General features: G+C 54.5%; 60 protein-coding genes and 2 tRNA genes (1 of these 62 running past the window's edge). 34 read left to right on the forward strand and 28 right to left on the reverse strand.

What is annotated here, in order from left to right; all coding sequences use genetic code 11:
* The first annotated feature begins 389 nt into the window (after positions 1–389).
* The 8 genes from IM313_RS00650 (at position 390) to IM313_RS00685 (ending at position 7,576) form a co-directional block, all read left to right on the forward strand.
* Positions 390–908 (forward strand): fimbrial protein, encoded by a 519-nt coding sequence (locus IM313_RS00650; RefSeq protein ID WP_028012852.1) that lies wholly within the window; start codon positions 390–392, stop codon positions 906–908.
* 61 nt (positions 909–969) lie between these two features.
* Complete coding sequence (locus IM313_RS00655) at positions 970–1,647, forward strand: molecular chaperone (protein ID WP_192970952.1); 678 nt, start codon at positions 970–972, stop codon at positions 1,645–1,647.
* A 40-nt stretch (positions 1,648–1,687) separates the two neighbouring features.
* Positions 1,688–4,228 (forward strand): fimbria/pilus outer membrane usher protein, encoded by a 2,541-nt coding sequence (locus IM313_RS00660; RefSeq protein ID WP_226837180.1) that lies wholly within the window; start codon positions 1,688–1,690, stop codon positions 4,226–4,228.
* Positions 4,229–4,236: 8 nt separating this feature from the next.
* A complete protein-coding gene (locus IM313_RS00665) occupies positions 4,237–5,160 on the forward strand; it encodes a spore coat protein U domain-containing protein (protein ID WP_192970953.1) in 924 nt (307 codons plus the stop codon).
* Between the two features lie 10 nt (positions 5,161–5,170).
* Complete coding sequence (locus IM313_RS00670) at positions 5,171–5,680, forward strand: fimbrial protein (protein WP_126326128.1); 510 nt, start codon at positions 5,171–5,173, stop codon at positions 5,678–5,680.
* Between the two features lie 12 nt (positions 5,681–5,692).
* Complete coding sequence (locus IM313_RS00675; protein WP_192970954.1) at positions 5,693–6,202, forward strand: fimbrial protein; 510 nt, start codon at positions 5,693–5,695, stop codon at positions 6,200–6,202.
* Between the two features lie 42 nt (positions 6,203–6,244).
* Complete coding sequence (locus IM313_RS00680) at positions 6,245–6,931, forward strand: EAL domain-containing protein (RefSeq protein ID WP_047368380.1); 687 nt, start codon at positions 6,245–6,247, stop codon at positions 6,929–6,931.
* A 3-nt stretch (positions 6,932–6,934) separates the two neighbouring features.
* Complete coding sequence (locus IM313_RS00685) at positions 6,935–7,576, forward strand: LuxR C-terminal-related transcriptional regulator (protein ID WP_192970955.1); 642 nt, start codon at positions 6,935–6,937, stop codon at positions 7,574–7,576.
* Between the two features lie 67 nt (positions 7,577–7,643).
* Here the strand turns inward: IM313_RS00685 and fdhF are convergent, their stop codons facing one another.
* From fdhF to ycgZ, 4 genes are all read right to left on the reverse strand, one after another.
* On the reverse strand, positions 7,644–9,794 hold the full coding sequence (gene fdhF, locus IM313_RS00690) for a formate dehydrogenase subunit alpha (RefSeq protein ID WP_192970956.1): 2,151 nt from the start codon (positions 9,792–9,794) through the stop codon (positions 7,644–7,646).
* A gap of 184 nt (positions 9,795–9,978) precedes the next feature.
* Entirely contained in the window at positions 9,979–10,257 is a 279-nt protein-coding gene (locus IM313_RS00695; RefSeq protein ID WP_047368383.1) for a biofilm development regulator YmgB/AriR family protein, read from the reverse strand.
* Positions 10,258–10,286: 29 nt separating this feature from the next.
* A complete protein-coding gene (locus IM313_RS00700; protein WP_192970957.1) occupies positions 10,287–10,607 on the reverse strand; it encodes a hypothetical protein in 321 nt (106 codons plus the stop codon).
* 4 nt (positions 10,608–10,611) lie between these two features.
* Entirely contained in the window at positions 10,612–10,851 is a 240-nt protein-coding gene (ycgZ, locus tag IM313_RS00705; protein WP_028012861.1) for a regulatory protein YcgZ, read from the reverse strand.
* Positions 10,852–11,191: 340 nt separating this feature from the next.
* On the opposite strand from ycgZ, the gene IM313_RS00710 reads away from it, so the two are divergent.
* The 9 genes from IM313_RS00710 to IM313_RS00750 all read left to right on the forward strand — a co-directional run bounded on the left by IM313_RS00710 (position 11,192) and on the right by IM313_RS00750 (position 20,270).
* On the forward strand, positions 11,192–12,412 hold the full coding sequence (locus tag IM313_RS00710) for a diguanylate phosphodiesterase (protein WP_028012862.1): 1,221 nt from the start codon (positions 11,192–11,194) through the stop codon (positions 12,410–12,412).
* A gap of 188 nt (positions 12,413–12,600) precedes the next feature.
* Entirely contained in the window at positions 12,601–13,329 is a 729-nt protein-coding gene (locus IM313_RS00715; protein WP_049000802.1) for a MerR family transcriptional regulator, read from the forward strand.
* A 313-nt stretch (positions 13,330–13,642) separates the two neighbouring features.
* A complete protein-coding gene (gene sufA / locus IM313_RS00720) occupies positions 13,643–14,011 on the forward strand; it encodes a Fe-S cluster assembly scaffold SufA (protein WP_041910386.1) in 369 nt (122 codons plus the stop codon).
* A gap of 8 nt (positions 14,012–14,019) precedes the next feature.
* On the forward strand, positions 14,020–15,510 hold the full coding sequence (gene sufB, locus IM313_RS00725) for a Fe-S cluster assembly protein SufB (RefSeq protein WP_028012865.1): 1,491 nt from the start codon (positions 14,020–14,022) through the stop codon (positions 15,508–15,510).
* A 9-nt stretch (positions 15,511–15,519) separates the two neighbouring features.
* Positions 15,520–16,266 carry a Fe-S cluster assembly ATPase SufC gene (gene sufC / locus IM313_RS00730; protein WP_041910384.1) on the forward strand — a complete coding sequence of 249 codons (747 nt, stop codon included), beginning with the start codon at positions 15,520–15,522 and terminating at the stop codon, positions 16,264–16,266.
* Positions 16,241–17,512, forward strand: a complete 1,272-nt coding sequence (gene sufD, locus IM313_RS00735; RefSeq protein WP_192970958.1) for a Fe-S cluster assembly protein SufD — start codon at positions 16,241–16,243, stop codon at positions 17,510–17,512. Before sufC ends, sufD begins: the two co-directional genes overlap by 26 nt.
* A complete protein-coding gene (gene sufS / locus IM313_RS00740) occupies positions 17,509–18,729 on the forward strand; it encodes a cysteine desulfurase SufS (RefSeq protein WP_192970959.1) in 1,221 nt (406 codons plus the stop codon). The genes sufD and sufS overlap by 4 nt, the downstream gene beginning before the upstream one ends.
* A gap of 13 nt (positions 18,730–18,742) precedes the next feature.
* A complete protein-coding gene (gene sufE / locus IM313_RS00745) occupies positions 18,743–19,159 on the forward strand; it encodes a cysteine desulfuration protein SufE (protein ID WP_028012869.1) in 417 nt (138 codons plus the stop codon).
* A 97-nt stretch (positions 19,160–19,256) separates the two neighbouring features.
* Entirely contained in the window at positions 19,257–20,270 is a 1,014-nt protein-coding gene (locus IM313_RS00750; RefSeq protein WP_192970960.1) for a L,D-transpeptidase family protein, read from the forward strand.
* A gap of 60 nt (positions 20,271–20,330) precedes the next feature.
* Here the strand turns inward: IM313_RS00750 and lpp are convergent, their stop codons facing one another.
* The 4 genes from lpp to IM313_RS00770 all read right to left on the reverse strand — a co-directional run bounded on the left by lpp (position 20,331) and on the right by IM313_RS00770 (position 25,194).
* Positions 20,331–20,567: a murein lipoprotein Lpp gene (gene lpp, locus IM313_RS00755; protein WP_001082307.1), complete on the reverse strand. Its 237-nt coding sequence runs from the start codon at positions 20,565–20,567 to the stop codon at positions 20,331–20,333.
* Between the two features lie 309 nt (positions 20,568–20,876).
* A complete protein-coding gene (pykF, locus tag IM313_RS00760; protein WP_049000817.1) occupies positions 20,877–22,289 on the reverse strand; it encodes a pyruvate kinase PykF in 1,413 nt (470 codons plus the stop codon).
* A gap of 377 nt (positions 22,290–22,666) precedes the next feature.
* Positions 22,667–23,812: a PLP-dependent aspartate aminotransferase family protein gene (locus IM313_RS00765; RefSeq protein WP_049000819.1), complete on the reverse strand. Its 1,146-nt coding sequence runs from the start codon at positions 23,810–23,812 to the stop codon at positions 22,667–22,669.
* A gap of 11 nt (positions 23,813–23,823) precedes the next feature.
* Entirely contained in the window at positions 23,824–25,194 is a 1,371-nt protein-coding gene (locus IM313_RS00770; protein ID WP_192970961.1) for a cystathionine beta-synthase, read from the reverse strand.
* A 400-nt stretch (positions 25,195–25,594) separates the two neighbouring features.
* Between IM313_RS00770 and IM313_RS00775 the strand changes: the two genes are divergently transcribed.
* The 4 genes from IM313_RS00775 (at position 25,595) to fumD (ending at position 28,434) form a co-directional block, all read left to right on the forward strand.
* Positions 25,595–26,617 (forward strand): methionine ABC transporter ATP-binding protein, encoded by a 1,023-nt coding sequence (locus tag IM313_RS00775; protein ID WP_192970962.1) that lies wholly within the window; start codon positions 25,595–25,597, stop codon positions 26,615–26,617.
* The gene (locus IM313_RS00780; protein ID WP_028012874.1) at positions 26,610–27,278 is read left to right on the forward strand and encodes a methionine ABC transporter permease; all 669 of its coding nucleotides are present in this window, start codon (positions 26,610–26,612) and stop codon (positions 27,276–27,278) included. The genes IM313_RS00775 and IM313_RS00780 overlap by 8 nt, the downstream gene beginning before the upstream one ends.
* Positions 27,279–27,301: 23 nt before the next feature.
* Positions 27,302–28,114, forward strand: a complete 813-nt coding sequence (locus tag IM313_RS00785; RefSeq protein ID WP_028012875.1) for a MetQ/NlpA family ABC transporter substrate-binding protein — start codon at positions 27,302–27,304, stop codon at positions 28,112–28,114.
* Between the two features lie 110 nt (positions 28,115–28,224).
* Complete coding sequence (gene fumD / locus IM313_RS00790; RefSeq protein WP_028012876.1) at positions 28,225–28,434, forward strand: fumarate hydratase FumD; 210 nt, start codon at positions 28,225–28,227, stop codon at positions 28,432–28,434.
* Here fumD and IM313_RS00795 read toward each other — a convergent pair.
* The 4 genes from IM313_RS00795 to IM313_RS00810 are packed head-to-tail and all read right to left on the reverse strand — an operon-like array spanning position 28,415 to position 31,479.
* Positions 28,415–29,101, reverse strand: coding sequence for an amino acid ABC transporter permease (locus IM313_RS00795; RefSeq protein ID WP_028012877.1), 687 nt, complete (start codon positions 29,099–29,101; stop codon positions 28,415–28,417). The genes fumD and IM313_RS00795 overlap by 20 nt on opposite strands.
* The gene (locus IM313_RS00800) at positions 29,085–29,831 is read right to left on the reverse strand and encodes an amino acid ABC transporter permease (RefSeq protein WP_192970963.1); all 747 of its coding nucleotides are present in this window, start codon (positions 29,829–29,831) and stop codon (positions 29,085–29,087) included. The genes IM313_RS00795 and IM313_RS00800 overlap by 17 nt, the downstream gene beginning before the upstream one ends.
* A complete protein-coding gene (locus tag IM313_RS00805) occupies positions 29,831–30,646 on the reverse strand; it encodes an amino acid ABC transporter ATP-binding protein (RefSeq protein WP_192970964.1) in 816 nt (271 codons plus the stop codon). Before IM313_RS00805 ends, IM313_RS00800 begins: the two co-directional genes overlap by 1 nt.
* Before the next feature lie 2 nt (positions 30,647–30,648).
* Positions 30,649–31,479, reverse strand: coding sequence for an ABC transporter substrate-binding protein (locus tag IM313_RS00810; protein WP_071993779.1), 831 nt, complete (start codon positions 31,477–31,479; stop codon positions 30,649–30,651).
* A gap of 241 nt (positions 31,480–31,720) precedes the next feature.
* Here IM313_RS00810 and IM313_RS00815 point away from each other — a divergent pair, with 241 nt between their 5' ends.
* From IM313_RS00815 to IM313_RS22480, 3 genes are all read left to right on the forward strand, one after another.
* Positions 31,721–31,888: a hypothetical protein gene (locus tag IM313_RS00815; RefSeq protein WP_032644868.1), complete on the forward strand. Its 168-nt coding sequence runs from the start codon at positions 31,721–31,723 to the stop codon at positions 31,886–31,888.
* Positions 31,889–32,032: 144 nt separating this feature from the next.
* Positions 32,033–33,439: a DUF1996 domain-containing protein gene (locus IM313_RS00820; RefSeq protein WP_049000829.1), complete on the forward strand. Its 1,407-nt coding sequence runs from the start codon at positions 32,033–32,035 to the stop codon at positions 33,437–33,439.
* 16 nt (positions 33,440–33,455) lie between these two features.
* The gene (locus IM313_RS22480; RefSeq protein WP_049000831.1) at positions 33,456–33,635 is read left to right on the forward strand and encodes a LuxR C-terminal-related transcriptional regulator; all 180 of its coding nucleotides are present in this window, start codon (positions 33,456–33,458) and stop codon (positions 33,633–33,635) included.
* Between the two features lie 35 nt (positions 33,636–33,670).
* Here IM313_RS22480 and IM313_RS00830 read toward each other — a convergent pair whose 3' ends face one another.
* A complete protein-coding gene (locus IM313_RS00830) occupies positions 33,671–33,811 on the reverse strand; it encodes a hypothetical protein (protein ID WP_003857665.1) in 141 nt (46 codons plus the stop codon).
* Between the two features lie 125 nt (positions 33,812–33,936).
* Between IM313_RS00830 and IM313_RS00835 the strand changes: the two genes are divergently transcribed.
* Both IM313_RS00835 and IM313_RS00840 read left to right on the forward strand, forming a co-directional pair.
* Positions 33,937–34,719, forward strand: coding sequence for an MBL fold metallo-hydrolase (locus IM313_RS00835; RefSeq protein WP_192970965.1), 783 nt, complete (start codon positions 33,937–33,939; stop codon positions 34,717–34,719).
* Between the two features lie 72 nt (positions 34,720–34,791).
* Positions 34,792–35,427, forward strand: coding sequence for a carbonic anhydrase (locus tag IM313_RS00840; protein ID WP_028012884.1), 636 nt, complete (start codon positions 34,792–34,794; stop codon positions 35,425–35,427).
* A gap of 28 nt (positions 35,428–35,455) precedes the next feature.
* On the opposite strand, the gene IM313_RS00845 is transcribed toward IM313_RS00840, so the two are convergent.
* The 4 genes from IM313_RS00845 to mdtK all read right to left on the reverse strand — a co-directional run bounded on the left by IM313_RS00845 (position 35,456) and on the right by mdtK (position 38,854).
* Entirely contained in the window at positions 35,456–37,051 is a 1,596-nt protein-coding gene (locus IM313_RS00845; RefSeq protein ID WP_192970966.1) for an FAD-NAD(P)-binding protein, read from the reverse strand.
* A 118-nt stretch (positions 37,052–37,169) separates the two neighbouring features.
* Positions 37,170–37,246, reverse strand: a tRNA-Val gene (locus IM313_RS00850).
* Positions 37,247–37,250: 4 nt separating this feature from the next.
* Positions 37,251–37,327, reverse strand: a tRNA-Val gene (locus tag IM313_RS00855).
* Positions 37,328–37,480: 153 nt separating this feature from the next.
* The gene (mdtK, locus tag IM313_RS00860) at positions 37,481–38,854 is read right to left on the reverse strand and encodes an MdtK family multidrug efflux MATE transporter (protein WP_048956278.1); all 1,374 of its coding nucleotides are present in this window, start codon (positions 38,852–38,854) and stop codon (positions 37,481–37,483) included.
* Between the two features lie 225 nt (positions 38,855–39,079).
* Between mdtK and IM313_RS00865 the strand changes: the two genes are divergently transcribed.
* Positions 39,080–39,721 (forward strand): riboflavin synthase subunit alpha, encoded by a 642-nt coding sequence (locus tag IM313_RS00865; RefSeq protein WP_192970967.1) that lies wholly within the window; start codon positions 39,080–39,082, stop codon positions 39,719–39,721.
* Positions 39,722–39,752: 31 nt separating this feature from the next.
* Here IM313_RS00865 and cfa read toward each other — a convergent pair whose 3' ends face one another.
* Both cfa and punC read right to left on the reverse strand, forming a co-directional pair.
* A complete protein-coding gene (gene cfa, locus IM313_RS00870) occupies positions 39,753–40,901 on the reverse strand; it encodes a cyclopropane fatty acyl phospholipid synthase (RefSeq protein WP_062935571.1) in 1,149 nt (382 codons plus the stop codon).
* 297 nt (positions 40,902–41,198) lie between these two features.
* On the reverse strand, positions 41,199–42,389 hold the full coding sequence (punC, locus tag IM313_RS00875; protein WP_192970968.1) for a purine nucleoside transporter PunC: 1,191 nt from the start codon (positions 42,387–42,389) through the stop codon (positions 41,199–41,201).
* Between the two features lie 114 nt (positions 42,390–42,503).
* Here punC and punR point away from each other — a divergent pair, with 114 nt between their 5' ends.
* Positions 42,504–43,415, forward strand: coding sequence for a DNA-binding transcriptional activator PunR (punR, locus tag IM313_RS00880; RefSeq protein ID WP_028012890.1), 912 nt, complete (start codon positions 42,504–42,506; stop codon positions 43,413–43,415).
* Between the two features lie 17 nt (positions 43,416–43,432).
* Here the strand turns inward: punR and purR are convergent, their stop codons facing one another.
* Complete coding sequence (gene purR, locus IM313_RS00885; protein WP_008500597.1) at positions 43,433–44,458, reverse strand: HTH-type transcriptional repressor PurR; 1,026 nt, start codon at positions 44,456–44,458, stop codon at positions 43,433–43,435.
* Positions 44,459–44,755: 297 nt separating this feature from the next.
* Here purR and IM313_RS00890 point away from each other — a divergent pair, with 297 nt between their 5' ends.
* Together IM313_RS00890 and IM313_RS00895 are read left to right on the forward strand one after the other, a co-directional pair.
* The gene (locus tag IM313_RS00890; RefSeq protein ID WP_020688313.1) at positions 44,756–44,845 is read left to right on the forward strand and encodes a YnhF family membrane protein; all 90 of its coding nucleotides are present in this window, start codon (positions 44,756–44,758) and stop codon (positions 44,843–44,845) included.
* 163 nt (positions 44,846–45,008) lie between these two features.
* A complete protein-coding gene (locus IM313_RS00895; protein ID WP_192970969.1) occupies positions 45,009–46,175 on the forward strand; it encodes an MFS transporter in 1,167 nt (388 codons plus the stop codon).
* Between the two features lie 37 nt (positions 46,176–46,212).
* Here the strand turns inward: IM313_RS00895 and sodB are convergent, their stop codons facing one another.
* Positions 46,213–46,794: a superoxide dismutase [Fe] gene (gene sodB, locus IM313_RS00900; RefSeq protein WP_049000847.1), complete on the reverse strand. Its 582-nt coding sequence runs from the start codon at positions 46,792–46,794 to the stop codon at positions 46,213–46,215.
* 122 nt (positions 46,795–46,916) lie between these two features.
* Positions 46,917–47,690, reverse strand: a complete 774-nt coding sequence (locus tag IM313_RS00905) for a C40 family peptidase (RefSeq protein ID WP_028012893.1) — start codon at positions 47,688–47,690, stop codon at positions 46,917–46,919.
* Between the two features lie 338 nt (positions 47,691–48,028).
* On the opposite strand from IM313_RS00905, the gene grxD reads away from it, so the two are divergent.
* Positions 48,029–48,376, forward strand: coding sequence for a monothiol glutaredoxin 4 (gene grxD / locus IM313_RS00910; RefSeq protein ID WP_003832760.1), 348 nt, complete (start codon positions 48,029–48,031; stop codon positions 48,374–48,376).
* 44 nt (positions 48,377–48,420) lie between these two features.
* Here the strand turns inward: grxD and rnt are convergent, their stop codons facing one another.
* The 5 genes from rnt to eptA all read right to left on the reverse strand — a co-directional run bounded on the left by rnt (position 48,421) and on the right by eptA (position 53,092).
* On the reverse strand, positions 48,421–49,071 hold the full coding sequence (gene rnt / locus IM313_RS00915; RefSeq protein WP_028012894.1) for a ribonuclease T: 651 nt from the start codon (positions 49,069–49,071) through the stop codon (positions 48,421–48,423).
* Positions 49,072–49,166: 95 nt separating this feature from the next.
* The gene (gene gloA / locus IM313_RS00920) at positions 49,167–49,574 is read right to left on the reverse strand and encodes a lactoylglutathione lyase (RefSeq protein WP_013096923.1); all 408 of its coding nucleotides are present in this window, start codon (positions 49,572–49,574) and stop codon (positions 49,167–49,169) included.
* A 100-nt stretch (positions 49,575–49,674) separates the two neighbouring features.
* Complete coding sequence (locus IM313_RS00925) at positions 49,675–50,772, reverse strand: alkene reductase (protein WP_192970970.1); 1,098 nt, start codon at positions 50,770–50,772, stop codon at positions 49,675–49,677.
* Between the two features lie 53 nt (positions 50,773–50,825).
* Positions 50,826–51,425 carry a TetR/AcrR family transcriptional regulator gene (locus IM313_RS00930; protein WP_059356952.1) on the reverse strand — a complete coding sequence of 200 codons (600 nt, stop codon included), beginning with the start codon at positions 51,423–51,425 and terminating at the stop codon, positions 50,826–50,828.
* A gap of 41 nt (positions 51,426–51,466) precedes the next feature.
* Positions 51,467–53,092, reverse strand: a complete 1,626-nt coding sequence (gene eptA, locus IM313_RS00935) for a phosphoethanolamine transferase EptA (protein WP_049000852.1) — start codon at positions 53,090–53,092, stop codon at positions 51,467–51,469.
* Between the two features lie 149 nt (positions 53,093–53,241).
* Between eptA and IM313_RS00940 the strand changes: the two genes are divergently transcribed.
* The 3 genes from IM313_RS00940 to sodC all read left to right on the forward strand — a co-directional run bounded on the left by IM313_RS00940 (position 53,242) and on the right by sodC (position 55,025).
* Positions 53,242–53,481 carry a DUF1289 domain-containing protein gene (locus IM313_RS00940; RefSeq protein ID WP_045630183.1) on the forward strand — a complete coding sequence of 80 codons (240 nt, stop codon included), beginning with the start codon at positions 53,242–53,244 and terminating at the stop codon, positions 53,479–53,481.
* Between the two features lie 48 nt (positions 53,482–53,529).
* Positions 53,530–54,426 (forward strand): aldo/keto reductase family oxidoreductase, encoded by an 897-nt coding sequence (locus IM313_RS00945; protein ID WP_192970971.1) that lies wholly within the window; start codon positions 53,530–53,532, stop codon positions 54,424–54,426.
* A gap of 80 nt (positions 54,427–54,506) precedes the next feature.
* Positions 54,507–55,025: a superoxide dismutase [Cu-Zn] SodC gene (sodC, locus tag IM313_RS00950; RefSeq protein WP_028012900.1), complete on the forward strand. Its 519-nt coding sequence runs from the start codon at positions 54,507–54,509 to the stop codon at positions 55,023–55,025.
* On the opposite strand, the gene IM313_RS00955 is transcribed toward sodC, so the two are convergent.
* Positions 55,004–56,000, reverse strand: partial view of an FUSC family protein gene (locus tag IM313_RS00955; RefSeq protein ID WP_041910337.1) — the 3' portion only. Its footprint extends 1,037 nt past the window's final position; only the last 997 of its 2,034 coding nucleotides appear in the window; its start codon lies beyond the right edge, outside the window; its stop codon occupies positions 55,004–55,006. The genes sodC and IM313_RS00955 overlap by 22 nt on opposite strands.

Consider the following 56,000-nt stretch of genomic DNA (forward strand, 5'->3'; position numbering starts at 1 on the left):
CTCTTTATGTTTGTCAAAAGATGCGTCAGAGATTATCTATCCGAGGGGAGTATAAATAAATAATAGGTTGATTTCATAATGGACTCGACCATTAACAAATATTTAATAATTTGAAATGGCCCAATTAAACAAATTTTACGTGTTAAAGAATAGTTAAGATTAAAGTCTACTGTTGGGCTAAAAACCAATTGTCGAAAAAATTAAACTTCTGTAAATTTCGCTTCAGCAAGTGAGAGGGTGAAAACAAAGTTATCGAATAAATATCTTTGCGTTCTGCTTACTGCACGTTGGAAATGAGATATCTGGCGCAAAAAATAAATGGCCTAAATCCATCTGGATGTTGCTGCCTAAATTTCGGTAATTTATAAAGTTATTAAGGAAATCAAATCATGAAAAAGAATATTATTGCTGCTGCTTTCGCTGCGACTGCTGCTCTGACCATGTCTAATGCATTCGCTTCTGCTGGTACCGTTAATTTCACCGGTGAAATCATCGATGCAGCGTGCACCGTTGACGCGGGTTCTGTAAACCAGACCGTTGATCTGGGCCGTTACAGCAAATCTGAATTTACCGCTGCTGGCGATAAAACTGCTGCGACTAAATTCTCAATCGTGCTGACCGACTGCCCGGCAACCGTAACAGGCGCAACCATCAAGTTTGACGGCTCTGCGGACCCAGCAAACTCCAACCTGCTGGCTGTAACCGGTGGCGCAACGGGCGTTGCTATTAACCTGATGACGGCTGACAGCCAGGACCTGCCGCTGGCGGGCGTTAACTCCCACGTTTACAGCCTGGCTGAAACTGTACCAAACACGCTGGACTTCTTTGCTCAGTACGAAGCAACGTCTGCAACTGTTGGCGTAGGTCCAGCAAACGGTGTAGCGAACTTCTCCGTTAGCTACCAGTAATCTTCCTGACCGGAAAAATATATGAGGGCCGGTATACGGCCCTTTTTTATCGAGGTGTAAAATGAATTTTCTTAGCAAAACTTTAATTGCCTGGGCAGTGATTTCAGCAAGCGTGTCCGCCGCCAATGCGGGTGTTATTATTGGCGGAACGCGTGTCGTCTATGATGGCAATAAAAAAGAAGCTTCCATTGATGTTAACAACCCGGATAAGACGCCGTATCTTATTCAGTCATGGGTTGAGACATTAAATGGTGGCGCTGAGAAAGCTCCTTTTATTATTACCCCTCCGTTGTATCGACTCGATGGCGGTCAGCAAAACATTGAGCGTGTCGTGGTGACCGGCAACTTGCCGCAGGATAAGGAAAGTCTCTACTGGCTGAATATTAAAGCGATACCGTCAGCGCCCAAAAAAGATAATACGCTGCAAATAGCGATTAAAACGCGCATTAAGCTGATATACCGTCCTGCAGGCTTAAAGTCTCAGCAGCCGCAGGAGTTGAGTCATCAGTTAACCTGGCGTCGAAATGGTAATCAACTTCAGGTTACCAACCCAACCAGCTATGTCATTAACTTTAATGAAATCAGTCTGGGCGGTAAAAAAATTGAAAATGTTTCGTATGTACTTCCTGGGGAATCAATGAATTTCACGCTACCTGCTGGCGCTAACTCAACCTCTGTTAATTATAAAGTCATTAATGATTATGGAGCGGTGAGTGACGTGCAAAGCGCAAGCTTGTGAAAATAATTGGTTTTGGAATGTCGTTTCCAAGGTGACGTGAATGATGATAGTAAGGGAATATAATAATTTTAAACCTGCGCGATTGGCTTTACTGATTGCATTTGCCCTTGCTGGCTCAATGCAGAATGCCATGGCGCGTGATTACTTCAACCCGGACCTGGTTGAGCTCGATAATCCGCAAAATGGAGGTAAAGCCGATCTCGCTGCGTTTGAAGCGGGCTCGCAGGCGCCGGGAACTTATCACGTCGATGTGATGCTGGATAACGAACTTGTTGATACGCGCGATATCGAATTCAAAACCTCTGGTGCTCCCAATGATGAGGGGAAATTAGAACCTTGTCTGACCGTGGAGCAGCTTAAAGAGTGGGGCGTAAAAACCGAGCTTTTTCCGGCGCTTGCGGTGAACAACGAACGTTGTGCAAACCTGCACGCGATACCTTCCGGATCCACTGAATTCCAGTTTGGCGCACAGCGTCTGCTTATCAGCATCCCGCAGGCGGCCATTTCTCGTCAGGCGCGTGGATACGTTCCACCAGAACAGTGGGATGAAGGAATCACGGCTGTGCTGCTCAACTACAGCCTGAGTGGCGCCAACAACCGCTCGCGCAACGGGAGCAGTGATACCAGCAACACGCAGTACGCTAATTTGCGTCCGGGAATCAACATTGGGCCATGGCGTCTGCGCAATTACACGACCTGGTCACGGGATGAAGATGGCAAGGACAAATGGGACAGCGTTTATACCTACGCTCAGCGCGCGATCGTTCTGTTAAAAGCGCAGATGACCCTTGGGGACAGCACTGCGCCTGCCGATGTCTTTGACAGTATGCCGTTCCGCGGTGCGCAGCTGGCCTCAGATGATGACATGCAGCCTGACTCCCTCAAAGGGTACGCACCCGTCGTGCGCGGTATCGCGCGTACCAATGCGCAGGTCATTGTCCGTCAGAATGGGTATGAGATTTACCAGACCTACGTTGCGCCTGGCGCCTTCGAGATCACGGATATGTATCCGACCGGGGGGGCAGGCGATCTGCAGGTAACAATTAAAGAGGCTGACGGTAGCATTCAACAATTCACCGTTCCTTATGCCTCACTGCCCGTACTGCAGCGAGAAGGGCGATTTAAGTACGCCGTCACGGGTGGGCAATATCGTTCCTATAACGGTAGCGTAGACAAGACACCGTTTGCGCAAATTACGGGCATCTATGGCTTACCGTATGGCTTAACGGCGTACGGCGGTGGTCAAACGTCGAGTCACTACCAGTCGATCGCTGCCGGTATGGGTAAGAACATGGGAGATCTCGGCGCAGTTTCTGTCGACGTCATTCAGGCATGGTCCACTCCACAAAATCTGCCGAGCGATAGCGGACAGTCCTGGCGAGCACGCTACAGTAAGAACTTTGTCGACACCGGCACTAACTTTGCTATTGCAGGCTACCGCTATTCGACTAAAGGCTTTTACGGTATGCAGGAAGTGCTTGATTCATATGGCGATAACGGTGTGATGCAAAACAGACGTCGTAACCGTATGGAGCTGACGATGAACCAGTCTCTGGGCGGTTCATTAGGCTCGATCATGGTGAGCGCCGTTCGCGAAGATTACTGGAACTCCGGGCGAGCGATGGAGTCCTGGAGTCTGGGGTATAACAATTTCTGGAACGGCATCAGCTACGGTTTGACGTATACCTCAACGCGTAACGGGACGCCTGGTACCTACGGTAATCCTACGAGCTATGACAAAGACCGGATGGTGGCGTTTAACATCAGCGTGCCGCTGGATAAATTCCTGCCGCAGACGTGGGCAAACTACAGCGTTAATAACAGTAAAAATAGCGGAACGACCCATACGGTTGGCATCAACGGCACCGCTCTGGAAAACAATGCCCTGAACTGGAACGTTCAGCAGGGCTATGGCAGCGATAATGTCGGATACAGCGGCAACGTAAACGGTGATTACAAGGGTACCTATGGTGAGGTGACGGCAGGGTACAGCTACGACCAGAATAATGAGCGTCTGAACTATGGTATTCAGGGTGGCGTCATCGCGCATGCTGACGGTGTGACGTTATCGCAACCGCTGGGTGAAACGAACGTCCTGGTTAAAGTGCCTGGGGCGAAAGGTCTGACGGTGCGAAACCAAACGGGCGCGAAAACGGACTATCGGGGATATACAACGGTAAATAACGTCAACGTCTACCGTAAAAACGATATCGTAATCGACCCAGAAAGTATGTCCGATGATGTAGAACTGGATCTCACGACCCGGACCGTTGTGCCGACTCGCGGAGCTATTGTTCGCGCTGAATATACTGCCAACGTTGGTCAGCGTGCATTGTTTACGTTATTGCGCGGTAACGGACAGCCCATTCCCTTTGGGGCGATTGTCAGCGTGGGTGGTATTAAAAATAGCGGCTTTATTGTCGGCGATAATGGGCAGGTTTATCTCACAGGCTTAGGCGAGAAGGTCGACCTTATCGCGCAATGGGGTGAGGGTAGTGATAAGCAGTGTAAAGCCTCATACGTTTTAAAACCTTCCGATGTTAAAAATAACATTGCGGTTGTCAGTACTGTTTGTCGATAGGAAACAAAATGAATCTGCTTAAAATTTTTTTGCTGTTGATTTTGACGTTAATATCCGTAGAAAGCTTTGCTGGCTGCACAAACAATATCTCTGCGCAAAACTTTAATTTAAATTTTAGTAACATTACTGCGCAGCGCGATGTGGCGCCGGGAACGGTTGTTGCTGCACAATCGGGTATTTACAATGTGAATTACTCATGTACTGATTCTGCGAATACTTACCAGGAAGCGATGAGCGGTAGTTCTCTGGGGAACAGCCTCTATGATATAGGCGTGAGTGGCTATGGTGTGCGTGTTTCAGAAAATGATACAGGCGGCGGTTTCCACCACTACTTTCCAATGTCGTTCACTATTGGCAGCTATAGTGCGTCTTATATGTATAAAGTTGAGTTGGTAAGGACAACCGCTCCCGCTGTATCCGGTGCACTTCGCAGTGGACAAATTGCTAACGTATCTATTTCGAACCAATTTTTCATCGCGACATGGAATATTACTGGAGGGAGCATTACAACACTTTCTTGTAGTACTTCTTCGGGATCGCTGAGTTTCCCAATAGGTAATATCCCCGCGACAAGCTTTGGTTCAACAGTAGGTACTACGCCAGCCAATGCTCAGGTTACCCAGACTCTCGGACTAACGTGCAATCCTGGAGCAAATATCAATATTTCTTTGAGTGGACAGCAAAATCCTGATGTGGTCAATACAAGTGTTTTAGCCTTATCGGGTCAAGGGGGGCCGGGAGTAGCGCAAGGTGTCGGGGTGCAAATATTATATGGAGGTACACCTCTCAATCTTAATAATACTGTTTTCCTTAAGCAATCTGGCGGTGGGTTGGAGTCATTCCCAATCGTGGCACGTTATTATCAGACTAAATCAGCTGTTTTACCCGGAACAGCAAATGCAACAGCAACGTTGAACATTACCTATCAATAAGGGGATAAATGTGAATATTAAATGTTTAGTCCTGAGCTTGTCCGCAATGATACCGATTTTGTCTTATTCAGCAGATGCGGTAAATATTAACGTGACTGGTAATATCGTGGCGTCACCCTGTATTGTCAACGGAGGAGCAAACAGCCTTTATGTTGATTTAGGTAATATTCAGGCAACAGCACTCGCAGCTCCTGGCTCATCATCTACTGCAGTGCCGTTTACATTGACAGTCACAAACTGCCCAACAGGCACAAGTACTGTCAGAGCAGATATTGGTGGTCTTGCATCCCACGACTCACCTAACCTTTATGAGAATTCAGGTACGGCAGGGAATGCCTCTGTTGTTTTGTATGATGGCGTAACTGGTGATTATTTAGGTCCTGGCACTACAGTCTTTAAAACTGTCCAGAGTGACCGTACAGCATCGATGGCGTTTAAAGTTGGCGCATATTCTCTTCATGGTAATACAACGCCTGGTTCAATTAATACGGCGATAGTTATTACAATGAGTTATCAATAAAGACTAGATCATATGAATAATAAACTCTTTTTATTTGCCTTCCTCCTGAGTTCAGCCCCTTTAATTACCTGCGCTGATTCCACTATCATTGTTACTGGCCAGGTCATTGCCAGCCCGTGTGTCGTTGACACGGGCACCGTTTCTAAAGTGGTCAATCTGGGGGAAGATACAAAACAAAATCTCATCAATGCCGGTGACGGTGGCGTCTGGTCTGACTTTGATCTGCTGGTGCAAAATTGTCCCACAGGCACCAGCAGCGTAACGGCCAAATTTACCGGTAATGCAGATACGCAAGATCCCACGGCATGGAAAAACAGCGGAACCAGCAACAATGTTGCATTACGTATCGCCAGCAGGGATCATGCGACAACATATAGCGTAAACAGCACAATGCAGGTCAACGTCGATAACAGTACGCGCAGCTCGACATTTCCCCTGTCAGCGAGAATGTTTACGCCGCAGGGAAATTCCACTGCTGGAACTTTCCAGTCAGTAATGAACGTTGATTTTACCTATCAGTAACGGCTGAAATATCTTTTTTAAAATAATAAGTTTGAGACATCCATGTTGATTAATTCCTTGCTTGAGCATGCTATATGCGGTGTTCGGTTCCAGCCTATCTATTCTTCACAGGAAAAGAAGATAAAGGCTTGGGAGATGCTAAGTACCTTACGTCAGGGAATTGATTGCGAAACGTTTTTTGAAAAGATGTCTTTAAGTGCAAGCTCTCGTTTGCTGCGCTGGCAGTTGCGTATAATTCCTCTGTGTGAAGAGGATGGTGACTATTTTATTAACGTCCCCGCAAGATTATTATGCCAATCAGAATTGGTCAGTGAAATATTGCCCAGCCTGCGTTCTGGTATCGTTATTGAGGTACAAGATCCGTGCAATTTTATTTTGCTAACAAATGAAGAGCGAGAGAGTTTTGATATAATGCATCAGAGAATAAAAAAAACAGGTGCAAAGATATGGTTGGATGATGTTAGAAGTGAGCATTTAGCGCCGCTGGGTGAACGTATTTGCATATTTGATGGTGTTAAAGTAGATAAAAAGAGCTTGTGGGAAAACAGATTGACTCCCCGGGCCTTACAATCAATGATAGCCTACTGCGCTATGATGGTAGATCAGGTGCTTATTGAAGGCATCGAAAATAACGAACTGTTTTCTTTGGCTCAGAATACTGGATGCAATTTAATGCAGGGATTTCTTTGGCCTGAAAAAAAGTTGAGTGTCGATTATGTCTCGGTCTGATAAATGATAAATGTTTTAATTAAAGAAGATGATTTTTTATATCACCATAGCCTCAGGTCATTTGTTGAAGATTTTTTTAACAATGAATATACAAAAAAAGTCAATTTTCTCAATGGCTATGATGTGGAGAATATTGCTCGGGCGGAAATAATCGTTTATGCGTTCAGCAAGGGCGAACATTATACCTGTTTCCCGGAATTAAAATGTGCGCGTAAATGCGTCATAATTGGTATTACCGAAGCGGAAGAGCCATCGTCATCGTTTTTACCGCTCTGCATTCAGCAGACCTTTTTTGTGTCGCGCTCAGCGTCACTCTATCTGTTGAAGAGGGTATTGCGCCAGGCCTGGAGTGCATACAGTGCGCCCGTTATCCCTGTCCTTTCAAAAGCCTGTTTAAGCTGTAAGCATAAAACGTTATCACAGCGTGAGCTCAATATTATGGCCGGTCTTTTCAAGGGGGAATCCGTCAAAAACATAGCCAGGGAGATGATGCTTACGCCAAAGACGATCTATGCCCATAAGTATGCGGTTATGCATAAGTTTAACCTGAGCAGTGAGCATGAATTGCTGGAGCTCCTGAACCGCTTGCTTGAAAAGCGCTGTAACCCCAATTTGTTTCGTGATGCATTAGATCTGTTTCATTAGGGAATTACCCGGCCAAAAAGATGATCATTCTGGTGCCGGGTAAACCTGATGCTATTTACGCTGTTCCTCAGACTTTCGCCGCGCTCATCAGCCGCGACTTCATGGACTGATACGCCGACGCCGCATAGTCCTCCGCCCAGCGCTGATCCTCAATCGCCTCCAGCTGCACCGCGCAGTACTTCGTTTCCGGGGTTTTCGAGACGGGGTCGAGATTATCCTGCGTCAGCTCGTTGCAGGCCCCGATCCACCATTGATAGGTCATATAGACCGCCCCGGCGTTGATCCGCTCGCTAATGCTGGCGCGGGTGATCACTTTACCCCGGCGCGAACGTACCCAGACCAGTTGACCGTCGCTAATACCTAGTCTGTCCGCATCGGCAGGATTCACCTGCACCCGTCCCGGCTCATCGGCGAGGCTTTGCAGCGCGGCACAGTTACCCGTCATCGAGCGGCAGGAGTAGTGCCCAACTTCGCGTACCGTGCAGAGTACCAGCGGATAATCATCATCGGGCGTCTCGGCCGGCGCGCGCCACGGTGCGGCAAAGAGCTGCCCTTTACCGCTCGGGGTATCGAACTGATTATCTTTGTAGAGGTACGGCGTGCCGGGGTGATCGAGCGTCGGGCACGGCCACTGCACGTGGCCCATCTCGCCCATTTTTTCATACGTCACGCCGTAGAAGAGAGGGCACAGCTCGCGCATTTCATCCCAGATCTGCTGGTTATCGTCGTAATGCATCGGATAGCCCATCTCGGTGGCGAGCAGGCTGATGATCTCCCAGTCGCGCTTCACGTTGCCTTTGGCCTCAATAGCCTGGCCAAAACGCTGGAAACCCCGGTCGGCGCAGGTAAAAACGCCGCCGTGTTCGCCCCATGAGGTGGCAGGGAGCAGGACGTCCGCCACTTCCGCCGTTTTGGTCATAAAGATGTCCTGAACCACCACGAAGTCAAGCGCCTCGAAACCGCTGCGGACCAGGCCGAGATCGGCTTCCGTCTGCAGCGGATCTTCCCCCATGATGTAATAGGCTTTGACCTTGCCTTCCAGCGCAAGGTGAGGCACTTCGGTAATGCGCGTTCCGACGCGATCGTCCATGTTATTCACGTCAATCCCCCAGGCATCGGCGAACTTCTGCCGGACAGCCGGATCGGTCACATCCTGATAGCCGGGGAACATATTCGGCAGAACGCCCATATCGCAGGCGCCCTGAACATTGTTTTGCCCGCGCACGGGACCGACACCGACGGCAGGGCGGCCGAGGTTGCCGGTCAGCAGTGCCAGGCTGGACAGCCCTTTGACGACATCGACGGCCTGGCCAAACTGGGTCACGCCCATTCCCCACATTACGGTGGCGGAAGGGGCCGCCGCGAAGGTGCGCATTGCCTGACGAACGTCGCGGGCGGGGATGCCGGTGAGGTGTTCTACGCGCTCAGGGGCATACTCTTTCACCGTCTGCCGATAGGCCTCAAGTCCTTCGGTAAACCGCGCGACGTAGTTCTTGTCGTACAGCTCCTCTTCCAGAAGTACATAGCCAAAGGCGTTTACCAGCGCCATGTTGCTACCGTTCTTCAATTGCAGATGCTGATCGGCAATGCGCGCCGTTTCGATGCGGCGCGGGTCGCAGACGATGATTTTCGCGCCGTTTTCACGGGCTTTTAGCACGCGCCGGGCGACGATAGGGTGGGAGTCTGCGCAGTTATAGCCAAATACCAGCAGGCATTTGGAGTGTTCAATATCGTTGATAGAGTTGCTCATTGCACCGTTGCCGAGGGTCTCCTGAAGTCCGGCGACGGAAGGACCGTGACAAACGCGCGCGCAGCAGTCGACGTTGTTGGTGTGCAGCACCGCGCGGGCAAATTTTTGCATCACGTAGTTGGTTTCATTCCCGGTGCCGCGGGAGGACCCGGTGGTCATAATCGAACGCGGGCCGAACTGGGCTTTTATGCTGCTGAGCTTCCGGGCGGTATAGCGGATAGCCTCTTCCCAGGTCACCGGGGTGAATGCTTCGCCTTTGCGGTAGCGGATCATGGGCTGGGTGAGACGAGGGGTGAGAAGACGGGTATCGTTGAGGAAGTCCCAGCCGTAAAATCCTTTCAGACATAAGGTGCCCTGGTTTGTGGCCCCCTCTGCCGCTTCGGCACGGATGATACGGTTATTTTCAACGACAAGGTTCAATTTACAGCCTGCTCCGCAGTACGGGCAGACGCTGGCGATCTTTTTCATCAATAACAGACCTGTTAAGAAATGAAGCAAAATGACTGGTAAGCCCAGTCCCGTAACAGGGAGTAAGCAGAAACCATGCCATCTTTATAATGCTTCTTTACAGGGGGTTATGAAGAGAGGGGGGTGTCATCGTCAGCCTGTTCGACAATTCTGACGATGACACGATCGCTGAATGACAGGGCGTTTAAACGTCATCCATGGTGTAGCCCACAACGATTTCAAGCGTCTTACGAATTACATCCGCCTGCACAACGTCTCTGGTCGCTTCCAGCGTCTGAATGAGCCACAGGATGATCGCTTTATTGGAAATATGACCTTCAGAGGCCAGAACACAGCGTACTGCAGTAGAAAAAATAGCGGACTCTTCAGCAAAACGATCGCCTGCGTGACGGAAATATTCCGCCAGCGCACTGTCTAAAAAAGCAGAGTGGTATTCGGGTTGAAGCTGAATATTTTGTCTCATTTGTTCTCACCGTAGCTGTTAAAATGCAGTCAATGTATTTTTTTGGGATCGGACGGCTTTCCCTTTCCAAACAACGACACTACATTGCCTCTGTTATCATTGAGAGGTCCCTCTCTGCTTATTCGTCCTTGCGCGGTTCTGCGACGTTTTAATCCGAGGCTTTTTGATCCGATATCGGCAATCGCCTTCGCCAGTGTCTCCCGCCGCCGGGGATTCTTTTCAAGTGTTTTCATCTGCCGCAGACGCTGAACCAGAGCTTCAGTTGTAACGGGGCCACGCTCTCTCAAAAGAGAAAGAACGGCTTCGCCAATCAGCTGATCGGTCAGTTTGTCTGCGTCACTGCGGTTCATCACGTTATCGTTCGAAGAGCAAACCAAGCAGCATATGGTAATGCTGTTCCTCTTCGGGGCCCTCGGCCCTTTCAAGGCGACTTAACAGTTTGGTACAGAGCGATTTGCGATTGAGATTTCGCCCGTCGCTAAGGATCTCAACAACGACCTGACCCAGCGTTTCCTGTTGGGTGGGAAGCGTGGCTTTTTCGAAGTACTGTGCGATCGCTGCTGCGGAATCTGCGACGTAACCTTTCTGCTGCATGTTTCGCTCCTGTAAAATTTTGTAATCAGTAACGTTACATTTAAGGTATACACTTTTTCCAAATCTGTACATTAAAAATGTACAAATTTTTAATAAAATCAGAATATATTTCATAAAAACTCTATTTTTCAATTAGTTGTTTGTTGTTCATGAAACGGTAATGCTACAGAATATATTGTACAAAACGCACGGCCGCTGTTAAGTTGTACAATACTTGTGAGAGTGCCATTAGCGGGCGTAAATGATTGAGATGTAAATTATTTATGAGGCAATTAATGTGCTATAAGAGAAGTCTCTCCACATGTTTTTGTGGTCAAAACCCTTAACCCCCAGGAATCGCATGCTTACAACCATCATTTACCGCAGTCATATCTGCGAGGACGTTCCAGTGAAAGCACTGGAAGCTATGGTCGCTGCTGCAAATAATAAAAACCGGCAAGCCAACGTCACGGGGATCTTGTTGTTTAACGGCACACATTTTTTTCAGTTGCTTGAGGGGCCAGTGGAGCATGTTTCTGCTATTTATGAGGAGATCTGCAACGACCCGCGACACCATAACGTAGTCGAGCTGATGCGCGATCACGGCCCCGTCCGGCGTTTTGGCAAGGTGGGGATGGAGCTTTTTGATTTGCGCCAGTTCGACAGGAATGAGGTGCTGCAACAGGTGCTGAACAAGGGAACAACACGCTATCAGCTGACTTACAATGACCGTCCGCTGCAGTTTTTCCGTACCTTTGTCGAGGCCACGGAAAAAGCGAACTATTTTGAACTGCCGCCTGCGGATTCCTGGGAGTTCGTTCGCGAAGAAACACGCTTGTCAGCGCAACCCGAGGTAATCGCGAAAGGAGCGGATTGCAGCTTTGCTTTCCAGCCGATAGTCGATCCGTTTATGCAGCAGGTTGTCTCCTGGGAGGCGCTTCTCCGCACGCCTGACGGCGGCGCTCCGGGGATCTACTTCGCCAATCTGCCGCGTGACGACGTGTATACCTCTGATTTGCACAGCAAGCAGGTAGCACTCTCAATGGCCAGTGCACTCGGGTTGCAGAACCAGACGTTATCCCTCAACCTGCTGCCTATGACGCTGGTTAACATTCCTAATGCCGTTGATTTCTTGCTCACCGCAATTGAAGCAAACGGTTTTGTCCCTGAGCAAATTGTGGTGGAATTCACCGAGAGCGAAGCCATTTCCCGTTTTGATGAATTCACGGATTCGGTCAGACAGCTAAAAAGTGCAGGCATCAGCGTGACGATCGATCACTTTGGTGCCGGCTTTGCGGGACTACAGCTACTGGCCCAATTCCAGCCCGACAGAATTAAGATTAATCGCGATCTCGTCGCGAACGTGCATAAAAGTGGCCCTCGACAGGCCATCATTCAGGCGATTATCAAATGCTGTTCCTCGCTTGAAATTCAGTTCTGCGCGGTCGGCGTGGAGAAGGCAGAAGAGTGGATGTGGCTGGAATCTGCGGGCATTTCCCAGTTCCAGGGCCATCTGTTTGCAAGCCCCCGGCATGGCGGAATTCCGGCGATTGCATGGCCGGAGAAGAAATTCGATTTTTGATAAAGCTGTACAAAATTCGGCAGACTTAGCTGTACGAGAAGCAAACTTTAGACAACAATGTATTAACAGGTGAAGGGAGAACGACCCCTTTCACCTGAGCAAAATGCGGTCTTAGTTATACAAATGGTTTGTACAATCTGATAAGGTTGGTGTAGTTAGGTATGGAAGTTCTGAGCGTGAGGGAGTTAATGGCCTATTACAGTATCGGCGAAGTGGCCGAACGATGCGGTATCAACCCCGTTACGCTGCGTGCCTGGCAGCGACGTTATGGATTGTTGAAGCCGCAGCGCAGCGAAGGGGGTCATCGTCAGTTTGACGATGAAGATATCCTGCGTATTGAAGAGATCAAACGCCTGATGAAAAGCGGCGTTTCGGTCGGAAAAGTAAAAGCCTTGCTGGAAAATAAAGAAGTCCTGACTCAGGGTAACTGGGTCTCGTTCCAGGAAGAGATGATGACCGTTCTGCGTTATGCCAGCCCGGCAAAGCTGCGCGCCAAAATCGGTGAGTTCCGCCGGGAGCATGCCATGGATGCGCTGATTGATAACATCATTTCCCCCGTCCGCCAGCGAATGAATCAGGATCAAAATACTGTACGCCACATGGCGAGCATGCTTGATGGCGTCCTAATTGAATTCGCGGTTCTAAGCCTGGCGGAGTCGCGCAAGAAAGCGGGTAAAGATGCGTTGCTTATCGGCTGGGAATGCGATGACCGTACCCATCTTTGGCTTGAAGCCGCGCGGCTGGCGCAGCAAGGCTGGCACATTGACGTGCTGGCGGACCCGATTGATTCTCCGCGTCCTGAACTTTTCCCGGGGCAAAAAATCTTCGTCTGGACGGGAAAAACGCTAACACCGCGTCAGCAGGAACAGCTCGACCACTGGCGTGAGCAGGGTTTTAGCGTTTCATTTCACCAATAATAATCAGAGGCCTTGAGGGCCTTTTATTGTTTTAGACACTTCCAGAACAAAAGCTATCTCAAAAATAGGCATTTCCGATACATATTTTACTTTTCCTCTCTTCGCTGTTTTCTCCAACAGATAATCCATTAATTTTCAAAGTATTGAACAATTAAATCCATCCTGCCTGCATCCTGCCACAGGGTCTATGCTTAATAAAAGTAGACAAAAAGGGCGGTTTAGCCGAATGCCCCTGCTGACAGAGGGTTGAAGTGATAATCGTTATCACTAACATGGTGTTATGCCCTGATGGCTAATCAGATGAGGTGGACCTATGGAACTGCATTCAGAAACCTTCAATCCTGCCGATTTTGCCTGGCGAGGATTAACGCTCACGCCTGCGGCGGCGGCGCATATCCACGAGCTGGTGGCAAAAAATCCTGACATTCTCGGCGTGCGCTTAGGCGTTAAGCAGACCGGCTGCGCGGGCTTTGGCTACGTGCTGGATACCGTCACCGCACCGGAAAAAGATGACCTGGTGTTTGAAACCGACGGCGCAAAGCTGTACGTCGCGCTGCAGGCTATGCCGTTTATCGATGGAACCGAAGTGGATTACGTGCGGGAAGGTTTAAACCAGTTATTCAAATTTCATAACCCGAAAGCCCAGAACGAATGCGGCTGCGGCGAAAGCTTTGGGGTATAGGCGGTACTATGTCTCGTAATACTGAAGCAACGAGTGATGTAAACACCTGGAGCGGCGGACACCTCAACTATAAAGAGGGTTTTTTCACGCAGCTGCAGACCGACGAGCTGGCGAAAGGCATTAATGAAGATGTGGTGCGCGCCATTTCGGCCAAACGTAACGAGCCCGAGTGGATGCTCGAATTTCGCCTGAGCGCATTCCGCGCCTGGCTGGAGATGGAAGAGCCGCACTGGCTGAAAGCCCACTACGACAAGCTGAACTATCAGGATTACAGCTACTACTCCGCGCCCTCCTGCGGCAGCTGTGACGATACCTGCGCCTCGCAGCCCGGCGCGGTTCAGCAGACCGGTGCCGAGAACAGCTTCCTGAGCAAAGAAGTTGAAGAGGCGTTTAACCAGCTGGGCGTGCCCGTGCGCGAGGGGAGAGAGGTGGCGGTAGACGCCATTTTCGACTCCGTCTCGGTGGCGACCACCTACCGTGAAAAGCTGGCCGAGCAGGGGATCATTTTCTGCTCCTTTGGTGAAGCCATTCATGACCATCCCGATCTGGTGAAAAAGTACATCGGCACAGTGGTACCGAGCAACGATAACTTCTTCGCCGCGCTGAATGCCGCGGTAGCCTCTGACGGCACCTTTATCTACGTGCCGAAAGGCGTGCGCTGCCCGATGGAGCTCTCCACCTATTTCCGCATCAACGCCGAAAAAACCGGACAGTTTGAACGTACCATTCTGGTAGCGGACGAAGGCAGCTACGTCAGCTATATCGAAGGGTGCTCCGCCCCGGTACGCGACAGCTACCAGCTGCACGCGGCGGTGGTTGAGGTCATCATTCACAAAGACGCCGAGGTGAAATACTCCACGGTGCAGAACTGGTTCCCCGGCGACGGCAATACCGGCGGTATCCTGAACTTCGTCACCAAGCGCGCGCTGTGCGAAGGCGAAAACAGCAAAATGTCCTGGACGCAGTCGGAAACCGGCTCCGCTATTACCTGGAAATACCCGAGCTGTATTCTGCGCGGGGATAACTCCATCGGTGAGTTTTACTCGGTGGCGCTGACCAGCGGGCATCAGCAGGCCGATACCGGCACCAAGATGATCCATATTGGGAAAAACACCAAATCGACGATTATTTCGAAGGGGATCTCCGCCGGGCATAGCCAGAACAGCTATCGCGGGCTGGTGAAAATCATGCCGACGGCCACCAACGCGCGTAACTTCACCCAGTGTGATTCTATGCTGATCGGTGCCGACTGCGGGGCGCATACCTTCCCGTACGTGGAGTGTCGCAACAACACGGCTCAGCTGGAGCACGAGGCGACCACGTCGCGCATTGGGGAAGATCAGCTCTTCTACTGCCTGCAGCGCGGCATCAGCGAAGAAGATGCCATTTCGATGATTGTGAACGGCTTCTGTAAGGACGTGTTCTCTGAACTGCCGCTGGAATTCGCCGTTGAAGCACAAAAACTCCTCGCCATTAGTCTTGAACACAGCGTCGGTTAAGGAAAGCACATGTTAAGTATTAAAGATTTACAGGTTAGCGTGGAAGAGAAAGCGATCCTGCGCGGTCTCAATTTTGACGTCAAGCCGGGTGAAGTTCACGCCATCATGGGGCCAAACGGCTCCGGGAAAAGTACGCTTTCAGCGACGCTGGCGGGACGCGAAGATTACGAAGTGACAGGCGGCTCGGTCGAATTTAACGGCAAAGATCTTCTGGAGATGTCGCCGGAAGACCGCGCGGGTGAGGGCATTTTTATGGCCTTCCAGTACCCGGTGGAAATTCCGGGTGTCAGCAATCAGTTTTTCCTCCAGACGGCGCTGAATGCGGTGCGCAAGTATCGCGGCCAGGAGGCGCTGGATCGCTTCGACTTCCAGGATCTAATGGAAGAGAAGATCAAACTGCTGAAAATGCCGGAAGACCTGCTGACCCGCTCGGTCAACGTCGGCTTTTCCGGCGGCGAGAAAAAGCGTAACGATATCCTGCAGATGGCGGTGCTGGAGCCCGAGTTGTGCATTCTGGATGAGACCGACTCCGGTCTGGATATCGACGCCCTGAAGATTGTCGCCGACGGGGTGAATTCCCTGCGCGACGGCAAGCGCTCGTTCATTATTGTCACCCACTACCAGCGCATTCTGGATTACATCAAGCCGGACTATGTCCACGTGCTTTACCAGGGACGTATTGTGAAATCCGGTGATTTTACGCTGGTTAAACAACTGGAGGAGCAGGGCTATGGCTGGCTTACCGAACAGCAGTAATGCGCTCCAGCAGTGGCACCGGCTGTTTGAGGAGCAGGGTAATACGCGCTCCGAGCAGGCGCAGCAGCACCTGCAGCAGATGCTGCGCCTCGGCCTGCCGACGCGGAAGCATGAGAACTGGAAATACACCCCACTCGACGGCCTGCTGAACGGCGAGTTTGTGACGCGTCTGGCGGAGATTGACCCGGTCCGGCGCGACGCTCTGGCGCTGACGGTGGATGCGGTGCGTCTGGTCTTTGTCGACGGCGTCTGGCGTCCAGAACTGAGTGATGACGCCCGGGATAGCGGGTTCGATATCGTCATTAACGACGACCGCCAGAGCCTGAGCACCCCGGTTCAGCCGGAAGTCTTCCTCCACCTGACCGAGAGCCTGGCCCGCAGCGTGACGCATATTCAGGTCAAGCGTAACCAGCGTCCGGCAAAACCGCTGCTGCTGATGCACATCACACAGGGCGTGGAGGGCGATGAGATCAACACCGCGCACTATCGCCATCACCTTGAGCTGGCGGAGGGGGCGGAGGCCACGGTAATCGAACATTACGTCAGCCTCAACGAGACCCGCCATTTTACCGGGTCGCGGCTGACGATGAACGTTGCCGCTAATGCGCAGCTTCACCACATTAAGCTGGCGTTTGAGAATCCGCAGAGCCATCATTTTGCCCATAACGATCTTCTGCTGGGCCAGGATGCCGCGGCGTACAGCCACAGCTTCCTGCTCGGCGGCGCGGTGCTGCGCCACAACACCAGCACGCAGCTTAACGGTGAAAACACTACGCTGCGCATCAACAGCCTGGCGATGCCGGTGAAGGCAGAAGTGTGCGACACGCGCACCTGGCTTGAGCACAACAAAGGCTACTGCAACAGCCGCCAGCTGCACAAAACCATCGTCAGCGATAAAGGGCGGGCGGTGTTTAACGGCCTGATTAACGTGGCCCAGCACGCCATCAAAACCGACGGGCAGATGACCAACAACAATCTGCTGCTGGGGCGCCTGGCGGAAGTGGACACCAAGCCGCAGCTGGAGATCTACGCCGACGACGTAAAATGCAGTCACGGCGCGACGGTCGGTCGGATCGACGACGAGCAGATGTTCTACCTGCGCTCGCGAGGCATCGACCAGCAGGCGGCGCAGAAAATGATCATCTACGCCTTTGCGGCGGAGCTTACGGAAGCGCTGCACGATGGCGTATTGAAGCAGCAGGTGCTGGCCCGCATTGGTCAGCGTCTGCCCGGAGGCGAAGCATGAGTTTTCCCGTAGAGAAAGTGCGGGCCGATTTCCCGGTTCTGACCCGTGAAGTGAACGGCCTGCCGCTGGCCTATCTCGATAGCGCGGCCAGCGCGCAGAAGCCGAATCAGGTGGTGGATGCGGAAGCCGAGTTCTACCGCCACGGCTACGCCGCCGTGCATCGCGGTATTCATACCCTGAGCGCCGAGGCGACCCAGCGCATGGAAAACGTGCGCACGCAAATTGCAGCCTTCCTCAATGCACGCCTGCCGGAAGAGCTGGTATTTGTGCGCGGCACAACCGAGGGGATTAACCTCGTCGCCAACAGCTGGGGCAACGCCCAGGTGCGCGCGGGGGATAACATCATCATCACCCAGATGGAGCACCACGCCAATATTGTGCCGTGGCAGATGCTCTGCGAGCGTGTCGGCGCGCAGCTGCGGGTCGTTCCGTTGAACGACGATGGCACGCTGCAGCTGGAGCAGCTTGACGCCCTGCTGGACGATAAAACGCGGCTGGTGGCGGTCACCCAGGTCTCTAACGTGCTGGGCACCGAAAACCCGGTGACAGAGATTATCGCAAAAGCCCATCAGGCCGGCGCGAAGGTGCTGATTGACGGTGCGCAGGCGGTGATGCACCACGCGGTGGACGTGCAGGCGCTGGAGTGTGATTTCTACGTATTCTCCGGGCATAAGCTCTATGGCCCGACCGGGATTGGCGTGCTGTATGTGAAAGAGGACATCCTGCAGGCGATGCCGCCGTGGGAAGGGGGCGGATCGATGATCGCCACCGTCAGCCTGACGGAAGGGACGACCTACGCCCGCGCGCCCTGGCGTTTCGAGGCGGGCACCCCCAACACCGGCGGGATTATCGGCCTGGGGGCGGCGGTGTCTTACGTCTCCGCAATCGGCCTCGACGCCATCCAGGAGTACGAACAGCTGCTGATGCACTACGCGCTGCAGGAGCTTGCCAGCGTGCCTGACCTTACCCTGTATGGCCCGGCTGACAGACAGGGCGTGATTGCCTTTAACCTGGGGAAACACCATGCCTATGACGTGGGAAGCTTCCTCGATAATTACGGCGTGGCCGTCCGTACCGGCCACCACTGCGCCATGCCGCTGATGGCTTTTTACCAGGTGCCGGCAATGTGCCGCGCATCGCTGGTGATGTATAACACAATGGAAGAGGTCGACAGGCTGGTGGCGGGGCTTAAGCGCATTCACCAGCTGCTGGGCTAAGAAGAGGCAAAAGATGGCAGAACTGCCGGACAGAGACAAATTGCTGCGCAACTTTGGGCGCTGTGCAAACTGGGAAGAGAAGTACCTTTATATCATCGAGCTGGGGCAGCGTCTGCCGCCGCTCGGAGAAGAGGCGCATAACCCGGAAAACATTATTCAGGGCTGCCAGAGCCAGGTGTGGATTGTGATGGAGCAGTCTGACGACGGCACTATCGCCCTGCACGGCGACAGCGATGCGGCCATTGTAAAAGGGCTGATTGCGGTCGTCTTTATTCTTTACCACCGGATGTCGGCGCAGGATATCGTCGCGTTCGATGTCCGCCCGTGGTTTGAAAAAATGGCCCTGACCCAACACCTCACCCCATCCCGCTCCCAGGGGCTGGAAGCGATGATTCGCGCCATTCGCGCCAAAGCTGCAATCCTTAGCTAGACTTACAGAACAGCATTCATTCTGTTTCGCGAGGTGGTTCCCGCCTCGCTGGTTTTTCAGCTTTCTGGCATCCTGCCAGTGAATAAGGAATCTCAGCATGAAGCGCGCGTCTCTAATAACTCTATTACTCCTCAGTTCGCTCGGTACGTTTAATTCGGCCCGCGCGATGGACTATCCGTTGCCGCCCGCAGGCAGCCGTCTGATCGGGCAAAATCAAACCTACACGATACAGGAAGGGGATAATAAGCTTCAGACTATCGCCCGTCGGTTTAATACGGCGGCGCAGGTGATCCTTGAAACGAACAATACCATTGCGCCAGTAAACCCGGCGCCGGGTACCGTTATCACGATCCCGTCGCAGATGTTGCTGCCGGATACCCCGCGCGAAGGCATTGTGGTTAACCTGGCCGAGCTTCGGCTCTACTACTTCCCGCCGGGAGAAAATATTGTCCAGGTCTTCCCGCTCGGCATCGGACAGCTGGGGCTGGAAACGCCGGTGAGCACCACCCGCGTCAGCCAAAAAATCCCTAATCCAACCTGGACGCCAACGGCGGGCATCAGAGCGCGTTCCCTGGCCCAGGGAATTAAATTGCCTCCCGTCGTCCCGGCGGGGCCAAATAATCCGCTGGGGCGCTATGCGCTGCGTCTGGGAATTGGTAATGGGGAATATCTTATTCACGGCACCAGCGCGCCGGACAGCGTAGGTCTGCGCGTCAGTTCCGGCTGTATGCGAATGAACGCCCCGGATATTAAAGCCCTGTTTGAACAGGTGCGGGTCGGCACGCGGGTACAGATCATCAACGAGCCGGTGAAATTCTCGGTTGAGCCGGACGGTAAACGTTATATTGAGGTCCACCGTCCGCTGGCGCAGGTGGAGGGCGAGAACCCGCAGATTTCGCCCATTACCCACTCGGCAGACTTTGCCTCATTTGTTTCTCAGGCCGGAAGCGATAAGGCGTTAATTGATAAAGCCCTGGCGCGCCGTGCCGGGATCCCGATTGTCGTATCCGCGGGTAGCGGCCCGTCGGCCAGCAATAGCGTGTTGTCGGTGCAGAACAGCCGGGTGTCTGCTGCGGTAGCAGAAGAGGAAGGGGAAAAGGTAACGCAGTAGCAGTTTGACGCAGGCAAAAAAAATGGCGCACAATGTGCGCCATTTTATTAACAGGTACTATTACTTACGGTATTTAGTAGCCTGGTTGTCCAGACGCTGGTTAGCGCGAGCTGCGTCGTCTTTAGCAGCCTGAACGTCGGAACGCATTGCGTTCACGTCGTTGCTCAGCTGGTCAACTTTAGCGTTCAGAGTCTGAACGTCAGAAGACAGCTGATCGATTTTAGCGTTGCTGGAGCAACCAGCCAGCAGAGTAGAACCCAGGATTACCGCGCCCAGTACCAGTTTAGTACGATTCATTATTAATACCCTCTAGATTGAGTTAATCTCCATGTAGCGTTACAAGTATTACACAAACTTTTTTGGGTTGAGAATATTTTTTTGATGGGAATACGCCTATTTTTGATCGTTCGCTCAAAGAAGCATCGAATCAGTGCGTTTTGAGTAAAAAGCTATGTAAAAAAAGGCATTTTTCATCGGATTCATCTTAGATAAATCGCATTTAAATAGAAAAACCCGATTTGCTTTTTGAATGAATTTGGCTAATGCCGGGAATAAAAAAAGCGCCCATTGGGCGCTTTTTATCAAATTTAATTCGTTCGTGAATTATTACAGCACGTGAACGGAGGCAGTATTGGTTGTTCCGCTTGGTACCAGAGCACCAGAAACCATTACAACCACGTCGCCCTTCTGCGCCAGACCGCTTTCCAGAGCCATTGCTTTACCCTGAATGTAGAAATCGTCAGTCGAGGCGATCTCTTTGACCAGGTGCGCAACCACGCCTTTGCTCAGCACCAGCTGACGTGCGGTGGTTTCGTTGGTGGTCAGGGCCAGGATGGTGGCATCCGGGAAGTATTTACGCACTGCGCGCGCAGATTTACCGCCCTGGGTCGCAACAACAATCAGTGGCGCTTCCAGTTTCTCAGCGGTTTCTACCGCACCGCGGCATACTGCTTCAGTGATGCGCAGCTTGCGGCTGTCGTTGTTGAAGTCCAGACGGCTGGTCATCACGCGGTCAGTACGTTCGCAGATGGTCGCCATGATGCCGACCGCTTCCAGAGGGTATTTCCCTTTCGCGGATTCACCGGACAGCATTACTGCATCGGTACCGTCGAGGATGGCGTTCGCCACGTCGCCTGCTTCAGCGCGGGTAGGGCGTGGGTTTTTGATCATGGAGTCCAGCATCTGCGTGGCGGTGATAACCACTTTACGCGCGCGAACACATTTCTCGATCATCATCTTCTGCGCGAAGATCACTTCTTCAACCGGGATTTCAACGCCCAGGTCGCCACGAGCAACCATGATGCCGTCAGACGCTTCGAGGATTTCGTCGAAGTTGTTCAGGCCTTCCTGGTTTTCGATTTTGGAGATGATCTGGATCTTCTCGCCGCCGTGGGCTTTCAGGTGCTCACGAATTTCAACCACGTCGGAACGCTTACGGATGAAGGACGCCGCAACGAAATCAACGCCTTGTTCGCAGCCGAAGATCAGGTCCTGTTTGTCTTTCTCCGCCAGTGCTGGCAGCGCGATAGAAACGCCCGGCAGGTTAACGCCTTTGTTTTCGCCCAGGTCGCCGTTGTTCAGCACTTTACAGATAACCTTGTTACCTTCGATAGCGGTGACTTCCATACCGATCAGACCATCGTCGACCAGCACGGTGTTACCCACGGACAGATCGCTGGTGAAGCCTTCATAGGTGACCGCAACGATTTCGCTGTTACCAATAACGGATTTGTCGGTAGTGAAGGTGAAGGTCTGGCCCGCTTTCAGAGAGACGTCGTTACCGCCTTCCAGTTTGATGGTACGGATTTCCGGACCTTTGGTGTCGAGCAGGATCGCCGCTTTTTTACCGGTCTTGCTCATCACGTTGCGCAAGTTCTGGATACGCTGACCGTGTTCTGCGTAGTCACCGTGGGAAAAGTTCAGACGCATCACGTTCATGCCGGCGTCCAGCATTTTGCTCAGCATCTCTTCGGATTCGGTTTTCGGGCCGATAGTACAAACAATTTTCGTCTTTTTCATGACAGTCTTAGTCTTTAAGTTGGGAAGGATATGGAAATCTCGCTCCGGGGGCGCACCGCCGCGGAGTCAAACCTGTGTTGCAAAAGAGTATATGACACGCACTAAGGATAGGAGACATCAAATGAGCGTGCAGAAGAAAGTGTGCCTGAGTGACAGCCCAACGAAGGAGAGGAGAAGTTGTACGTTGTTTTTTGTATTCCAAGCGCTGAAACCATTCACCAGGGATTTGGCGCGCATTATACGCTAATTTTAAGATAAAAGGAAAATGGAAACGGTGTTTCAGAATTAATCAATGCCGTTTCACATAATATTGTTATCAAGGCGTTAAGCCATGATGACAACTTTTGGCGGCAGGTGAGCGACCTGCCGCCGTTTGCTTATTTTTGCAGCGCCTGGCTGAGGTCGGCAATCAGGTCTTTTGGATCTTCAATGCCTACCGAGAGGCGGATCAGCTGCGGCACAATACCGTTTGCCAGCCGTTGCTCCAGCGGAATCGAGGCGTGCGTCATGCTGTAAGGCTGGCTCACAAGGCTCTCCACCCCGCCCAGGCTTTCCGCGAGGGTGAACAGCTTCAGGTTGCGAATCACCTCGGTGGCGCGTTGCGCATCGCCTTTTACCACGACGGAAATCATGCCACCGGGCAGCGCCATCTGCGTGCGGGCTAGTTGGTACTGCGGATGTGATTCCAGGCCGGGATAGAATACCTTTTCGACCAGAGGATGCTGCGCCAGCCATTGCGCAATCTCCAGCGCGTTGCTGCTGTGCTTTTCTACCCTCAGCGCAAGCGTGCGGATACCGCGCAGGGTCAGGAAGCTGCTGAACGGATCCAGGACACCACCGACCGCATTTTGCAGATAGCCAAGCTGGTCCGCCAGCGCCGGATTATCTCCCACCACTGCCAGCCCAGCCACCACGTCAGAGTGGCCGTTAAGGTATTTGGTGGCGGAGTGCACCACGATATCGAAACCGGACTCCAGCGGACGGTGGATCACCGGCGATGCGAACGTGTTATCCGCCACGCTGATGACGTTATGACGACGGGCGATCGCCGCAATGGCCGCCAGATCCGCCAGCTTCAGCAGCGGGTTGGTCGGCGTTTCGACCCACACCATGCGGGTCTCCGGGCGAATGGCGGCCTCAAGCCCGGCCAGGTCGTCCGGCTTAACCCAGCTGACCTGCAGGCCGGTGCTGCGTTTGCGCACGTTTTCAATCAGGCGGTACGTCCCGCCGTAAACGTCATCAATGGCGACGATATGGCTGTCTTTATCCAGCAGCTCGAGCACCGTGGAGATGGCCGCCAGACCGGAAGCAAAGGCGTAGCCGCGCGTGCCGCCTTCCAGTTCGGCGATGGCGGTTTCCAGCGCATGGCGCGTTGGGTTGCCGCTGCGGGAATACTCATAGCCGGTATGCTCGCCCGGTGACGGTTGCGCAAACGTCGACGTGGCGTAAATCGGCGGCATGACGGCGCCGTGCGGGTCGTTGAATGCGCCGCTGTGGACGCTCAGGGTTGCCAGGTTTTTCATCGTTTAATCCTTTATTGCTGTAGACGATTGCGCCACGCGGTCAGGACGTCGCTGCGCGTAATCAGACCGAGAAAACGGTCATTGTCGTTAATGACGGCCACCAGACCGCGGTCGAAGATGGCGTGCAGGGCACTCTCCGTGGCACGTTTATCGAGAAATTCCACCTGACGGGTCATGGCCGCCGTGACCGGCAGGGCAAAGCGGTCGCCGTCGCCGCCGATATGCCGCAGCAGATCCCACTCGTCGATAATGCCCACCACCTTGCCGTTCTCCAGGACCGGCAACTGAGAGATGTCATACAGACGCATGCGTGCCAGTACGGTGGAAAGCGTATCGTCCGGCGCGGCGGTGACGGTAGCGCCTTCATCATGGCGCAGGGCAATGTAGTCAGAGAGGTCGCCCGCCTGAGGGCGCGTGATAAGCCCCTGCTGGCGCATCCAGTCGTCGTTAAACATCTTCGAGAGATACTTATTGCCGCTGTCACAGGCAAAGGTCACCACGCGCTTCGGCGTGGTCTGCGCCTGGCAATACTTCAGCGCCGCCGCCAGCAGCGTGCCGCTGGAGGAGCCCGCCAGAATGCCTTCCGTCTTCAGCAGCTCGCGCGCGGTGGCGAAGGCTTCGCGGTCGGAGATGCGCCAGGCGCGATTCACCCCTTCGATGTGGGCCAGCGGGGGAATAAAGTCTTCGCCAATGCCCTCCACCAGCCAGGAGCCCGCGTCGTGGTAGCGTCCGGTTTCCACCTGGTCAGCGAGAACGGATCCGGCCGGGTCAGCCAGGACAAACTCCGTGTGCGGAGAGTGCTCGGCGAACCACGCCTGCAGGCCACCGAGCGTACCACCTGAGCCGACGCCGACGACGATGGCGTCAATCTTGCCGTCAAGCTGTTCATAGAGTTCCGGTGCCGTGGTGGTGCGGTGCGCCAGCGGGTTGGCCACGTTATTAAACTGGTCGATGTAAAACGCGCCGGGCAGCTCGTTGGCCAGACGCCGGGCGTAATCCTGGTAATAGGCGGGGTGGCCCTTATTCACGTCCGAGCGGGTCAGCACCACCTGAGCACCCAGCGCGCGCAGGTGGAAAATCTTTTCGCGGCTCATTTTGTCGGGCACTACGAGGATCAGCGAGTAGCCTTTCTGGGCGGCGATCAGCGCCAGGCCGAGGCCGGTATTGCCCGCCGTGGCCTCAATAATCGTGCCGCCCGGCTGCAGCTGGCCGGTACGTTCCGCTTCGTTAATCATCGACAGCGCAACGCGGTCTTTAATCGAGCCGCCGGGGTTCTGGTTTTCCAGCTTCAGAAACAGCGAGCAGGGACCGGTATCAAGCTTATGCAGCTGGATCAGCGGCGTGCGGCCAATCAGTTCGGTGACGGAGTGGTAAATCGTCATGATGTTTTCCTTTCGGGATGTCATGACGGGATGATAGGGCGGTGAAATTTTCTCAATAAAGAACCATTCACTGCCGTTTAGAACGGAAAGGAATATAAATACCGTTTTTGGATGTCAGGACAGCAAGACGTAAAGTTGTCTGGATGTGAGGATGGCTATATCGGCATAAAATGCTGAAAAAATGACCGCTTTTACGGAAGGTAAGCCAGCATATATGCGTCTCGTAGATAATCATTGCTGAAATTGGTCTAAATGCTTCCCACCCGGTAAATCCGGTGTTTATTTCCGAAAGTTATAACACATTCTTTTTTGTTCATTTAAAAGCTGATAACGCCTGTTTACTATCGTTTGGACATCCATACTTCTAAACCGCCGAGGGCGGCACGGATAACGAATAAGAATGATTGTACTGAGCAATATTTCGAAGGTTTTTGACAACGGAAAGGTGGCACTCACAGCCGTTGATAACGTCAATTTGACGATAGAGCAGGGACAAATATACGGCATTATCGGTTACAGCGGCGCCGGGAAAAGCACGCTGATTCGCCTGCTGAACGGTCTGGAGAAACCCAGCGCCGGGAGCGTCACCATTAACGGGCAGGATATCTCCGCCGCAAAAGGTGAAGTGCTGCGCCAGGCGCGCCTGAAAATCAGCATGGTGTTTCAGCACTTCAACCTGCTGTGGTCGCGCACGGTGAGTGAGAACATTGCTTTCTCTATGCAAATTGCCGGTGTGCCAAAAGCGAAGATTAAGGCGCGCGTCGCCGAACTGGTGGAGCTGGTTGGCCTGAAAGGACGCGAAAATGCGTATCCGTCGCAGCTGAGCGGCGGGCAAAAGCAGCGCGTGGGGATTGCGCGCGCGCTGGCCAACAACCCCGACGTGCTGCTCTGCGATGAGGCTACGTCCGCGCTCGACCCGCAGACCACCGATCAGATCCTCGATCTGCTGCTGGACATTAACCGCCGCTTCAAACTCACCATCGTGCTGATCACGCACGAGATGCACGTGGTGCGCAAAATCTGCGACCGCGTGGCGGTGATGGAGAACGGCAAAGTGGTGGAAGAGGGCGACGTGCTGAGCGTCTTTACCCATCCACAGCAGCCGATTACGCAGCAGTTTGTCCGCCAGGTGAGCCAGTACGCCGAGGAAGAGACCTTCAATACCGAACTGGCAAACGATCTGGAAGGCACGGTGATCAGGCTGACCTTTACCGGACACAGCACGCATAAGCCGATTGTCGGGGAACTCACCCTGCGCTACGGCCTGCCGTTTAACATCCTGCACGGAAAAATGACGCAGACCGCCCACGGTGTTTTCGGGCAGCTCTGGGTCCACGTGGCGGCATCCGATGAACAACTGAACAATATCCTCGCCGACCTGCAGCACAGCGATATTGAAGGCGAGGTAATTAAACATGTCTGAGAATCTCTTTCCGCATCTCAAGTGGGATCAGCTCTGGGCTGCAACGCTGGAGACGCTGTACATGACCGCGCTGTCCGGCGTGGCGACCTTTGTTCTGGGCATCGTGCTGGGCCTGGCGCTGTTTTTAACCGCGCGCGGTGGCTTGTTCCACAACCGCACGGTCTACAGCGTCATTTCGATAGTGGTGAACGTGTTCCGCTCGATTCCGTTCATCATTCTCATCGTTCTGCTGATCCCGTTCACCAAGACCGTCGTCGGCACCATTCTTGGTGCCAACGCGGCGCTGCCGGCGCTGATCGTGGGTGCCGCACCGTTCTACGCACGCCTGGTGGAAATTGCCCTGCGTGAAGTGGATAAAGGCGTGATAGAAGCCACGCGCTCGATGGGCGCACGGCTTAGCACGCTCGTGTTTCGGGTTTTACTGCCGGAATCATCACCTGCACTGGTATCAGGTATTACGGTGACGCTGATTGCGCTGGTGAGCTACAGCGCCATGGCGGGGGTGATTGGCGCCGGTGGTTTAGGAAATCTGGCTTATCTGGAAGGATTCCAGCGCAACCATGGTGACGTCACGCTGGTGGCAACGGTGACCATTTTAATCATCGTTTTCATTATCCAGTTCTGCGGCGATGTCATTACTTCACTGTTAGATAAACGCTAATAAATACACACAGGAACCACATCATGAAAAAGACACTGACACTGATCGCCGCCGCAACCCTGAGCGCCCTGAGCTTCGCCTCCTGGGCCGACACCCTGACCGTGGGGGCATCCAACACGCCGCACGCCGAAATTCTGGAGCAGGCCAAGCCGATTCTGGCGAAGCAGGGTATCGACCTGGAGATTAAACCGTTCCAGGACTACATTCTGCCGAACACTGCGCTGGCGGGTCATGACATCGACGCGAACTATTTCCAGCACATTCCTTACCTGAACAGCGTGCTGAAAGATCATGCGGGCGATAAAGACTACGATTTTGTCAGTGCGGGCGCGATCCACATTGAGCCAATCGGCATCTACTCAAAAAAATACAAATCCCTGAAGGACCTGCCGGAAGGCGGCAAGATCATCATGCGTGATGCGGTTTCCGAGGAAGGCCGTATTCTCTCCATCTTCGAAAAAGAGGGCGTGATCAAGCTGAAGCCGGGCATCGACAAAGTGACGGCGCGCATCAGCGATATCGTTGAGAACCCGAAAAAACTGAAGTTCACGCCGAACGTGGAAGCGTCCCTGCTGCCGCAGATGTACAACAACGACGAAGGCGACGCGGTGGTGATTAACGCCAACTATGCGATAGACGCCGGTCTGGATCCGGTTCACGACCCGATTGCGGTAGAGAGCGGTGAAAACAACCCGTACGCCAACATCATTACTGTGCATCGCGGCGACGAGAAAAAGAAAGACATCGTCGCGCTGGTGAACGTGCTGCACTCCAAAGAGATTCAGGACTGGATCCGCACCAAATACAAAGGCGCGGTCATTCCAGTAAACAACTAATTATTTGATTTTCCAGATGAAGCCCGGCGAGATCCTCGCCGGGCTTCTTTTTTGTATCCGGCGGGAGAATCATTTAAGCTCAACGTTTAACAGGCAATGGAGTGATGACGATGGGTAACGTGACCAAAGATGAAGCGCTGTACCAGGAGATGTGCCGGGTGGTCGGAAAGGTGGTGCTGGAGATGCGTGATTTAGGGCAGGAGCCGAAGCATATTGTCATTGCGGGCGTGCTGCGCACGGCGCTGGCGAACCAGCGCATCAAGCGCAGCGCACTGACAACCGAAGCGATGGAAACGGTGGTTAAGGCGCTGGCCGGCTAACGCGCCAGCGTTTCGCGACCTGTTCAAGCGAGCAGCAGAGCAAGTAATAGACCGCACCCGTAAAGATAAAGATGGCCGCCGGGTAGATTTGCACCCGGTTATTGACCTGTCCCGCCACCGTTGTCAGCTCCGGGACGTTGACGATGAATGCCAGCGACGTATCCTTCAGCAGGCTGATAAAAATTCCCACCAGCGACGGCAAAATATTTCTCAGCGTCTGCGGCAGCAGCACGCGCCACAGGGTTTGCTGCGTGCTGAACCCCTGAGACAGCGCGGCCTCGTTTTGACCCGCTGGGAGCGCCCTGAGCCCGGCAAAAACCGAATGCATCACCGATGCCGCCGTAAACCAGGCCAGCGCCAGCGTCACGGTCAGCGCCCCCGGCAGATCCCCTCCGGTGATCAGCGGCAACAGATACCACATCCAGAAAATCACAAAAATCAGGGGAATACCGCGAATCAACTCCGCCCACAGAAAAAGCCCCCTGCGCACCAGCCCAGGATAGCGCCAGGCGAGGCACGCCAGCGTCACGCCGCCGGGAAGCGCAAGCAGGGCGGCCCCTGCGGCCATCAGCAGCGAAAGCAGTACGCCGCCGGGTTCACCCGCTGCCGTTCGTCCCCACAGCAGATAATCCAGGTTTTCGACAATAACGTTAAATCCTGTAACCATCTTTTTTCCTCCCTGAATGCGGACCGACGCGCACCAGCACCATCCCCATGACAATGCCGGTAAGCAAATAGAGCACCGTACCGACGATAAACGCCTCCATGGCGTGGGCGTTGTAACTTTCAATCTGCCGGACCTGGTAGGTTAGCTCAGCGAAGCCAATCCCGCTGGCGAGCGAGGAGAGCTTCATCAAATTGAGGTACTGGCCGACAACGGGCTGCCAGGCGTTGGCGAGCCCCTGCGGCAGAAGGATGTAGCGAAATAAACGCCACGAGGAGAACCCTTGCGCCAGCGCCGCTTCCTGCTGTCCGGCAGGAACAGAACGCAGTCCCGATGCCGCTTCCTCAATTAAAAACGCCGAAGTAAAAACGCCCAGCCCCCAGGCAGAACATAAAAACTCAGGGGTAAACCACCAGACGTCGCCGGGCAGAATTGACCAGCTGTGATCCGCATTCACCGCGTCTCGAAAGCCCTGCGGTAACCCGTTCCAGGCGGCGAAATACCAGAACAGCAGCTGGACCAACAGCGGCGTATTGCGAAACAGCGATACCCAGCCGCTGACGACCGCATTCCCGATGCGTCCACCGGAAAGACGCAGGAGCAAAAAGAACGGTGCAAGCAGGCTGGCGATCAGGCCCCCCGCCAGCGTCACCCACAGGGTGGTGAGAAATCCGGAGAGTATCCACTGCAGAGGCTGTCCGGCCAGCACGCCCTGCCAGTCGAGGGCGGCCATCAGAGGTGCTCCTGGTGCAGCGGGTTCAGCACTTTTTGCAGGAAACGCTGCGCCCGGGGATGCGACGGTTGACTGAAAAATTGTCCCGGCGGCGCGGTTTCAAGAATCTGCCCGCCGTCGATAAAGACAATCCGGTCGGCAATTTCCCGGGCGAACTGCATCTCATGAGTCACGACAATCATGGTGATCCCGCTATGGGCAAGGGTTTTCATGACGAATAACACTTCGCCAATCATCTCCGGATCGAGCGCCGACGTCGGCTCGTCGAAGAGGATGATCTGCGGCGACGAGGCCAGGGCGCGGGCAATCGCCACGCGCTGCTGCTGGCCGCCGGAAAGTTCAGCGGGGAAGTGGTTAGCCTTTTCCTGCATTCCGACCTTCTCCAGCAGCGCCAGCGCGCGCTCCTGTGCTGGCTGCGGCTTCCAGCCGTGCACATGCTCCAGTGCGAGGGTGATGTTCTGGCTGGCGGTGAGGTGGGCATACAGATTGAACTGCTGAAACACAAATCCAACGCGGCTGCGCAGCTGACGCAGCCTGCTGCCGGAAAGCTGCCCGGTCGGCTTGCTGTCGACCAGGATTTCCCCGCCGCTCAGGGTTTCAAGCTGATTGATAAGACGGATCAGCGTTGATTTACCCGAACCGGAAGGGCCGAGAATAGCAACCACTTCACCGGGCGTGATGGTGAGGTTAATGTCGCGTAAAACCTGATGGTCGCCGTAGCGTTTGTCCACGTGACGAAACTCAACGCTGGCCTGTTCCAGATGTGAAAAATCCGCGGCACCGGCCGCGGAGTGGGAAAATAAACCTGAGAGCATAATTACCTGGCTTCTATTTTAAAGGCGCGAGGCTGTGGAGCGGGCGTGTTTGGGCCAAACCAAACGTCATAGATTTTTGCCGCCTGACCGTTCTTCTCGAGATTAACCAGCTCATCGTTGACGGCTTTCAGCAGCGCCGTTTCACCTTTCTTCACCCCGACGCCAATTTCTTCTTTACTGAGCAGATCGGGCAGGATTTTGAAGTTCGCTTTATCCGGAGCCTGTGCCAGCAGGCCTGCAAGAATTGTGCTGTCCTGGGTAATGGCCTGCACGTTGCCGTTGCGCAGCGCCGTCAGCGCCAGAGGAATGTCGTCATAAGCCAGCACGCGGGACTGCGGGAAACGCTGGTGGAGCGCCTGTTCACCCGTGGTGCCTTTGACCGCGCCAATGCGCGCCCGGCTGTATTCATCCAGCTTATCGGGCGATTTGGCGGGAACCAGGAACTGTTGTCCGGTCACGAAATAGGGGGTGGAGAAATCAATCACCTGCGCGCGTTCCGGGGTGATGGTGATATCCGCTACGATCAGGTCTGCTTTACCGGACTGAAGCAGCGGAATTCGGTTGGCCGGATTGGTGGCAACCAGTTCAAGCTTCACGCCGAGTGATTTTGCCAGTGCTTTGGCAAAGTCCACGTCGTAACCCACGATCTCGTGCGTTTTTGCATCAATTGAGCCAAACGGTGGGTTGGCGTCAAACGTGGCGACTTTCACCACCCCCGCGGCCTTAATATCCTCCAGCCGATCGGCCAGCGCCTGCGCTGAAAACAGGCTCCCGGCGGCCAGTAATCCCAGAACTGCCGTCCCTTTTTTAAACCTTTTCATCTTTGCTGCCATAGTCATCGTTCGTCCCGTTGTTTTTGTTTTGCACCGTTACGCTCCCATAAGCAAAAGCTATCGCCAAATAAGAAAATGTTCTTTGCTCTATACAAAAAAGCATTAGTGAACAGTGTGTTACCGGCAGGTAAATGTAAGGAGCTATTTGCACTTCCTGCACATTGACTGCCGGAATTGATATTTCCGCGGCCAGGAAACGCGTGCTTAACTCAGGGCTGGTGAAGCGAGAGGGGTAAAGGCAATGAAAAAATGGATCGGCACGCTACGGCGGTTTTTTGCGACCCGGCCAGCGAATGCGGAGAACAGCGCGCAGCGTGTTCTGGAGTCAATACTGCCTGTTGCCAGCCTGTATGGCGTGGACGTCGCTAACATCGACCCGGAGTGGTTCCATGATAAAACGTCACGCTGAACTTCGCCGCACGCGCGAAACGTACTGGAATGAGCTGTGCGTGATCCGTGTAAAGCAGGGATGAACGGAAAAATACGCGGGCAAATCCTCGGTAAACCCTGGCCGTTTTGATACCAATATCTCCTTTCTCAGAAGGAGATGATAATGAAACGGACAGTATTAACCCCGGCACTTTCTGCCACCGCACTACTGATTGCCATGCAGGCGGCGCACGCTGCGCCACAGGCGCACGTCGTCTGCGGTTACTCCCACACGCTCGGCGACGATGCCATTATGATGCACGGCATGCCCAACGAGGCCATGCTGCACGATTTTTTTGGCAACGTGCAAACGGATGCCTTCTCCAGCCGTGAATCGCTGCGTAAAGATGAAAAGACCACCTGCGATAACAAAGCAGACAGCTCGGCCTACTGGGCACCCTCTCTGAAATTGCCTGACGGAACGGTGGTCAAACCCGCCTATCAAAAAACCTATTATCAGGCATCGAACGTCGACACCTGGCCGCTGCACCCGTTCCCGGCGGGGCTGTCGCTGCTGGCGGGCGATCATCACGGCACCGCGCCGAATCCACATATCACCTTCCTGTGCGCTAACGGCAAGGGCTACACCACCAAAACGGGTGAGGTCTGCGGCTTACGCAAGGCGAACGATGCCGTGCAGTTTAATATCGGCATTCAGTTTCCGAACTGCTGGGACGGGGTAAATCTTAAGCCCGCTCACGGTCTGGCCAACGCCACCTACGACACCAAAGGGCAGTGCCCGTCCGACTTCCCGGTGAAAATTCCCACTGTGAACATGAACATTGCGTACGTGCTCCCGACGATTAGCTCGCTCGATACCAGCAAAGCGCAGCTTTCTCTCGACCCCATCATGCACGGCAACGAGCGTGAAGAGCGGTGGGGGAGCCTGTATACGGCGCATGCTGATTTTATGAACGGCTGGACGGAAGACGCCGCGCGCTTTATGACCGATCTGTGCATGAACCGCGGTCTGGACTGCGGCACCACCGTTCCGTATGGTTATTCAAAAGCGAAGGCCAGCGTCTGGCTCAGCAGCCTGGAGCCCGCGCTTACCCAGCCAGAGCCCCAGGTCCTGCTGGTGCAGGATAACTGGCAGAACGGCGGGCGCACCAAAAACAGCGAAACGCTGTCGCTGGTGAAGTTTCACATTCCCCCGCTGCCTGCCGGACAGGATCCTTCGCAGTTTAAATACCGCGTGCGGATTTATGGCGGGAAAGTGGAAACCAACGGCGCGGATCAAATTTTCTTCTATCCGGCAAGCAACGACTGGGATCCGGCCAGCGTGAGCTGGCAGTCGCGGCCAGCCTGTAACTATCGTTCGGATGCGGTGCTTTACCTTAACCACTCCCGCGAATACCGGATGGTGGACGTGGATAAAGCGGTGCGCAAGGCGCTGGCAGAAGGGAAAACCGAGATTTCGTGGTACATCGGCGGCGATCGTCAGGGAAATCACTACCAGTTTGAGACGGCGTCTTCCCCGCAAAGCCTGATCCTGATGCTGACCGGCTTTAGCAAAACGCCTGAGATCTGATTACGCCCGCGTTTTTTTGTTCTCAGCAACGTTAACTGGTAATGTCGACAGTCTGAAAAATGAGAAGGGCATTCTGGTTACCCTGACCGTACTGCTGGAAGGGTGCAGTAATAAAGAGGTGGCTGCACGCCTGAATCTTTCCCCTAGAACCGTGGAAGCGCACCGTGCGGCGGCCATTGACGGGCTGAAAAAGTAAAATAAAAAAGCACCGGTTTACCGGTGCTTTTTTTATCAAATCTTGCAGGCATCACCGCAGTCGTCGTCGGCAACAATCGCCTGCGCTTTTTTATCCGCGTCGTCCAGACGTTCCGCGTTACGCTCTTCCGCTTCATCCAGACCGTTAAAAACTAAGTTATCGAGATCAATTTCCATGTTGCACCTGCTCTGTTCGGTTTTTGATACTGGCACAGTATAGGGTAAAAAACGTCGGCAATGTACCTCGCAGCACATAAGGATAATCCCTGCCATACTCAGTGCTTTATCACCGAGGAGCGCTCATGATTACACTCTGTAAAACCTGCGGTACCTCCTATGATGGAAAGCCGGAGAGATGTCCGATTTGCGAGGATGAACGCCAGTATGTCCCGGTCAGCGGTCAGGCGTGGATTGATTACGCGACGGTGACGGCCACGCACGTGAATAAATGGCAGCAGCTGGAGCCCGCGCTGTTCAGTATCAAAACGGTTCCCGCTTTTGCGATTAACCAGAGGGCGCTGCTTCTGCGCACCCCGCACGGCAATATTCTTTGGGACTGCATTGCCAACCTTGACCCGGCAACCCAAACGCTCATCACCGCGCTCGGTGGCCTTCACGCCATTGCGATTTCGCATCCGCACTATTACACCACGATGCAGGAGTGGGCCGCGGCTTTCGATGCTCCGGTCTACCTGCACGCCAGCGACCGCGAATGGGTGATGCGCAACAGCCCGGCGATTCATTTCTGGGAGGGGGAGGCGCTGGAGATTTGGCCGTCCGTCACTTTGCTACGTCTCGGCGGCCATTTTGCGGGCGGAACGGTACTGCACTGGCAGGAGGGCGAGGGCGTTTTGCTGGCGGGGGATATTTTGCAGGTCACCCCGGGGAAAGATGCGGTGTCTTTTATGTGGAGCTACCCGAATATGCTCCCGCTGCCTGTCCGTACGGTTGAGGACGTTACCCGGCGCCTGGCGGGAAAATCATTCGCTCGTCTTTACGGCGCGTTCGAAGGGCAAAACATCCCGGCGAACGCCGACGACATCGTGCAGCGGTCGGGCCAGAAATATATTGCTTGTCTCAGGTAAAGTACGGTGGGTAAACTTTACGAGTGTGATCGCGATCATACCTAAACGAAAACAGATAAAAGAGAAATTGCTATGCAACATATCATTGAAGGTTTTCTCAGCTTTCAAAAAGAGATTTTCCCGCAACGTAAAGAGCTCTTTCGCAGTTTAGCGTCCAGCCAGAATCCCAAAGCGCTGTTCATCTCCTGCTCCGACAGCCGTCTGGTTCCTGAACTGGTCACCCAGCAAGAGCCGGGACAGCTTTTTGTCATTCGTAATGCTGGCAACATTGTTCCGCCTTTCGGGCCGGAGCCGGGCGGCGTATCTGCAACTATCGAATACGCGGTGGTGGCGCTGGGCGTGACGGATATCGTGATCTGCGGCCACTCCAACTGCGGCGCGATGAAGGCGATTGCCGATAACGCCAACCTGGAGCCAATGCCAGCCGTATCGCACTGGCTGCGCTATTCCGACGCGGCGAAAGCCGTGGTAGAGAAGAAAAGCTGGGACAAGCCGATCGATAAAGTGAATGCGATGGTGCAGGAGAACGTGTTTGCGCAACTGAGCAACATCAAGACCCATCCGTCCGTCGCGGTGGGCCTGCGTAATAATTCGCTTCGTCTGCACGGTTGGGTGTATGACATTGAAAGCGGCAAAATCCTTGCCCTGGATAAGAACACCAAAACGTTCGTATCGCTGTCGGAAAACCCAGAGGTCTTCTTCGAGTAATTACCGATAGCAGGGCATGGAAGCCCTGTCAGTTCTCCACGTACGGTAACCGACGCCGTCTCCCCGAGGCAGGTTTTTCAGCCGCCTTCGCCATCGCCTCTGCAATCTCCGCACACTCCGCCAGCCCTTGAACGAAGGGTCTATCGTGCATCAGCCACGGTATCGCACCGAAAGCAATGCGCCCGCGAACCGTTTCAGGCGCTTTAAGCGTGTAATCCTCGCCAACGTCGGGTATCTCGTCGCCCGTCTCTGCCAGCTGTTTACGCAGCGTCGGGAAAGGCAAGTCCTTTGTTTTGAGCGGCTTTTGCCCGCGCGCGTCAATAAACACGTCGAAACGATAAACGCTCTCTTTGGTGGTAATTACCGTCCGATCGCTGCCGGCGTCGAGCGTGTAATCATCGCCAAGCGCCGCCACGCTAATGATGCCGGCCTCGCGAAGCGCAAGCAGCCTGCGGATAGACTGCGGCGGGATGGCGGCATAGTTATCGATAAACACGCGGGCGAGGCCCTGCTTAAAGCGCTCTCTGTCGTCGTCGTTGAGGTGGGGCACAATCTCCTGAACCACCTCATGCAGTCGAAGGACGGTATAGCGCCAGGCCACGGTGCGCCGTTCGCGTTTGTTGCGTTCAACCTCGCTGAGGTTCTCTTCCGCCCAGGTAAAGGGGCCGTGCCGTTTACGGTCCTCAAACCATGCCTCACGAAGGCTGTCGGCATCCTGGTTACGCAGAGAAATTTTCTCGCACCACGCCGGGTCAGCGAGCTCGAGCTCTTTCACCATCAGGGAAAATATGCGGTCAAGCAGGCCGTCCGATCCTTTGGCTATCTCGCGTTCAACCACGAATTCGGTCAATACCGACAGCGGTTCGTAAGGGATTGGACAGTAAAAATCGGCTTCAGGCAGAATGCCCGTGCGGGACATCAGCGTAATGTTTAACCCTTCGCTGCCCTTGTCGAGGAGGTATTTACCGTCACGAAACTCACCGTGCTGCATTACCACCGCCATAGCCGCGTCCAGACCGCTCAACGACGTTCCCATAATGCCCACGCGGCAAGGGGGAATGCTGGCGTCCATCAACCCCGACCACGGGCTGGGGAAGAACGTGCGCGTGGCTTCCTCCTCATCTGGCCAGACGTGGCCGGTGGCGATAACCGCCAGGTCGAACTGTTCGGGCAAAGTGGTGTCGTTGACGGAAAGCGTTACGCCGGTTGTCGAGGGGATGATGTCCGTTACCTTCGCGGATTCATGGACCGCAACCTGGTACCCCAGTTTTTTTGCCTCTTTCACGATTGAACGCAAGCTGTCGCGAAAATACTCTCCCAACAGGAGTCTGGGCAGGAACTGCCGGTCATGCAGGCTGGCTTTATCAACCTTAAAGCGCGCCAGATGGGTGTCGCTCTGTTCCTTGAGCCAGTCGAGGTAGGTCATAAAAATGGGCGGGATTTCTATGCTCGCAATGTTCGCCAGCATCAGCCGGGAATTATCGTCGTCGTTATAGGGCATGCCCACGCCGGCTTCATCGGCCTGTTCGAAGACGGATACGGAGAGCGGGGTGCTGTTATTAAGCAGATGATAAAAGGTGTAAATCCCTGTAGGGCCGGAGCCGATAATCGCGATATTCTTCATTGACGCGCTTCCTGTATTTATTCCATAAGAAAAGCGTAGCAGGAGAATAATGATGAAAATAAGCGATTATGAAAATTCAGGGTAAAAGGAGAGAATTTGCACCATTTCAGGACTGAAATGGTGCGTCCGAGTGGACTCGAACCACCGACCCCCACCATGTCAAGGTGGTGCTCTAACCAACTGAGCTACGGACGCAGAATGGTGCGTTCAATTGGACTCGAACCAACGACCCCCACCATGTCAAGGTGGTGCTCTAACCAACTGAGCTATGAACGCAACGTGTTGTCGGTGACAACGGGGACGAATATTAGCGGCACAGCATCAAGGAGGCAAGAGGGAAAACGCATTTTTCTCTCTGATTTCACGCGATTGCTTCATTACCGCGCAAAGTGAAGAGAAAGTAGCCGCCAGCTGGCGGCTACTGCGTAGTTAACGCGCAGCGCGCTGCAAAATTACCGTTGACGGCTGGCGCTGCAGGAAGCGCATGCGCATCATCATCATGATCGCCGCCGACGTCAGTCCGATGATAAAGCCCATCCAGAATCCGGCTGGCCCCATGCGATCAACGACCAGATCGGTCAGCGCCAACACGTAGCCAGTAGGCAGACCCAGCACCCAGTAGGCGATAAAGGTAATAAAGAAGATCGAACGCGTGTCTTTATAGCCGCGCAATACGCCGCTGCCAATCACCTGAATGGAGTCAGAAATCTGGTAAATCGCGGCCAGCAGCATCAGGTGCGATGCCAGCGTGACGACCTCCGGATTATCGTTATAGAGCAGGGCAATTTGCTCGCGCAGCGCCACGGTAAAAAGCGCCGTGCAAATGGCCATGCAGACGCCAACGCCTAATCCGGTGCGCGCGGCGGTTTGCGCATCAAGCGTCGAGCCTTGCCCCAGGCGGAAACCCACGCGGATCGTCACTGCCGCGGCCAGCGACATGGGCAGAACAAACATCAGAGAGCTGAAGTTCAGCGCGATCTGGTGCCCGGCGACGTCCACAATGCCCAGCGGGGAGACCAGCAGGGCGACCACGGCAAACAGGGTCACCTCAAAGAACAGCGCAAGGGCAATCGGCAGCCCCAGCTGCACCAGGCGCGTCATGATGTTCCAGTCCGGCGTGCTGAATCTGTTCTCGTTACGAATATCGCGCATGGAGCGGGCGCGCTTCACAAAAGTAAGCATAGAGAAGAACATGACCCAGTAAACGGCGGCCGTCGCCACGCCGCAACCGACGCCGCCCAGCTCCGGCATGCCGAAATGGCCGTAGATAAAGATGTAGTTCACCGGAATATTCACCAGCAGGCCGATAAAGCCCATCACCATGCCGGGCTTGGTTTTCGCCAGCCCTTCACACTGGTTACGGGCGACCTGGAAAAAGAGGTAGCCGGGCGCACCCCAGAGCAGGGCGCGCAGATAGCCCACGGCTTTGTCTGCCAGCGCCGGGTCAATATTATGCATGGCGCGGATGATATGACCCGCGTTCCAGAGCACGACCATAATCAGCACGGAGACAAACCCTGCCAGCCAGAAACCCTGGCGGACCTGATGGGCAATACGCTCGCGACGACCCGAGCCATTAAGCTGAGCGATAACCGGGGTGAGGGCGAGCAGCAGACCGTGGCCGAACAGGATGGCCGGCAGCCAGATTGACGTGCCGATGGCAACGGCCGCCATATCGGTGGCGCTGTAGCCACCTGCCATTACCGTATCCACAAATCCCATTGCGGTCTGGGCCACCTGCGCGACGATCACTGGTATAGCCAGTGCCAATAGCTGGCGCGCTTCATTCATGTACTTCTGCACGTGAACACCTTTATTTTGTAGTTATATGAGAGACTAAAAAAGCCGCCGAAACGGGCAGCAAGAAGAAAATGCAGGGGGGTGCCAGCTATTGTAGCGGGCTTTAGCTATTTATCTAGTGAAAAAATCGCCAGAAAATGCGCTCCGCTGGCAACCTGTTTTTCCAACTGTTATTGTGGTGGGATTAAACGGTGTCACCACCGTCCGGAAAAAACAGGAGTTGTAAGCATGTTTACTGGTATTGTGCAGGGCACCGCCAAAGTGGTGTCCATTGATGAAAAACCTAATTTTCGTACTCATGTTGTAGAGCTGCCGGAATATATGCTCGACGGCATCGAAACCGGCGCCTCGGTTGCCCATAACGGCTGCTGCCTGACCGTCACCGAAATTAATGGCAACCAGATTAGCTTTGATTTAATGAAAGAGACGCTGCGTATTACCAACCTGGGCGAGCTGGTGGTGGGGGACACCGTCAACGTTGAGCGCGCGGCGAAGTTCAGCGACGAGATTGGCGGCCATCTGATGTCCGGGCACATCATGACCACCGCCGAAGTGGCGAAAATCGTCACATCAGAAAATAACCGTCAAATCTGGTTTAAAGTGCAGGACCCGTCATTAATGAAATACATCCTCTATAAAGGGTTTATTGGCATTGATGGGATTAGTCTGACGGTGGGAGAAGTTACTCCGACGCGTTTTTGCGTGCATTTAATTCCCGAGACGCTGCAGCGCACCACGCTGGGTACGAAAAAACTGGGGCATCGCGTGAATATCGAAATCGATCCGCAAACCCAGGCGGTTGTAGATACCGTTGAGCGCGTGCTGGCCGCAAAAGAAGCCGCAATAATTAAAGCTGTAGAAGAAGAATAAAAAATAACCCCGGCTGGCCGGGGTTATTTTTCTAGCGTGCGACCCGCAAGCCGTGTTCAATCCCACGGCTAAAAACAACCTGCCAGAGCTGAATATCTCGCGCGCGAAACGCCCCCGCGCAGGCATTCAGATAATAGCTAAACATCCGCTTGAATCGTTCAGAATAGTTGTCCGCAATTTCAGGCCAGGCTTCCTGAAAACGTGCATGCCACGCCATTAACGTGGTGTCGTAATCCGCGCCGAAGTTATGCCAGTCTTCCATCACGAAATGGGATTCGCTGGCGTTGGCAATCTGGCGTACGGACGGTAAACAGCCATTCGGAAAGATGTATTTGTTGATCCACGGGTCAACGTTATTGTCGGTCCGCTTAGAGCCGATGGTGTGCAGCAGGAAAATACCGTCCGGTTTCAGATTACGGTCCACCACCTCGAAATAGGTGTCGTAATTTTTCGGCCCGACGTGCTCGAACATGCCCACGGATACGATCCGGTCAAACTGTTCGTTCAGGTCCCGGTAATCCTGCAGGCGGATATCCACATCAAGCCCCAGGCACCGCTCCTGCGCCATTTTTTGCTGTTCAGCGGAAATGGTGACGCCGACCACGCTGACGCCGTAGTGCTTCGCCATAAAATACGCCAGCCCGCCCCAGCCGCAGCCGATATCCAGCACGCGCATACCGGGCTGCAGCTGCAATTTCTCGCTAATCAGCCGCAGCTTGGCCTGCTGAGCCTCTTCAAGCGTCGACGCCTCTTTCCAGTAGGCGCAGGAGTATTGCATGAAGGGGTCCAGCATGCGGCTGAACAGATCGTTGCCGAGATCGTAATGCTCTTTGCCGACGATCCAGGCACGCTTTTTACTTTGCAGGTTAAAGAGACGGGCAGAGGCGACACGCAGGGTGTCTTTAAGATTGCGGGGGAGCTGTTTTTCCAGACCGGCACGCAGCACGCTGGCGAAAAAAGTATCCAGCCGTTCGCATTCCCACCAGCCGTCCATATAGCTTTCCCCCAGGCCTAGCGACCCCTCGCGCAACACGCGTTTAAAAAAATCGGGATGTTTAACCTGAGGATCCGATGGGGATGATCCGTTGATAGTGATGCCTGCCCGACCTAACAGTTCACTGACGATCCGGGACCAGTTATCGTCCGGAACGCTGACTTCTTCTATACACGATGAACTCATAGCTTCTCCATCACCCTACTGTGATCAGAACCTTAAAACAGCGTAGACGCTTTTTTGGTTTGTGAGAAATCTCACGGTAAATACCGCGAGGCTAGTATCCGACGTAGAACAGAGGAAGGGAGATAACCCTTGCCGAAATGCCTTCCATGGTAAAACGGGAGCACTCCGGCTCCCGTTAACACATAATATTTATCGTATTTAATCGAACCAAATTTAGTATAGGCCTCAAAATTTGGTGATTCAATAGAAAATTCTTAGCAACCTAATCACTGAGAATTAACATAGTTTCTGGCGCGATTAGGCATGCGAGGTTTCTACCTGCGTGCTCTCATCCTGCGCGGAGGCCTGCATGCGATAACCCAACGCCACCAGCGCAACGGTAGCCAGCATCACGCTGGTCGTCGTCACCAGCGGCGTGGCAATCAGCGCGGAGACCACCAGGCTTGCCAGGAAGCACAGCCCCAGCTGCAGGGTGTTCTGCAGCGCAGCCGCGCGGCCTGTCGCCTGCGGGAATGGACGTAGCGCCTGCGCCACAACGATAGGGTAGATCGCCCCGTTCGCGATGGCCATCACGCAGAATGGAATCAATATTTCGGCCAGACCCGCGCCCGGAATAAAGCCAACGGCCCAGGTGCCGATGACGCTCAGCGCATAGAGCACTAGCAGCCAGGGCAGCATCTGCTGGCCTTCCCATTTTTGCAGCGCCGCGCGGCAGCCGTACCCGCCCACCAGGAACGCGATGGTCTGCGGAACGTAGCTCAGGCCAATGGCCGCCGGGCTATAGCCCATATCGTGCAGAATAAAAGGCGAACCGGTCAGCCACGCGAAGAAGCTCGCTGAGCAGGCGGCATAGATCAGAACGTTGCCGCGATACGCTTTCGCGCTCAGCAGGTAAGTGAAGGTAATCGGCTTCGCGTCTGCGTGCGCCTCTTTTTTATGCGCGGGCTTAAGGGCGAACGCCGGCAGCATCAGCACCAGCGTGATGGCAAACAGCGTGGCAAAGATGGCCTGCCAGTCAAAGTGCGCGAGGATCCAGCTTCCCAGCAGCGGGGCGAGGGCCGGTGAGAGCCCTACCAGCGGCATGATGGTGGCGAAAATACGGTTAGTGCGGTTCGCCGGATAGTAATCGGTGACCAGCGCCTGCCAGGTCACGGCCGCGGCACAGACGCCGACCGCCTGAACAAACCGCAGCACCAGCAGCCAGGTGGCATCGCGCACCCATAGCATCCCCAGGCAGCCCACGGCAAAAATGGCCAGCCCCAGCAGCAGCACCGGTTTACGCCCAAAGCGATCCGAAAGCGGTCCCCAGAGCAGCTGCGCGAAGGCAAAACCGGCCAGGAACAGGCTCAGGCTGGCGCTGATGGCGGCAGCAGGGGTTTGCAAATCTTCCTGCATGGCGGCAAACGCCGGCAGGTACATATCGGTGGCCAAAAAGCCCAGCACGCTTAAGCCGCCGAGCCAGACTAAAAAACCTTTCCTGGGTTGCACTGTTTTATTCTCCTGAGGAGGCAGGTATACGTTGGCGCTGAGTGTAGGGAGTGCAAAGCCGCTTGTGAAACGCTAATATTTGGCGGGTGCATTCAAATTTTTTGCAGGCAGAAAATGTGGTCAGATTATTCTCTTGAAGTGGTCGATGCTGTCGCGCGTAACGGCAGCTTTAGCGGAGCGGCGCAGGAGTTGCACCGCGTCCCTTCGGCCATCAGCTATACGGTGCGACAGCTTGAGGAGTGGCTGGCGGTACCGCTGTTTGAACGGCGGCATCGTGATGTGGAATTAACGCCCGCAGGGGCGTGGTTTTTAAAGGAAGGGCGTTCTGTTATCAAAAAAATGCAGATCACCCGCGAGCAGTGCCAGCAGATCGCGAACGGCTGGCGGGGCCACCTTTCCATTGCCGTGGATAACATCGTTAAGCCCGAGCGCACCCGGCAGATGATTGTCGATTTTTATCGGCATTTCTCTGACGTAGAACTGCGGGTCTCGCAGGAGGTGTTCAACGGCGTCTGGGATGCGCTGGCGGATGGCAGGGTAGAGATGGCGATTGGCGCGACCCAGGCGATCCCGGTCGGGGGACGTTACGCCTTTCGCGATATGGGGATGCTGAGCTGGAAATGCGTGGTGGCAAGCGATCATCCGCTGGCGGCGACGGAAGGGCCGCTGAGCGACGATACGCTGCGCAGCTGGCCGTCGCTGGTGCTGGAAGATACCTCCCGCTCGCTGCCGAAGCGAATTACCTGGCTGCTGGACAACCAGCGGCGGGTTGTCGCCCCTGACTGGGGATCGTCGGCGACGTGCCTCAGCGCCGGGCTCTGCGTAGGCATGGTGCCCGCCCATTTTGCACGTCCGCGAATCGACACCGGTGAGTGGGTTGAGCTAACGCTGGAGAATCCGTTCCCGGATGCGGCCTGCTGCCTCACCTGGCAACAAAATGATGTCTCGCCGGCGATGGCCTGGCTGCTGGACTATCTGGGGGACAGCGAAACGCTTAACCGGGAGTGGCTGCGGGAGCCAGACTGACTGGCTCCGCAGTGAAATTAACGACGGTAGTCGCGGAACGGGCCATCCGCAACGGAACGGCGTTCGATGAGGCGAGGGTGAACTTCAATGGACTGCGACTCTTCACGCTTGTTGACGATCCTGTCCAGCAGCATATTGAAGGCGGTTTCACCCAGTGAATCTTTCGGCTGGTGAATGGTGGTCAACGCTGGCGTGAAGAAGCGCGCGTTGCGCACGTTGTCATATCCGATCACGGAGATGTCCTGCGGTACGCGCAGACCCAGCTCGTCAGCCGCACAGAGGGCGCCCATCGCCATGATATCGCCCCCGCAGAAAACGGCGGTTGGACGGTGAGGCTGGGAGACGATCTGCTGCATCGCGCGGTAGCCTGATTCCGGCTCAAAGTCGCCCTGCACGATCCAGTTTTCCGGCACGGTGATTAGCGCTTCTTCCATCGCTTTCATAAAACCGGCCAGGCGGCCCGCGCCGGTGTTGCGTTCCAGCGGGCCCGGGATCACGCCAATCTCGCGGTGGCCGCGTTCGATCAGATAACGGCCCGCCATGTAACCGCCTTCGAAGGCGTTATCGATAACGGAGTCGGTGAAGTCGGCGCGCGCTTCGCCCCAGTCCATCACCACCATAGGGATATGGCGATACTCTTCCAGCATCGACAGCACGGATTCCGGGTACTCCGAACACATCACCAGCAGGCCGTCCACGCGCTTTTGCGCCATCATCGACAGGTAGGCGCGCTGTTTTTCAATGCTGTTCCAGGCGTTGCCGAGAATCAGGGTATAGCCTTTCTGGAAGCAGTTTTTTTCTACCGCTTCAATGATCTCGGCAAAATAGGCTGCTTCGCTGCTGGTCGCCAGCAGACCAATAGACTTGGTGTGATTAACCTTGAGGCTGCGCGCAACCGCGCTTGGCGAGTAGTGCAGCTCTTTGATCGCTGCCCAGACGGCGTTGCGCGTCTCTTCCGCCACAAAACGGGTTTTGTTAATTACATGTGATACGGTTGTAGTGGAAACGTTTGCGCGTTTTGCTACGTCTTTAATTGTTGCCATTAAATGTCACTCCAGACCATATCCTAAACTCCTGAAAAACTTGAAGGTAAACGTTTGCCTTCTCTCACCCTTATCACGCAATTTTGAATTGCGGCACGCCGGGAAAACGACACGGGACGTCAGGAGGGGGTCAATGGCCGGTACGCTAATAAATTTAGCGTGGAATTTTGGCCTATCTTGATGAAAAGGGGAAGAGGTAAAGTGTTTATCAGCTTAAATCCAGGAAGATTTTTGACGTAAACTGTGCAAAAATGAGCAAGCTCACTTTTCGTGGGGGGATTAAAAGGAGAAAAATTGATGAGTTCCGATCTGAAGTTTTCGCTGTTCACCACCGTTATTGTGCTGGCGCTGATTGTGGCGGCTGGCCTGACGGCTGCGCTGCATTGATTTACGCGGGGGGAGAGCCTTCTCCCTCCCGAACGCTCCGATTGTTACTTCTCTGGCAAAAATCTTTTGCCATTTTGTTAACTTCTCATTTTTTGTGATTGATGTCATGCTTTCCGCTTCTTTGTTCTGTGTCACCACATGACACGGCATCCGGAGTTGACGCATGAAAATCAATTTTCCCCTGCTGGCCCTGGCGATTGGCGCTTTTGGGATTGGCACCACTGAATTCTCCCCGATGGGGTTACTGCCCGTTATCGCCCGGGGCGTGGACGTCTCGATCCCGGCCGCCGGGATGTTAATCAGCGCCTACGCCATCGGCGTGATGGTAGGAGCGCCGCTGATGACGCTACTGCTTTCGCACCGTGCGCGCCGCAATGCGCTGATTTTCCTGATGGCGATTTTCACCCTGGGCAACGTGCTTTCGGCCATTTCGCCGGATTACACCACTCTGATGCTGTCGCGCATTCTGACCAGCCTCAACCACGGTGCCTTCTTTGGTCTGGGCTCGGTCGTGGCCGCAAGCGTGGTGCCAAAACACAAGCAGGCCAGCGCCGTGGCGACCATGTTTATGGGGCTGACGATTGCCAACATCGGCGGTGTTCCCGCGGCAACCTGGCTGGGCGAGGTCATTGGCTGGCGGATGTCCTTCCTGGCGACGGCCGGCCTGGGCGTGGTCGCGATGGTGGCGTTGTTCTTCTCCCTGCCAAAAGGCAGTGCGGGTGAACGCCCTGATGTACGCAGAGAGCTGTCGGTGCTGATGCGCCCGCAGGTACTCTCCGCGCTGCTGACCACCGTGCTGGGGGCAGGAGCGATGTTTACCCTCTACACCTATATTTCGCCGGTCCTACACGACATTACCCACGCAACGCCACTCTTTGTTACCGCGATGCTGGTGCTGATTGGCGTTGGCTTCTCGATTGGCAACTATCTCGGCGGGAAATTTGCCGACCGTTCCGTGAGCGGCACGCTGAAGGACTTTTTAACCCTGCTGATTGTCATTATGGTCGCGATCCCGTGGCTGGCGCAGAATGAATTCGGCGCGGCGATTGCGATGGTTGTCTGGGGCGCTGCCACCTTTGCCGTGGTGCCGCCGCTGCAGATGCGCGTGATGCGTGTCGCCCATGAGGCGCCGGGTCTCTCGTCTTCCGTGAATATCGGGGCGTTCAATCTCGGCAACGCGCTGGGTGCCGCCGCCGGAGGCGCCGTGATTTCAGGCGGTCTGGGGTACAGTTTTGTGCCGGTGATGGGGGCGATTATTGCCGCGCTCGGCCTGCTGCTGGTGATGATGTCCGGCCGTAAACAGCCTGAAGCGGTTTGCACGGCTGAATAAGCAAAAACGCAGAAGGGTTACCCCTTCTGCGTGTCTCTTACGCGGCGAAGTTCTTCGCGACAAATTCCCAGTTAACCAGAGCCCAGAAGTGCTCCAGGTAGTTCGGGCGCGCATTGCGGTAATCAATGTAGTAAGCATGTTCCCACACGTCCACTGTCATCAGCGGCGTAGCGCTGGTGGTCAGCGGGGTGCCCGCGTTAGACGTGGACACGATAGCCAGTTTGCCATCCGCCTCTTTTACCAGCCACGTCCAGCCAGAACCGAAGTTCTTGATGGCGGCATCGGTAAACTTCGCTTTAAACTCTGCAAAGCTGCCAAAGGCGGCGTTGATGGCGGCTGCCAGTTCACCGGCAGGTTCGCCACCGGCATTCGGCGCCAGGCAGTGCCAGTAGAAAGTGTGGTTCCACACCTGAGCCGCGTTGTTAAAAACGCCACCCTCTGAGCTGCGAACGATCTCTTCCAGCGTTTTGCCTTCAAAATCGGTGCCCTTGATGAGGTTGTTCAGGTTAGTGACGTACGTCTGATGATGCTTGCCGTAGTGGTATTCCAGGGTTTCCGCTGAAATGTGCGGTGCCAGGGCGTCTTTTGCATACGGTAGTGCAGGTAATTCGAACGACATTGCTTCTCTCCTTATTGTATTTTGTGTTGCCAATAACCCTACAGACAACAAGGACAGGATAGCAAATTGAAAGGGTATGCAAAAGAGGAACTTACCCTGCCGCAGATGCGGCAGGGCAGGGATTAACGAATGGTTTTTGGCGTCATGACGCGACGCGCGCCGACGTAATGACGTACCCAGTAATCTTCGCTGAGCGAGGTGATCTGAATGTCCTGACCGCTGCGCGGAGACTGGATGAATTTCCCGTTGCCGACGTAGACGCCCACGTGGTCAGCCGTACCGCGACCCTGCGTGCGGAAGAAGACCAGGTCGCCGTTTTCCAGCTCACCCCGGTTAACCGGTGACGCATCGCGCAGGTGATACATCTCATTGGCGGTACGTGGAATACGGAATTTAACCAGATCTTTATAGGCGTAATAGACGAGGCCGCTGCAGTCGAAACCGGTACGCGGCGAACTGCCGCCCCAACGATAAGGTTTGCCAATCTGCCCCATCAGTTTATTCATTGCGGTTTTTTGCGCTTTTTGCACACGCACTTTATGCACATCCGCCAGCTTTGTTACCTTCGTGCATTTTGCTTTATGGCCTTTACGGGTAATGCATTTTTCTGTAACGAGGTTAGCGGCGGTCTGCGAAGCTTTATTTTTGGCGGTGCGGGTAGTGCGGGAAGATTTTGTTTTCGTCTTGCTGGAAGCGGTTTGTTTAGTCTGAGCGGTAGTTTTTTTCTTGTCGTTCTTGCTGCTGGTTTTTTTCTTACGTTCTGTGGCTTTCACCAGATGGCTTTTTTGTACAGCAGATTGCCGCGCCTGCTGAGAGGCGTTTGCCGCTGGCGTTAACGTGAGTGATGTAAACAGTAAAGCACAGAGCGTGATCGAGATTTTAGTTATCCGCGCCACTGGGCAGTCCCCTGATATATGCAGGTCATCAATAATACCCGCGTGTGATTTACAAAGCCCGTCGATTCTAATCCATAAAAACCCGAGAAGTTAATAGCATTTTTCAATCTAAAAACGTGTTTCGTTAGCAAGTGCAAAAAAATTCATCGTTCTGACGCACAATTGTTCACTCCCTAAGCAAAACCCTGACGGGCGAAGGGGTAAACACCATTTGCAATGCAACTTTTGTGGAGTCGGGGTAAAATATATAAACGTGACGAAAATGTTATTTTCCGATGCCAGCCTGACCCGCTACAATGTCAGACTACTGCCGTAACAGAAGTTAAAGGAAGCAAGACATGAGCACCACTATTGAAAAAATCCAGCGCCAGATCGCTGAAAATCCGATTCTGCTGTATATGAAAGGTTCTCCGAAGCTGCCAAGCTGCGGCTTCTCCGCGCAAGCGGTTCAGGCGCTGTCAGCCTGTGGTGAGCGTTTTGCTTACGTTGATATCCTGCAGAACCCGGACATCCGCGCTGAGCTGCCAAAATACGCTAACTGGCCGACCTTCCCGCAGCTGTGGGTAGACGGCGAGCTGGTGGGCGGCTGCGATATCCTGATTGAGATGTATCAGCGCGGCGAACTGCAGCAGCTGATCAAAGAGACGGCGGCGAAGTACAAAACGGAAGAGCCGGACGCTGAATAATTTTCTGCGTTAATAAAAAAGCGACCTGAAGAGGTCGCTTTTTTTTATTCTTCACTGTCGCCCATCGGCAGCGGCCAGCCGCCCAGACGCTTCCAGCGGTTGACGATCTCACAGAACAGCTCTGCGGTGCGCTCCGTATCGTATAAGGCGGAGTGCGCCTGGGTACCGTCAAACGGTATACCCGCCGTAATGCAGGCTTTGGATAAAACCGTTTGTCCCAGCGCCAGGCCGCTTAGCGCGGCGGTGTCGAAGGTCACGAACGGGTGGAAAGGGTTGCGTTTGAGCGACGCGCGTTCGGCTGCGGCCATGGTAAAGCTGTGATCGAAGGTGGCGTTATGGGCTACCATGATGGCGCGGCTGCAGTTGCTCTCTTTCATGCCTTTACGCACCATTTTAAATATGGCGTGCAGCGCATCATATTCACTGACTGCACCACGCAGCGGGTTATGCGGATCGATACCGTTAAACGCCAGCGCCTCCGGCTGTAAGTTTGCCCCTTCGAAAGGTTCAATGTGGAAATGCAGCGTGGTGTCCGGTGTAAGCCAGCCCTGTTCATCCATCTTCAGCGTGATGGCGGCAATTTCGAGCAGCGCATCGGTTTTAGCGTTAAATCCGGCTGTTTCTACATCAATGACAACGGGATAAAAACCACGAAAACGGTCGCACAGACCGCTAAATTGAGCGTTATCGGACATCAGGGTCTCTTACAAGGGGAAAAAGCAGTGCGCATTATGGCAAATTTTGCAGGGTGATGCAGTAAAACTACGGGCGCATGTTGCGCCCTGAGGGATCAGTTGCCCAGACCGCGACCCGCGTCTTTGGCTTCAATCAGCTCGATCTTGTAACCGTCCGGATCTTCTACAAAGGCAATAACGGTGGTGCCGCCTTTTACCGGGCCGGCTTCGCGCGTGACGTTACCGCCGTTGCTGCGAATGCGTTCACACGCCTCGGCCGCGTTATCCACTTCCAGCGCGATATGGCCGTAGGCGGTGCCCAGCTCATAGCTGTCCACGCCCCAGTTGTAGGTCAGTTCAATGACAGCTTCATCCGTTTCCGGGCCGTAACCCACGAACGCCAGCGAGTATTTGTATTCCGGGTTTTCGCTGGTGCGCAGCAGCTTCATGCCCAGGACGTTAGTGTAGAAATCGATAGAACGTTGCAGATCGCCAACGCGCAGCATGGTGTGAAGTAGGCGCATAATTTCCTCATTAACCAATGGAATAGACTATTTTTTTGAACAGAAACGATGTTTTAGTATAGCGGCGAAGTGTCGCCGCTATCAATGAACAATGGCGAGATTACAGAGAAGGGTAGTCGGTGTAGCCTTCCGCGCCGCCGCCGTAGAAGCTCTCAGGACGCTGCGGGTTCAGGGCCGCTTTCTGCTGCAGTCGAGCAACCAGATCCGGGTTGGCAATATAGTCGCGGCCAAACGCCACGGCGTCGATCAGCCCTTTATTAATCAGATCTTCGGCTTTCTCAGGGGTATAAGCACCCGCACCGATGATCACCCCGTGGAAGCGCTCGCGCACTTTCTGACGGAAGGCTTCCGTATAAGGCTTACCGCCGGCCCAGTCCGGCTCGGACATGTGCAGATAGGCAATGCCGCGCTTCGCCAGCTCTTCAATCAGATACAGCGCGTCCGCTTCTTCATTCGGACCGTTGTCGACGTTCTGGAACGTACCGATTGGGGAGACGCGGATACCGATACGGTCCGGGCTCCACTCCTGACAAACGGCGTCAACCACTTCCAGCACCAGGCGGGCGCGGTTTTCGACGCTGCCGCCGTACTGGTCGGTGCGATGGTTAGACGACGGTGACAGGAACTGGTGCAGCAGGTAACCGTGCGCGGAGTGCAGCTCAACCAGGTCAAAACCGGCTTCGCGGGCGTTAGCAACGGCCTGGCGGAAGTCGTTCACGATACTTGGGATCTCATCCAGCTCCAGCGCGCGTGGCGTAGAGGTGTCGACGCGGATAGCGTTGCCGTTTTCATCGCGCAGGGAGGTGCGGGTGTTCGCGTTCAGGGCAGACGCTGAAACCGGCGCCTGACCGCCAGGCTGAATGCTGCTGTGGGAGATACGACCGGTATGCCACAGCTGGACCGCAATGCGACCGTCTTCAGCGTGAACGCCCGCGGTGATTTTCTGCCATGCGGCGATCTGCTCCGGGCTGTGCAGCCCCGGCGCACCCGCATATCCCTTGGCCTGAGCAGAAATCTGCGTGGCTTCAGTGATGATCAGGCCAGAGCTGGCGCGCTGACGATAGTATTCACCCATCAGTGGTGTTGGGATATCACCCGGCTCAATGCTGCGCAGACGGGTAAGCGGAGCCATAAACACGCGGTTTGGCGCGGTGACGGCACCCACTTTTAAGGGGGTAAATAATTTTTCAGCTGACATAACGACTCCTGAGTAGACCAGTCGACTAGTAATAACGTAAATAAAAACGCCTGCTAAGCGCCAGGCGCAGTAATCGTACTTATCACATGTGCCAGCGCGCTTTCGAGCGGCACGGCACTGCGAGAAATTTTAGCCTGCAGGTTGGCGCCTAACCAGAGGGAGTAGAGCACCTGAGCCTGCGTTAAGGGATCCCCGGGGAAGGCGAGCGTATTTTCTTCGCGCCCCTTCGCCAGCGCCTGCGCCAGCAGGGCGATAACGCCGCTGGCGCCTTTATCCATTGCAGTGCGCATATCTTCTGAGAGATCGCACACTTCGGCAGAGAGTTTAACCGTCAGGCATCCGCTGATAATGCCTTGCTGACAGAACTGGTTCAGCGTTTCCTGGTAGTAGTTCAGAACACGATCCCGATAGTTACCTTCCCCCGTGGCGAAGTGGGTCGCGAGGCGCTGGTGGTAAGCAGTATAGTGCCGCTCCAGCATCGCCACGCCAAAGGCCTCTTTGGACCGAAAGTAGTGATAGAACGACCCTTTCGGTACCTCAGCGGTTTTTAATAGCTCGCTCAACCCCATACCGGTGAAGCCGCGGTGCATGCACAGCCGCTCGCCGGTCGCCAGGAGATGTTCGCGCGTGTCGTGTTCAGTATTTCTGCTCATGGATTCACTCTAATAGACCGTTCGGTCTAATGCAAGCGCTGTTACCGGCGACACGCATTCAGAATGTCCAACTGTTGCTGATAAACGCTTGATTTAACGTCCATCATGCCCAGCACCGTCGAGAATAAATTGTCCTGCGAAACCGCATTTTTTGCTGCGTGGTCGCGTAAACACTGCGCGTTGATGCCAAAGTTTTTCGCATAGTCCGGGGACAGCCAGAACATAAACGGAATGTGCGTCTGCTGCTCCGGCGCCAGCATGTACGGCGTGCCGTGCAGATAAATACCGCTTTCACCGAGCGATTCCCCGTGATCCGAGAGGTAAATCAGCGCGGTGTTCATGTTCGCCTGACGGGCTTTCAGCGCATCAATGGTTTTGCTGACCATGCTGTCGGTATACAGGATGGTATTGTCATAGGTGTTCATCAGCGCCTGATGGTCGCAATCCTGAATTTCGTTGGTGTCGCAGGTGGGGGTGAATTTACGGAAATTATCCGGGTAACGTCGATAGTACGCCGGGCCGTGGCTGCCCATCAGGTGGATAACCAGCACCGTGTCCTGCTTCAGACCGTCCAGCACGTTGTCCAGGCGGTAGAAATTCACGTCATCAATACAGGACTGGTCTTTGCAGAACTGATCCAGCTTCCACTGCGTCATGTCGGTATGGGGAATACGATCGCAGGCACCTTTACAGCCACCGTCGTTGTCGCGCCAAAGGAGGTTGATACCCGCATGGTTGAGTACGTCGAGCAGCCCTTCCTGATGGTGCGCCAGGTCGGCATCGTATTTGCTGCGCGTCATACCGGAGAACATGCACGGAACGGATACGGCGGTTTCAGTGCCGCACGAGGAGGCCTGCGGGAAGTTAATCACATCCTGCTTTTTCAGCTCGGGGTTGGTTTCACGCCCGTAGCCATTGAGGGAGTAGTTCGCCGCGCGCGACGCTTCGCCGATGACCAGCACCAGAACGGTTTTCTTCTGCTGACCCGTAATCAGCGCGCCTTTGTGCGCATCTTCGCCAATCCGCACCAGCGTTTGATCGCCGGCAAACCAGCGCATCTTGCTGTATTTCACCACGGCGCTGACGTAGTTCGCCGGAGTGACCATTTTGACGATGCTTTTGTTATTGCGGAACAGCGACGCGTAATCTTTATAAAACACCGCGGCGATAAGAATAATCACCAGCAGGGCACCGAGCATCGCGGCAACACGCGTCAGCAGGGCGTACCACCATTTGCCGGTACGAATGCGGGTCAGCGCCAGCATCAGGGATGGAACAAGACCGGCTATGACAATCCACAGAATCATCTGCGGGGTCACCAGCGCGGTGGCTTCCTGGGAGTTAGTTTCGAACACGTTCACAATCATGTTCTGATCGATGACCGCGCCGTAGGTAAACATAAAGTAAGTTGCCGCAGCGCACCCGACAGTTAAGACGATCAGCAGCGGCTTACGGATATACGGGATATTGAGCAGGCTAAATACAATGACCCAGCCACAAAACAGCACCACCGGTACGGATGCGGCGAAGAGAATATCGTGCAGATGCGCAGGGGCAATAATGGCCCAGCTGCGCTGGATAAACAGCCCGTTAAGCAGAGTAAAAAAGAGTGCACAGCCCAGAGTAAATTTTATGTCGTTACATTGTAACTTTTTACTTAACCACATCGATCGTAAAACCTGTCATTGTCATGATGTGGCGAGTATAAAGAGGGAAGATTAGTGAAACCTTAATGCCACAAAACTGTGGTAAAGCCCTTGCACGCGGCGCTTTTAGCGTCTTCACTGTAGGTGAGAGAGGTTAACCGGAGGTGAGTGTGGCAGAGCAACTGGAGTTTTTCCCCATCCAGAGCCCGTGCCGGGGGATTTGTCAGTCCGATGAACGCGGTTATTGCCGCGGGTGCATGCGTACCCGTGACGAGCGTTTTAACTGGCAAAACTTCAGCGACACGCAAAAGCAGGAGGTGCTGCGCCTCTGCAGACAGCGACTTCTGCGCAAAATCCGCGCAAACAAAGCCTCTGAGACCGAAGAACCCCAGCAACCTTCACTGTTTTAATGCGGTAATTGCGTATACTCATGACATCACGTCCTTGAGGAAAATGTTATGGTTCAGCGTATTACCCTTGCCCCCCAGGGGCCAGAATTCTCCCGTTTTGTGATGGGCTACTGGCGCCTGATGGACTGGAATATGTCCCCCCTCCAGCTGGCAAGCTTTATTGAAGAGCATATCGATTTAGGGGTAACAACCGTCGATCATGCGGATATTTACGGTGGCTATCAGTGTGAAGCCGCCTTTGGCGAGGCGCTCAAGCTGGTTCCGGCACTCCGGGAGCGCATGGAGATCGTTACCAAATGCGGTATTGCCACCACGGCCAAACCGGAGCATGCCCTCGGCCACTACATCACCGACAGCGCCCATATCATCAAGAGCGCCGAGCAGTCGCTGGTCAATCTGGCAACCGATCGTATCGACCTGCTGCTGATTCACCGTCCGGACCCGCTGATGGATGCCGACGAGGTGGCGGAAGCCTTCCTGAGTCTGCATCAGAGCGGGAAGGTGCGTCACTTCGGCGTCTCCAACTTTACCCCGGCCCAGTTTGCGCTGCTTCAGTCTCGTCTGCCGTTTACGCTCGCCACTAACCAGGTTGAGATCTCCCCGGTGCATCAGCCGCTGCTGCTGGATGGTACGCTCGACCAGCTGCAGCAGCTGCGCATTCGCCCGATGGCCTGGTCGTGCCTCGGCGGTGGACGCCTGTTTAATGATGATGCGTTCCAGCCGCTGCGCAATGAGCTGGAAACCATCGCCCGCGAGCTGAACGCCCAGAGCATAGAGCAGGTGGTTTACTCCTGGATCCTGCGTCTGCCGTCAAAACCGCTGCCGATTATTGGCTCCGGGAAAATTGAACGCGTCCGTTCCGCGCTGGCCGCCGAAGAGCTGCAGATGACCCGCCAGCAGTGGTTCCGCATCCGCAAGGCCGCGCTGGGTTACGACGTGCCTTAAACCGCAAGAAGGTGACTTTCCGGTGAAATCTGTGCCCCTGGTATACACTTAAGGGGCAAAAAATAACCAGCGGAGGTCATATGAAGCGTTTTACTCTGGCATTGGTCACGCTGGTTGTTTGCGCAGGGGCGCAGGCAGCCAGCGACGAAGTAGAAATGAATCTCGTCACCTCACAGGGTGTGGGTCAGTCCATCGGGACGGTGAAAATCACCGAGACCGATAAAGGGCTGGAATTCGCACCCGATCTTAAAGCACTCCCGCCGGGCGAACACGGCTTCCATGTTCATGCCAAAGGGAGCTGTCAGCCAGCCATGAAAGAGGGTAAACCGTCGGCAGCGGAAGCAGCAGGGGGCCACCTCGACCCGCAGAATTCAGGTAAACATGAAGGGCCTGAAGGTATGGGACACCTGGGCGACTTGCCGGTGCTGGTGGTAAACAATGACGGTAAAGCCACGGATCCGGTCGTGGCCCCGCGGCTGAAAAAGCTGGATGAGGTCAAAGGCAAAGCGCTGATGATCCATGTGGGCGGCGATAACATGTCCGATCAGCCTAAACCGCTTGGCGGCGGCGGGGCGCGCTATGCCTGCGGCGTAATCTGATCCCCAATCGTTCCTGGCGGGGGCGCCTGTTCCAGCTGCGACAGCGAGCAGTGCAGGCGCCAGATTATCGAGGCCAAATCGCGGGCTGCGGGAAGATGATGCCGGGCAAGGGTGTCGCAGATCCGCTGCAGTTCAGCCAGCGTGGCCTCCAGAGGCCGCTGCTGAACGCCGCGCTCGCTCATCACATCGCGTAGCAGAGAGATACACACATCACGTACCTGCGACAGCGGATCGGAGCGCGTTTCCCATGCGCGAAGCTGCCAGACCACGTGCGAGCAGTTCAACAGCACCACCCCCCAGCGCAGCAGCCAGCGTCGGGACAGCGCGTCCTGGCTGTTATTTAACTGGCTAACGTGGTGATAAACCAGCGATTCATACTCGCTTTCTTGCAGATGCGGCTTGCGGCTGAGCTGGTCGACAAACCCTCTGCGCAATTCACGGATATGTCGACGGCTTTTGCGTGCGTCAGAGCCGGGACGCAACACCGCGAAGGCCAGCCACGCCAGCCCGACGCCAAGGATCTTTGCCAGGTTGTCATTCAGAAAAGCGGCGTAATCATACACAGGCGGATTCGTCACGGAGATAAACGAGCCCATAAAGACAATCAGCTGCCCCCACAGACCCGCCAGTTTCGGCATTTGCAGCTTAAGGAGCTGCATCGTAGTTAACAGCGGAAACAGGAACAGCAGAAACTGCCAGAGATCGCTTATCTGCACCATCAGGCCAAACTTCACCACAAAACTGAACAGTGATAGCAAAACAAGCGTTCGCAGCAGCAGCGTAAGCGAGTTAAACGGCGAGGCCGCGACGGAGTAAAGCACGCAGCTGATAGCGGCAAGCGTTAACGCCGCAGAACCTGACTCCCACTGCGTGGTAATGCTCCACGCCCCCACCAGCATCAGTGCGCTGAAGGTGCGAAAACCGCTCCACAGCGCTTCCAGATAATCGGTGTGACGTGCGAGAGCCGGGCTGCCG

The sequence above is a fragment of the Enterobacter cloacae complex sp. P2B genome (assembly GCF_014895985.1).
In the GTDB taxonomy this organism is placed as follows: Bacteria; Pseudomonadota; Gammaproteobacteria; order Enterobacterales; family Enterobacteriaceae; genus Enterobacter; species Enterobacter bugandensis.

Bases quoted from the DNA above. Each gene is read 5' to 3' on its own strand.
- IM313_RS00800 (WP_192970963.1), bottom strand. From the start codon at position 29,831: ATGGCCGCCCTCGACTGGCAGGGCGTGCTGGCCGGACAGCCTCTGCAG.
- sufE (WP_028012869.1), top strand. From the start codon at position 18,743: ATGGCAGAACTGCCGGACAGAGACAAATTGCTGCGCAACTTTGGGCGC.
- ycgZ (WP_028012861.1), bottom strand. From the start codon at position 10,851: ATGCAGCAGAAAGGTTACGTCGCAGATTCCGCAGCAGCGATCGCACAG.
- fdhF (WP_192970956.1), bottom strand. From the start codon at position 9,794: ATGAAAAAGATCGCCAGCGTCTGCCCGTACTGCGGAGCAGGCTGTAAA.
- IM313_RS00775 (WP_192970962.1), top strand. From the start codon at position 25,595: ATGATTGTACTGAGCAATATTTCGAAGGTTTTTGACAACGGAAAGGTG.
- rnt (WP_028012894.1), bottom strand. From the start codon at position 49,071: ATGTCCGATAACGCTCAATTTAGCGGTCTGTGCGACCGTTTTCGTGGT.
- pykF (WP_049000817.1), bottom strand. From the start codon at position 22,289: ATGAAAAAGACGAAAATTGTTTGTACTATCGGCCCGAAAACCGAATCC.
- IM313_RS00810 (WP_071993779.1), bottom strand. From the start codon at position 31,479: ATGGCAGCAAAGATGAAAAGGTTTAAAAAAGGGACGGCAGTTCTGGGA.
- IM313_RS00795 (WP_028012877.1), bottom strand. From the start codon at position 29,101: ATGGTTACAGGATTTAACGTTATTGTCGAAAACCTGGATTATCTGCTG.
- IM313_RS00830 (WP_003857665.1), bottom strand. From the start codon at position 33,811: ATGGAAATTGATCTCGATAACTTAGTTTTTAACGGTCTGGATGAAGCG.
- grxD (WP_003832760.1), top strand. From the start codon at position 48,029: ATGAGCACCACTATTGAAAAAATCCAGCGCCAGATCGCTGAAAATCCG.
- IM313_RS00750 (WP_192970960.1), top strand. From the start codon at position 19,257: ATGAAGCGCGCGTCTCTAATAACTCTATTACTCCTCAGTTCGCTCGGT.
- gloA (WP_013096923.1), bottom strand. From the start codon at position 49,574: ATGCGCCTACTTCACACCATGCTGCGCGTTGGCGATCTGCAACGTTCT.
- sufA (WP_041910386.1), top strand. From the start codon at position 13,643: ATGGAACTGCATTCAGAAACCTTCAATCCTGCCGATTTTGCCTGGCGA.
- eptA (WP_049000852.1), bottom strand. From the start codon at position 53,092: ATGTGGTTAAGTAAAAAGTTACAATGTAACGACATAAAATTTACTCTG.
- IM313_RS00845 (WP_192970966.1), bottom strand. From the start codon at position 37,051: ATGAAGAATATCGCGATTATCGGCTCCGGCCCTACAGGGATTTACACC.
- IM313_RS00945 (WP_192970971.1), top strand. From the start codon at position 53,530: ATGGTTCAGCGTATTACCCTTGCCCCCCAGGGGCCAGAATTCTCCCGT.
- IM313_RS00835 (WP_192970965.1), top strand. From the start codon at position 33,937: ATGATTACACTCTGTAAAACCTGCGGTACCTCCTATGATGGAAAGCCG.
- IM313_RS00805 (WP_192970964.1), bottom strand. From the start codon at position 30,646: ATGCTCTCAGGTTTATTTTCCCACTCCGCGGCCGGTGCCGCGGATTTT.
- IM313_RS00765 (WP_049000819.1), bottom strand. From the start codon at position 23,812: ATGAAAAACCTGGCAACCCTGAGCGTCCACAGCGGCGCATTCAACGAC.
- purR (WP_008500597.1), bottom strand. From the start codon at position 44,458: ATGGCAACAATTAAAGACGTAGCAAAACGCGCAAACGTTTCCACTACA.
- IM313_RS00895 (WP_192970969.1), top strand. From the start codon at position 45,009: ATGAAAATCAATTTTCCCCTGCTGGCCCTGGCGATTGGCGCTTTTGGG.
- IM313_RS00715 (WP_049000802.1), top strand. From the start codon at position 12,601: ATGGCCTATTACAGTATCGGCGAAGTGGCCGAACGATGCGGTATCAAC.
- IM313_RS00650 (WP_028012852.1), top strand. From the start codon at position 390: ATGAAAAAGAATATTATTGCTGCTGCTTTCGCTGCGACTGCTGCTCTG.
- sufD (WP_192970958.1), top strand. From the start codon at position 16,241: ATGGCTGGCTTACCGAACAGCAGTAATGCGCTCCAGCAGTGGCACCGG.
- IM313_RS00675 (WP_192970954.1), top strand. From the start codon at position 5,693: ATGAATAATAAACTCTTTTTATTTGCCTTCCTCCTGAGTTCAGCCCCT.
- sufC (WP_041910384.1), top strand. From the start codon at position 15,520: ATGTTAAGTATTAAAGATTTACAGGTTAGCGTGGAAGAGAAAGCGATC.
- sufS (WP_192970959.1), top strand. From the start codon at position 17,509: ATGAGTTTTCCCGTAGAGAAAGTGCGGGCCGATTTCCCGGTTCTGACC.
- IM313_RS00680 (WP_047368380.1), top strand. From the start codon at position 6,245: ATGTTGATTAATTCCTTGCTTGAGCATGCTATATGCGGTGTTCGGTTC.
- fumD (WP_028012876.1), top strand. From the start codon at position 28,225: ATGGGTAACGTGACCAAAGATGAAGCGCTGTACCAGGAGATGTGCCGG.
- IM313_RS00660 (WP_226837180.1), top strand. From the start codon at position 1,688: ATGATGATAGTAAGGGAATATAATAATTTTAAACCTGCGCGATTGGCT.
- IM313_RS00865 (WP_192970967.1), top strand. From the start codon at position 39,080: ATGTTTACTGGTATTGTGCAGGGCACCGCCAAAGTGGTGTCCATTGAT.
- IM313_RS00770 (WP_192970961.1), bottom strand. From the start codon at position 25,194: ATGACGATTTACCACTCCGTCACCGAACTGATTGGCCGCACGCCGCTG.
- sodC (WP_028012900.1), top strand. From the start codon at position 54,507: ATGAAGCGTTTTACTCTGGCATTGGTCACGCTGGTTGTTTGCGCAGGG.
- IM313_RS00925 (WP_192970970.1), bottom strand. From the start codon at position 50,772: ATGTCAGCTGAAAAATTATTTACCCCCTTAAAAGTGGGTGCCGTCACC.
- IM313_RS00815 (WP_032644868.1), top strand. From the start codon at position 31,721: ATGAAAAAATGGATCGGCACGCTACGGCGGTTTTTTGCGACCCGGCCA.
- IM313_RS00785 (WP_028012875.1), top strand. From the start codon at position 27,302: ATGAAAAAGACACTGACACTGATCGCCGCCGCAACCCTGAGCGCCCTG.
- IM313_RS00780 (WP_028012874.1), top strand. From the start codon at position 26,610: ATGTCTGAGAATCTCTTTCCGCATCTCAAGTGGGATCAGCTCTGGGCT.
- IM313_RS00840 (WP_028012884.1), top strand. From the start codon at position 34,792: ATGCAACATATCATTGAAGGTTTTCTCAGCTTTCAAAAAGAGATTTTC.
- IM313_RS00890 (WP_020688313.1), top strand. From the start codon at position 44,756: ATGAGTTCCGATCTGAAGTTTTCGCTGTTCACCACCGTTATTGTGCTG.
- sufB (WP_028012865.1), top strand. From the start codon at position 14,020: ATGTCTCGTAATACTGAAGCAACGAGTGATGTAAACACCTGGAGCGGC.
- cfa (WP_062935571.1), bottom strand. From the start codon at position 40,901: ATGAGTTCATCGTGTATAGAAGAAGTCAGCGTTCCGGACGATAACTGG.
- IM313_RS00700 (WP_192970957.1), bottom strand. From the start codon at position 10,607: ATGAACCGCAGTGACGCAGACAAACTGACCGATCAGCTGATTGGCGAA.
- IM313_RS00695 (WP_047368383.1), bottom strand. From the start codon at position 10,257: ATGAGACAAAATATTCAGCTTCAACCCGAATACCACTCTGCTTTTTTA.
- IM313_RS00655 (WP_192970952.1), top strand. From the start codon at position 970: ATGAATTTTCTTAGCAAAACTTTAATTGCCTGGGCAGTGATTTCAGCA.
- sodB (WP_049000847.1), bottom strand. From the start codon at position 46,794: ATGTCGTTCGAATTACCTGCACTACCGTATGCAAAAGACGCCCTGGCA.
- punR (WP_028012890.1), top strand. From the start codon at position 42,504: ATGTGGTCAGATTATTCTCTTGAAGTGGTCGATGCTGTCGCGCGTAAC.
- lpp (WP_001082307.1), bottom strand. From the start codon at position 20,567: ATGAATCGTACTAAACTGGTACTGGGCGCGGTAATCCTGGGTTCTACT.
- IM313_RS00930 (WP_059356952.1), bottom strand. From the start codon at position 51,425: ATGAGCAGAAATACTGAACACGACACGCGCGAACATCTCCTGGCGACC.
- IM313_RS00665 (WP_192970953.1), top strand. From the start codon at position 4,237: ATGAATCTGCTTAAAATTTTTTTGCTGTTGATTTTGACGTTAATATCC.
- IM313_RS00685 (WP_192970955.1), top strand. From the start codon at position 6,935: ATGATAAATGTTTTAATTAAAGAAGATGATTTTTTATATCACCATAGC.
- IM313_RS00710 (WP_028012862.1), top strand. From the start codon at position 11,192: ATGCTTACAACCATCATTTACCGCAGTCATATCTGCGAGGACGTTCCA.
- IM313_RS00820 (WP_049000829.1), top strand. From the start codon at position 32,033: ATGAAACGGACAGTATTAACCCCGGCACTTTCTGCCACCGCACTACTG.